Genomic DNA, 57,671 nt, shown 5'->3' with positions numbered 1-57,671 from the left:
CAAATTTACCCTTTTTTCAGACTTTTTTGATGCGTCTCTTTACGCATCGTATCCGTTGTGTGCTGCCGAGCACAGGGTAACTTTAATGAAACCCCGTCAGTCTGAATATATAGCCAAGGGTGATAATTGGGTTAATAGCCAACTCAGGCTACTCAACCAGTAACTTACAACTACGGTTGCAGACAAAAACGCCATCTAGCAATATTCAACGAATGCTTGCGTTATCCTCTGATATAAGCTGATTTTAGTTATTTTTCTTTTGTTTGCTAATGCTTATTGACTAATACATGATTTTGAAAAATAAATTTCTTTAAATAATTTATCTCAATAAAATTGTTATGATAACTAGTTTAGTTTGGCGGATTTGCGATAGTTAGTAGCCAGCCAAATTTAATAGGTTTTTTCTGGTTGACCTGACAAGGATTGATGATCTATGTGCCATAATGTCACGAGCTAGGAGCAGCTAAACTTATTGTCATATCTCAACACTTCAAGTGCTGAAGGTAATAGTGTTTGCTAAGAAAAAATACAACGCTACTAGTTAGAACTGACCAATAAATGATGGTGTAAAAACTCATGCTGGTGAATATGGCGACCCAATATTTGGGTCTAAATTTAACCTATAGCAGGGGTTGATTAAGTTATGGATAGGGAGGAAATTTGATGAGATTGTTGGATTTAAAAAATCGTGAATTAAAATTACCCTCTAAACTTGATAGTAATTTTTTAGCCTCCAAAGCAGCAGCACACCCTCGACCATTGTTAAAACGCGCACAGTGGCAAACTTTAAATGGGCTGTGGAAATTCGCATTTGATGATGAGGGAAAATGTGTCCAACCCAGTAATTTTAGCCAATGGCCTCACTATATAGAAGTTCCCTTTGCTCCTGAATCTACCAAAAGTGGGATTGGCGATCGCGGTTTCCACACAAACTGCTGGTACGAGCGGGAATTTGAAACGCCGATTGGGGAAGGTAGGTTACTTTTACATTTTGGCGCTGTGGACTATCGCGCTCGTGTGTGGGTAAACGATCAATATATAGCCGAGCATGAAGGCGGACATACACCTTTCAGCCTCGACATTACTCATGCCTTAAACGACAGTGGTACAACGAAAGTCACAGTCTGGGCACAAGATGATCCTCACGACCTCGCCAAACCGCGTGGTAAACAGGATTGGCAGTTGAAACCGCACAGTATTTGGTATCCTCGCACCAGTGGTATTTGGCAGACAGTGTGGCTAGAGCGCGTGGGTGTGACTTATCTCGGTCATCTGCGTTGGCTTCCTGATTGCGAACGGTGGGAAATTGGGTTTGAAGCTGGGCTGGCAGGTGATGTACCTGCTTCGGGTGTACAAATTAAAGTTAAACTGAGCGTTGACGGTCTGGTGTTAGCGAGCGATACATACGAGGTATTCAGTGGGGAGATTAGCCGCCGTATTGCTCTTGGTGATCCGGGTATTGACGACTGTCGCAATGAATTACTGTGGAGTCCAGAAAGGCCCACACTGATAGATGCTGAAATTCAGTTATGGTACAAAGACCAGCTGCTAGATGAAGTGGAATCTTATACAGCGATGCGAACTGTCAGTATTCAGCGCGATCGCTTTATGCTCAATGGTCGTCCCTACTATCTGCGGCTGGTTCTCGACCAAGGTTACTGGACTGATACATTAATGACCCCACCCAGTAACCAAGCATTGCGGCATGATGTAGAACTCGTCAAAGCAATGGGCTTTAACGGAGTACGCAAACACCAAAAAATTGAAGACCCCCGCTTTTTATATTGGGCAGATGTTTTAGGGTTGTTAGTATGGGAGGAGATGCCCAGCGCCTACCGCTTTACGCCAAAAGCAGTGGAACGCATGACCCATGAGTGGACGGAAATCATCAAGCGAGATGTTAGCCATCCATGTATTGTGGCATGGGTGCCGTTTAACGAATCCTGGGGAGTGCCAAATTTAGTTGAAACGGCGGCTCACCGCAACTACGTATTGGCAATGTATCATCTAACAAAAACTCTCGATCCGACTCGCCCAGTAATTGGTAATGATGGTTGGGAAAGTACAGATACCGATATTCTCGCTATCCACGACTATGAACGCCAGCCTGAGCGATTAGCCCATCGCTACAGAGGGGATATTCAGATATCGGATCTGTTTGAGCGTAGCCGCCCTGGAGGACGCATCCTCACCTTGGATAACTATCCCCATCAGGGACAACCAGTGATGTTGACCGAGTTTGGTGGGATCGCTTATGTCCCTGCTGATGAACCTGATGCAGATCAAGCTTGGGGATATGAAAACTGCTCGAATATCTCCGAACTAGAAATGAAATACGCTGCTCTGCTCGAAACAGTGAATAACCTTGAGCTATTCAGCGGATTCTGTTACACGCAATTCACAGATACCTTTCAAGAAGCTAACGGTTTGTTGTACAGCGATCGCACACCGAAATTTCCCATTGAAGCAATCCGTGCTGCAACCCTCTCAGGACAAGGATTATGTACTTCCACAAGCTGTTAAAGCCAGACGGACGCAAACTCAAGTTATACAGTCGCTACCCAATTCCTAGCCAGCTACAAGCCACTAGTCCTAGTAATGAGCCAGTACAAGCAAATCCGCATTTGCGCTGGCATCCCCTGCGTGGGGAATGGGTAGCTTATGCCAGTCACCGTCAAGGGCGGACATTTATGCCGCCCCCAGAATATAACCCCCTCGCTCCTACCATCGACCCCAAGTTTCCCACAGAAATGCCTCAAGGTAAGTATGACGTGGCAGTGTTCGATAATCGCTTTCCCTCGATGATTCCCACAGCGAACAATCCACCTGATAGCATCGTGGCCACCTTACCAGCTAATGGAGCCTGTGAGGTAGTGGTTTTTACTCAAGATGCCCACGCCTCCCTGAGTTCCTTAGAGTTGGAACATCTAGATTTGCTGTTGGAAGTGTGGGGCGATCGCACAAGGGAACTGGGAGCTAATCCGCAAATTCAGTACGTGCTGCCCTTTGAAAACAAGGGTGTAGAAGTAGGTGTAACTTTGCACCACCCCCACGGGCAAATTTACGCCTATCCTTTTATCCCACCTGTTCCTGCACGGATGTTGTCAATGCAGCAGCAGTATTATCAAGAACATCAGCGGGGGTTACTGCAAGATTTAATTGAGAAGGAGATTGCTGAAAATCAGCGGATTATTTATCAGGATGAGGAGGCGATCGCCTTTGTCCCAGTATGCGCTCGTTACCCCTACGAAGTTTGGGTAGCACCAATTCAGCCAGTTAGCAGTTTTACAGAACTTACCCCAAAACAACGGTTGGGACTTGCCAAAGCCTTAAAAACCATCACTCTCAAATATGATGGCTTGTGGAATCGCCCTTTCCCTTATTTAATGGCTTGGTTTCAAGCACCCACGGATGGTTTACCACATCCTGAAGCGCATTTACACGCCGAGTTTTATCCCCCATACCGCACCAGTGACAAACTGAAGTATTTAGCAGGAACTGAACTCGCAGCCGGGATGTTTGCCAATGATGCTTTACCAGAGGAAAAAGCTAAAGAGTTACAAGCAGTGAATGTCAATCTCCGAATGCCAATTTCCGCATAAAGGCAAAACAAAACAGCCCTCTTAAAAAAGGCGCATTTCATCAAGGATGCGCCTCATTTCCTTTATCTCGTTAAGCAAATATGCTATAATGTCAAATTGCTGTCATCACAATCAAAAGGGAAAATAAACATGAAAATTAAAGGTATAAAACGCGGTCAAAATATTGAGATATTAGAACAACTTAATAATATTCCCGATGGAACAGAAATAATTCTAGACTTAGAATTTATTCAAAAGCAAATACCCGACCCAAAACTAAATTTAACAGAAGAGAAGAGATTAGCTAAATTAAATAAATTATTTGGAGTGTGGAAAAATCAACCAGATTTAACAGAAATATTTGCAGAGATTGACCAACAACGCCATACTTACCAAGGTAGAACCCTAAACTCAATTGATGATCAGAATAACGGCTAATCTACCTGTTAGACACTAATATTTGCATTGCACTACTCAAAGAGAATTCCCAAGCAGTGGAGAAATTTAATCGCTATTTTAGCCAATGTTATCTATCTACAATTATAGTTGCGGAACTTTATAAAGGCGTTTACTATTCTCAACAGGTAGCCAAGAACCTGGAAACTTTGCAGCAGTTTATCGACTTATTACTAATAGAAACATTTGACTTAGAGGCAGCTATTGAATTTGGCAATATTCAAAGCGAACTCAAAAAAATTGGTAAACCAACTGGGGAATTAGATGCATTAATTGCTGCTGTTGCTCGTTCTCGCCATGATATTCTCGTAACTAATAACATCAAAGACTTTACTAATATCCCTAACTTACAATTAGAGAACTGGTTAGAAAATTAGATATAGATTAATACAGTAGTTATACCGTGTTCGGATGAAGACTTATAATAAAATCTATTTGTGTAGATTGGGTTGAGCAACGCATAACCCAACGCTGGAAAAATATTGGGTAACGCATTGCCTCAACCCAACCTACTTTAACGTAACGCGAAAGTCCCCACCCCTCAACGAAGTAGGGTGGGGATGAATAGCGGTTGATGACGATTGCATCTATGACCAATATCAACTGCTAGGTTGATGAGGAAATGGATGTATGAGGAATCAACAATCTTTATTTTTTGGCTCAGGCAACGAATCTATCCACTCATCAACAAGACTTGTAATAGTTCTATCCATTTCGGCAGACAATAATACTAGCTTGTAATACCTACGGTCGGTAAGAAGACAATTCAATCTTTTTTTCTTCATGATGTACGCCTAACCTGCTCATATTCATGTTAGTGTAGTTATAACAACACCAGAAAATTCAAACAAGGGGGTGATTAGACTGTGGCTACTAGAAGAATGACCTTTCGGTTATATCCAAATACTCAAATAGAAAAAAAAATGCGGTATCATCGGAAGCTTCACAAGGACTTATTCAATGCCGCAGTCAACAACAGATTTACTCAATATCAAAAATTTAACCACAAGGTTGATTACTTTGAGCAACAAAATTGTTTACCAGCTTTCAAAGAGGTTTGGACTGAGTATAAGGAAATCAACTCTCAAGCTTTACAGGCAACTTTGAAGCGTGTTGATTTTGCTTTTGAGCGTTGGTTCAAAGGGCTTGGTAAGGGTCCAAGATTCAAATCAATTTGCCATTATTCAGGGTGGACATACCCCGCTAAAAGCGGTTATTCTGTCGAGTCAAACGGCGAAAATGGGTATCTCAATTTATCTAAAATTGGGCGTATTCAGATGCGTGGACAAGCTAAGTATTGGGGTAAGCCTACTACTTGTACTATTGTTTATCGTAATGGTAAGTGGTACGCCTCAATCACGGTTGATGTTTTAGACCAAGTTCTCAGACCTGAAATTCTACCAACGGGTGCGATTGGTATTGATTTGGGTTGCGATTCAGCGTTATCAATTACTGATGGAGAGAATCATCAACAAATCAAGGCTCCTAAATTTTTAAGAAAAGCTGAACATCAAATCAAAAAAGCATCTTTTGAGAAGAGACGCAAACGCGCACCAAATAGAAACAAAAAAATCAAGTCTTCTAGAAGATACAAAAAAGCCCAAGCAAAGGTTAGTAAACTAACTCGAAAAGTTGCTAACAAACGTCAAGATTGGGTACATCAAGTTGCAGCAGAAATCCTGAGCAGTAATAGCTTCGTTGCAACGGAAAAGCTAGAAGTCAAAAACATGACCAGTAAGGCTAAGAAAGCGACGCAGTGTGGTCTTGGGGGTTTCCCCCATGAACAACTGCGTCAAGAAGGCAAGCGAAAGAAACAAAAAGCAGGTCTGAATAAATCCATTCTTGATGTAGGTTTTGGTCTGCTACGTAGCACCATCAAGTACAAAGTTGAGCAGATTGGAGGTCTATTTGTAGAAGTTCCAACACGACAGGTGAAACCTTCTCAAACCTGCCCCCAGTGTGGACACCAACATAAAAAGACACTCGATATCAGGACTCACAAGTGTGATACCTGTGGATATGTTCAAGACCGTGATATCGCTGCTGCTGAAGTAATGCTTTACTGGGCTAAAGGAACACTGCCGGGGTTAGGAACTAGCCTCGTAGACGCAGAGCCGTCTAGCTCTACTTCATCCACCAAGGCGCGTAAGCAAGCTGGAAGCATGAAGCAACTAGGGGCAATGAAGCGTCAGAAATCCCAAAGCAACTTCGTCACTAATGACTTGGGGGATGTAGAAACCCCAATCTCAGGCGAAGCCAGATTGGGGTAGTTCATTCAAAACTAAAAAGTATCTGCACCAGGAACCCTCAGTTCAAAACCTCAGACAGACGCAGACAGACCCAGATGAACTGGATAATTATCTGTATCTATCTGAGTTTTTCCTATGAACGAAGAAGTCTCCACCAAGTTAGAGTTAATCAGGGAAACCCTCTCCCAAACTGAGGTACAGGGTGTGCGTCTACGTGGTACAGATTGGTTTGCTTGGGCTACTGCTGGCGCTTCTAACACCGTACTGCTGACTGCTGAAACTGGCGTAGCAGAATTGTTAGTCACAGGCCAAGATGCATGGATATTGACGGATGAAATTGAAGCCCAGCGGCTACAAGATGAAGAACTACCAACTAATTTTAAGCTACACATCAACCCTTGGGCTGATCCTGCTGCCCGTGAGACTTTTGTCCGTGATGCTACAGATGGTGGGAAAATTATTAGCGAACGCCCTCTTTCTCATTTAGAGCAACCAATACCCCACTCTCTACAACAATATAAGCGGGTATTATTGCCATCTGAGCTAGAAAGATATCGCCAAATAGGACAAAAAGCCAGCGCAGCCATGACAGAAGTGCTACAAGCGGCTCAACCTACTTGGACAGAATATCAGTTAGCAGGTGCCGGTGCAGAAGCCTTGTGGACGAGAGGTTTACATCCAGCCGTGACATTAGTGGCTGGTGAAAGGCGTTTACCTTTATATCGTCATGCTACACCCACGGCAGAAAAGATTGGACAACAAGCAATGCTGGTATTTTGCGCTAGAGGGTACGGATTGTATGCCAACCTCACAAGATTTGTCAGTTTTGGCAAACTTGCAGATGAATCCGCCCAATTACATCGTCATGTCCGCGAAATAGAAGCTGAAGTACTTTCCTTGTGTCAAAGCGGAACGACTCTCGACACAATTTATTATCGTCTAGCTCAAGCTTATGAACAGCATGGTTTTGCTCATGCTATCCGCGAACATCACCAGGGAGGAACTACAGGTTATTTAGCCAGAGAAATTGTAGCAACTCCACTTACAAAGGACTTTTTGACCGAAAACATGGCTATTGCGTGGAATCCCAGTATAAGAGGCGCGAAGGTTGAAGATACTTTTGTCATTCTCAAGGATGGAAACTTAGAAAATCTGACTTTTGATCCAAACTTTCCTAGTGTTGAGGTAGCAGGAAGATTACGCGCTGTACCGTTAGAAAAATAATTTGGCAAACCAAGAGCAATTATGGCATTTTCACAAATATTTAATAAACCACCTGAAGCTCAAGCCAGCGCCCCTGGAAGGGTGAATTTACTTGGTGAACATACCGACTACAACGATGGTTTTGTTCTGCCGACAGCGATTCCTCAACAAACAACGGTACAGCTAAGTTTGAGTGATGATGGACAACACCACTTTTATTCAGAAAATATTCAAGAACGTGTGACTATTTTAGACATTAATCATACGCCTTCTGGATTTGCAAGCTATATTTATGGCTGTATTGAAGTTTTGAAAAAAGCAGAATACACCATTCCTTCGCTGAATGTGTACGTCCAATCATCAGTTCCTATGGGTGCAGGTTTATCTAGCAGTGCAGCTTTGGAAGTAGCAACAATCCGCGCAATTCGCCAACTTTTGAAGCTCCCAATTGATGACGTAGAAGTTGCCCAACTTGCCCAACAAGCAGAAATTCACTATGCGGGCGTACAATGCGGCATCATGGATCAAATGGCTTCCAGCCTTGCTGATACTCAACATATTTTGTTTTTAGATACTCGAACTCTAGAACGTCGTGTACTACCTTTTCCCAGCAAAACAACGATTTTAGTTATAGATAGCGGTGTACCCCGCACCCTAGCTACTAGCGGGTATAACCAACGTCGTGCTGAGTGTCAGGAGGCGGCGCAATTATTGGCAGTCAAGGCACTACGAGATATCACTAATGCTAAGGAGACAGAAGCATTACCAGAACCATTAAACCGTCGCGCTCGTCATGTGGTGACAGAAAATAACGGTGTCTTAGAAGTTTTGCAGGGAGTAACACCTGAGCGTTTTGGTGAGTTGATGAACGCATCCCATACTAGTTTGCGGGATGATTATGAAGTTTCTGTACCAGCATTGGATACATTGGTAGAAATTTTGCAGAAAACCCCAGGCGTATTTGGTGCAAGGCTAACTGGTGCAGGTTTTGGTGGGGCTTGTGTGGCGTTAGTGGCATTAGGTGAAGAAAAAGCCGCAACTCAAGTTCTTGAACAATTTAACTATGCAGGTTATGCGGGGCGAATTTTAGTACCTTCCTTCGAGGTAAGTGATGCAGCCTAAAGTTATTTTTGGGAATGCTGTGAGCGAAGGTGCAAATCGCTGGGGTTGGTTTATGGGGTACTTCATCACCCCAGATGACGATCCTCGCTCAACTACAGCATTAGAGGTAAAGTGGGGTGTTCATCAAGCAGGAGACTGTAGAACTGAGTGGGCAATAAATAATCAAGCCGCTACTCTTTCCATCTTGATCAATGGAGAATTTTGCCTTCAGTTTGAGGATAGGGAGATTACTTTATCTCGTGAGGGTGATTATGTGCTGTGGTGTGCGGGTGTGCCACATTGTTGGGTTGCTCAGTCGGACTGTACTATTCTGACGGTGAGATGGCCTTCCACACCAGGTGACAGTGTAGCAGTGCGAACAAACCATTAAAACACCGCTTTCCTGGCTCCCAGCCTCCAATGACTAATTTGCTTCATGGGGGGCTATTATTGGCTATTTATCTGCAAAATTATGGGTATTAATATTATTTTCTTTTGCCGAATAGCTTAGGCAACTTGTTTCTAAAATTTTGAAATTGCTAACAGTAATTGTTATTAAAATTAACAAAATAAATATCAAAGTAATGCGCTATTATCTACAAGCAATTACAAAAAATTGCTGTGAGAGTCTGATTTCCATCCGACTCGAAAGTTGTCCATGAACGAGGTGAAGAGAAATGGTTCAAAGTTTAGGCGGTATGGCGAAATATTCAGCTACCGACCTAGATCGATTAGCTCAAGAACTGAATCGAGACGGAATTTGTGTGATTCCTGGTCTTTTTGAGCAAAAATTGATTGACGAGTGGTTAGAAGCTTTTGAAAAATTATTTCACGAACGTCAAAATCAACCAGGTGGGTTGGCTCCCCGTGAAATTTCCCGCTATTATCTAACCTTGCCTTGGATTGACCCATTTGCTAATGAATTAGTTTTTGCCAACTCAGTAGTTATGGGTGTCCTAGAGCGCGTGTTTTACCAAGAATACGTGATGGTTCAGTTAGGGGTTGATATCCCGTTTCAGGGTTCAGATTATCAGGAAACTCATAGGGATTTTCGCCCGTTGTTTTGTGATCCCATAGTTACACCTCTTTACGCCCTAGCAGTCAACTTCCCTCTTGTAGAAGTAACCCCAGACAACGGCCCGTTTCAAATGGCGCGGGGAACCCATCTGCTACCACGAGAAGAGGGATTACAAAAGGTTGCTAGCGGTGAAATTCCTTTGGAATCTTTTTATATGCAGCCTGGTGATGTGATGGTGCGATCGCCTTTGGCACTACACCGGGGTTCCCCAAATCGGACAAACCAGCCACGACCTATGATAGTTATGGGCTACGTTATGCATTGGCTGCACACACCAAAGGTAGATTTGACTCTCCCACAAGACTATTATGAAAGCCTCCCAGTGGAGTTACGGCAGATGCTGCGGTGTCAGGTGGTAGAAAGCTTACCTCAAAACAAAGCCGAAACTTACGTGAATTTCAAATACTAGCCAATTTAGTCATACTCTTCTTTGTGCCTTGTGCTGAAAAAGTGATTTTATTCATCAGAAAGGCACGAAGACACAAAGCAAAATCTATAGCAATCCTAAATCATTTGTGAAACTTGCAACCTCTCTGATTATTCTCTTTCCCTTGGCGTTCTACAGCCCTATGCCTAACGGCAGGCTTACGCCAACGGGCATCGCTGCGCGCGGGCGTCTTGGCGGTTCGTTTAAAAAAAACTGTTCACAAATCAAATAGGATTGCTATATGTCTAGTGCTGAGTTTTAAATTATTTTCTTTTTTTGCTATTGCTTAGAAAATTGAGATGCAAACATATACTAATCCAGTTTACAAAGGTTATTTTGCCGATCCCTTCCTTTGGCAGCACCAGGGCGTATATTATGCGATCGGCACTGGTGCAGCAGAAGCAGAAGGAACGGTAGACGAAGTAAGCTCGACTAAGAAATCCCGTGTCTTTCCTTTGTTACGTTCCTTTGATTTTTTGAATTGGGATTTTGTTGATAACGCACTGTTGCGACCAGATCCAGCCCTTGGGGATAATTTTTGGGCCCCCGAAGTTGCTTACTGCGATCGCTTCCAGCGGGGCGAAGCCCATCGCCAATTTTACCTCTACTACTCTGTAGGGCATGGAGACAAAAATCATCAGCTGCGTGTGGCTACAAGCGATACTCCGCTGGGGCCTTATCAAGATATTGGTGAACCGCTTATAGATCCAAATTCCTGTTCCTTCGCCATTGACCCCCACCCATTTCGTGATGACGATGGACAGTGGTATTTGTTTTACGCCCGTGACTTTCTAGATACTTCCGATGGAGTGCGTGCCGGTACAGCGTTGTTTGTAGACCGACTCCAAACAATGACCAAGCTTGCTGGTGAGGGGAAAGTCGTTTTGCGTGCGCGATCTGATTGGCAACGGTTTTTAGCCAACCGTTTGATGTACGGTAAAACCTATGATTGGCATACTTTAGAAGGCCCCTGTGTTCGTCAGCATGAAGGTAAATACTACTGTTTTTATAGTGGTGGACGCTGGGAAACCGAAAATTACGGTGTAGATTATGGCGTTGCTAACAACGTAATGGGCCCTTACTCTGATGCAGGCAACGAAACCGGGCCACGGGTGCTAAAGTCTGTCCCTGATTTTGTTAGAGGGCCAGGACATAATTCTATCGTTCTTGGGCCAGATGGTAACACTGAGTATGTTGTCTACCATGCTTGGACGAATAACATGGATAAGAGGCAAATCTGTTTAGATAAACTCATTTGGACACCAGAAGGGCCACTGTGCCAAGGCCCTACCTGGACACCGCAGAGGATTACTAGCTTATTGCTTACTAGTAACTAACTCTCTCATCGAAGTAGCGGGAAATGGCACTGTCAAGACAAGGCATTAATTCGCCGCGATCGCTACCGAGTACACTATAAATCGGACGGCGAGCAATTAAACCCAGTTCTTGTGTAGGAAGGGCAATTAAACTGCTGACACTGACACCGACTTGTTTTGCAGCTACCCTTGCTAAGTCAGCCCAGGTGATACCTTCGGACGCACTTGTATTTGCCAAGTGCCACAAACCGCTTTCACCATCAATTAATAAATCGAGGCTTGCATGAACAAGATCCGGTATGTATGTAGGTGAAACAACGGCATCCTCAGCAGCGACAAAAGTATTTCCAGCACTGAGTTGACGTAGGGCGATAGTAACGAAGTTGTACTCATCCCACGGGCCGAAAAATGCACTGGTGCGAATCACTAGCGATGTCGGATAAGCCTGTAATACTAACTTTTCTGCCAAAACTTTGCTGCACCCATATACATTGAGAGGATCAACGATATCAGTTTCTACATAAGGCTTAGTCACAGCACCATTGAAGACTAAATCTGAAGAAAACATTAACAGTGCTGCGTTATGTTGAGCGCAAGCAGTAGCTAAGATTTCTGCACCTTCAGTGTTGATTTTTAGGCAAATATGGGGTTCTCGCTCCGCATCGTCTACTCGCACATATCCAGCAGCGTTAACAACTGCCCAGGGCTGCAACTCCGCCAGCACTGCATTAACAGAAGTAGGATTGGTAATATCCATCTGTTGACGTGACAGTAAGCGATATGTGATGCCTCGCGCTTGACACAACCGAGCAAAAGCTTTTCCTAATGTTCCTCTAGCGCCGACGATCGCTAGGGGACGAGGGGAAGCAAGGGATATCTTGTGCTGGTTGCTGATGTGAGCAGAGGGGACTGTAGAAGCAAATTCTGCTCTGCTGTTGTCACAACTAACAGCTGGGAATAACAAACGCTCTGGTCGATGCCACCATCCTGGTGTATCAAGTAATGGATGATTGGGTTGATGGCCAGCAGCTAAATTACGAATTAGTTTGGCGATCGCAGTTGGTCTGGGACGTGGTGAACGTAAATCAAACACACCTGATTCGTAGTAGCCGACTGAGCGAGTTACTAAACTATTCCAATCATAACTGCCTAAAAGCGCCCAAGCTGTGATAGCACGAACATCTACACCTTCATTTTGTAATTTCTGTGCAGCATTCCACACCTCATAAAACCAGCGTAGCTGCTCTTCACGGGTACAGCTAAGGTGAACTTCAGTGACAGCCAGGGGCAGTCTGTAGCGTTCCCATGCTTCTAGTAGTAATGTATACGGACCTGCCACACCCTCAGCACAAACTCTCACCGCCTCAACATCTGCATACTTGTCCCAGCCATTACCACCATGGGTCAAAGCTGGATAGTTTTCTGTATGCTCATCCAAAAAGCGATCGCTCGTCAGGTAATGGTTAATGCCAATAATATCCGGTGGACAATAACTATCAAGGCAAGCTTTTTCTAGTTCACCCTCGCTGATGCCACAGTAGCGTAAATAACCCCACATGGGATGCATCGGGGTAATGTAACCACACAATAAATCAAAGCTCAACCAACGCCGTTGGTTTTCTAGTCCTGATTGATAAACTAGCCTCAATGTACTGTAAATTTTACCCAAATCCTCGGTTTGTACAAGTTGGGCATTGCGGTTAATTTCTCGGATTACCTTCATTGACAGCGCGATCGCTCGGCATTGACCTAATAAAGCACGGGCAAAAGTTAAATTATCCCGACCGTGAGGATACCAGTGACCATACATCCCACTGAATCTTGCTGTTGTCAGTGGTTCATTTATAGGGGTGTAATGTTTTACCCAAGGATATCGCTCTGCAACCCCATGGGCAAACTCGGCTAATTTCTGGGGAAATTCTGGATCTACTAAGCTGGTGTCACGGGGGCCGCTACCATGATGTACTAATCCCACAATCGGAGTAATACCGAGTTCTTGCAACCTTCCAAGCCGCTCATCTGCCCACGACCAGTCAGCATTTTCTAACCCATTGGGTGCTACTTTTTCCCACAGCACCGGGTAGCGGATTTTCACTATACCCAGTTGAGCAAACAACTCTAGGTCATCCAAACGCCTAGCATGGCCATTGCTCTCTAACTGGTCGAAATACTCTTCACCCACACGATTAACCGTACACTCCACACCACCCCAAATTTCCAGGGGATATTTTGGATTCAAGGCAAAAGCCATAAATTATACTAATTCGTAATTATTTGGGAATTGGGGATTGAGGATGGGGCATAGGTTAATTTTTCTATGCCCAACCTCAACAAATAATCTTGCTAGATAAGTTTTGCTTAAGCCTTAACAGCGACTTGCTTGTAAACAGACAAAGCCTGAGCTACACATTGATCCATGTTGTAATACTTGTAGGTTGCCAGCCGTCCCACAAAATGTATTGCGGGTGTGGTGTCTACTAGTTGCTTATATTGTTTGTAAATCTCCTGATTCTCAGGACGTGGTACGGGATAATAGGGGTCGCCAACTGATGAGGGAAATTCATAAACGACGCTAGTTTTAGAATGTTCCTGTCCGGTCAGGTATTTAAATTCAGTGACACGGGTATAAAGGTGTTCGTTCGGGTAGTTGATGACTGGCGCTTTTTGAAATACTTCGGTGTTATGTGTTTCGTGCTGGAAATTTAGTGAGCGATAGGGTAATTGACCATAGCGATAATCAAAAAACTCGTCAACTGGCCCGGTGTAAATCATCTCCCGGCAAGGTATCGCTTTCTCAATTTCTCGATAATCGGTGTTAAGCATCACCTTGATGTTGGGGTGATTTAACATATTCTCAAACAACCGGGTGAAGCCATGTAGTGGCATTGCTTGGTAAGTATCGGTGAAATAGCGATCGTCACGATTAGTGCGGGTGGGAATTCTGGCAATGACGGATTTATCAAGTTCTGATGGATCTAGTCCCCATTGCTTTTTGGTGTAACCCCGGAAAAATTTTTCATACAAAACTCGACCAACTTTGCTGACTACTACATCTTCTGAGGTGTAGATATATTCTTTAGGTTCAGCAAGTGATTTAAAGAACTCTTCTGCCTCAAATGAATTGAGGTTCATGCCATAGAGTTTGTTAATAGTGTCCAGATTGATCGGAATGGGAACCAGTTGTCCATCTACACTGGCAAGAACGCGATGTTCGTAAGCACGCCATTGGGTGAAGCGCGAAAGGTACTCAAAGACTTCGCGGGAGTTGGTGTGAAAGATATGCGGCCCATATTTATGGACGAGAATCCCATTTTCGTTGTAATGATCGTAGGCGTTACCGCCGATGTGGTTACGCTTATCTACAACCAGTACTTTTTTACCGGAGTGAGTTGCTAAACGTTCAGCAATGACACTACCAGAAAATCCTGCACCGACAATCAGGTAATCAAAGACAAAATCTCTGGTAATAATATTGGGTGTTTGTTTACCACGTTGAGCTTCCGGTGGGGAGTAAGCGATGGGCTGCGCCCCGCTAAAAGCGATCGCACCATTAGCACCATTAGATTTAATTTTATCTTCTTTGTTGGGGGTCGCAATCGCACTCCGCACCCTAGAGGAGTCAATGGCCGAGTCTATTAGCTTGATCATTGATGCCAAAGTCCGATCCCAAGAAATCCTCTCTAAAAAGGCATCTACTCGATTCAGCCACTCTGATGTTTTTGTATCTTCTTGCATTGCCTGTTCTGCTGCGGCCACGAATTCAGCAACTGTGTCTGCAATTCGCACCAGTTTTGATTCCCCATAGGGACGTACAACATCTCGAATCGAAGTAGAAACCACGGGTTTAGCTGCGGCTAAATACTCTGGAGTTTTAGTAGGACTAATAAAGCGGGTTGCTTCATTTCGCGCAAATGGCAACATCGCTAAATCCCATCCTGCCAAATATGCAGGTAGCTGTTTATAGTCTTTACAACCGAGATAATGAATATTTTCACGCTGCGGCACAATTGCCGGCTCAATTTTCACAACTGGCCCAATCATCACTAAATGCCAGTCAGGACGTGCCTCAGCAATCCCCTGCAACAGTTGGAGATCCATCCTCTCATCAATTACACCAAAAAAACCGAGACGCGGATGAGGAATATTCGCTTGATCTGCCGGTTCTTCAAGATTTCTCGCTTGAGCAAAGTGCGCTACATCTACACTGCTGGGAAAGGCATAAACATTTGGGTGCTGGTTGACTTTACTTTCGTAAAGGCTTTGCCCTCCTGTAAATACTAAGTCTGCACGGCGAAATAATTCGGCTTCGTAGTCCTTTAATTTGGGTGATGCTCCTTTGAAGGCAGATAATTCATCCATACAATCGTAGATGATCGCTTGGGGTTGTAAGTGAGTTGTAAATGCGATCGCCATTGGTGTGTAGTACCAACAAATATAGTCGCTGATGTTTTGTTCAGCCAACAATCCATCGATCAACACCCGTAAATCTGCGTTTACTCCTTCTTCGCTCAAACCTTGTGGTAAATGTGGTACAACAACCACTACCCCGCTATCATCTTGACTGATATCTAGCCGCCCTAAACAATCTTCGCTAAAAATTGGCTCTTCGATCAAATATACTCGTCTTCCTTGAGCAAAACGACTCAGAAGATGTTGTGGTCTTTGATAGACAAAATTCCACCGTAAATGAGATAGGCAAACTATATCAGGTGCATCTGTCAAAGATTTGACTTTTTGGCGTTTTTTTTTCCCTGTAGAATAATCCGGCGATGATACACCTGAAGCTTGCCGTTCGGTTAATTCCGATAACTTTGTTTCACTCACTTGCGGTGATTTTATCTGGTTAAATCTGTTACCTTGGATGTCAGACTCTTTTTGTGTCATATTTTAACTAACTAGATATATTTTGTGAATTAAAGTAAAAATTTGTCGCACTACTGACGTGTAAAAAAATGTTGTACTATTTTCATTATTAGCTTGATTGCTAGATTGGTTAAATAACCTAGGATAGATTTTGCTAACGTCTATAAGCTAGAGCTAATTACTACCAATAATGGCTGTTGTTTAATCTACTTCTACTAGAGAATAAGATTTTTATATACCAAAAGAAGTATTTATATTTTTTATATCACTCAAATCAAAATTCATGATCAGGATTTTGAGGATTTAAGGATTAACAGGATAATTTCGTTAATCTCCTTAATCTCGTTCCCAGTCTCTGACTGGGAATGCCTTCAAAGGAGGTTCTACCTCCTGTATTATAGAGGCAGAGCCTCTAAATATGCATTCCCACGCAGAGCATGGGAACGAGAGATGAAAACTCAAGATCAGGATTTTGAGGATTTAAGAATTAACAGGATAATTTCCTTAATCTCGTTCCCAGGCTCTGACTCTTAATGCCCTCAAAGGAGGTTCTACCTCCTGTATTATAGAGGCAGAGCCTCTAGATATGCATTCCCACGCAGAGCATGGGAACGAGGGAAATAAGGGTAGAAATATTAATTAATCCAGATAAATTAACTGTGAGTATATATCGTCCCAATGGTGATGTAGAAGTGTTAATGGGTGACGATAAATTAACTATTTCTGAGTTATTATCTCAATGGTAAGTAGTGATTCTGGAGTTATGGAAACCTGTGTTTGAGGTATTAAACTTACTAAAAACTGCGAGGACGTTCGGGTATATTTAAATCATATAAAAATAAATGTAGAATTTCCAGCGGTGACATCGGGGAAGCATGAATCATCAAATCATCATTACCCGGATGCAGATGAAATCGTTTTCCTTTATCCTCATTATTATGTTCTGGTAAATTCAGATCAAAACGTATAAATTTTGTTGGGTTGCCTTCTAAAAATCTTATTTCAAAGTCAAAGCCAATAATTTGAGCAGGTGTAATTTTTTCGTCAACTAAAATTGCAAAATCAAACCAGCAACCATCAACCCGTTCAAAATGGGGAATTTCTTTAAGCCGCTTAAAGTTTCGCTGTCCCTCCGGTAATTTCAATAATTCCTTTAGTTGGTTTGGTTATTTTGAGTAATTTATAAATTTCGTCAAGTCTTGCATTTAAAAGACCATCATTAGATGCTGTAGTCAAACACTGCAAAATCTCACTCCGCAAGACTTTAGCACTTTTGACAGTTAGGAGAGTCGTTTTTATTAAGCGTTCTTGTACATCATCACAAATTTGCTCCCAGTTACTTTTACTGCTCAATTAAATCTCCCCTTTCCAGCAGGACAAGCCACTCAGCAAACTCAGGTTCAGGTGGTAAAGTTCGCGCTTCAGCCATTTCAATTACTTGAGAGTCAGTCAAACCTGACCATTCTCGAAGTGTCGCTAGTCTTTCCTCAATTTCTTCAGTGCTGAGTAATTCTGTGTCTTTTAAAAAAGAATATACCCTAGAACCGAGCCAACTTACAATATTTGGAGCATAAGAAAACATAGTTTTTGCTGATTCTGGTGATAAAATCAGAACTACACCACGCTTTTTTATTAGCGCACTTCTCATACAATCAAATTGATACCAATTATTCTTATCCCATTTTTCAAAGTTCCAAAGAATTAAATAATCTTCGGTATTTTGGATTTTATCAGTTAGAATATTTGCTCCATCTTCAGCAGATAAGCAGCCTATTTCACACTCTGCAAAAATGCTAAGTGTTTCTTTTAAATCATCTACTAAATCTTGAGAATCTAAACTTGAAGTAATAAGTGCTGACCAAGTATTTCCTTCTGCTGGCTGTGAGCCAATTCGCTGTAAAAATTCATCTATAGAAACTGGCATATTTATTAAAATAATCATGTAAAAAATTATTAAAAATTTAAACTTGCATCTGTTTCAATTATTGCTTCAATTACTGGCTTAATAGCTGGATGAACTGCATAGCGTATTTTGGGATCTCTATACTCAAGAATTAGTCGTCTTACCAGTAATCTTAAATCTTCGTCAGTTCTAGGAATAAATTCAGTTTTAGGAATAAGTTTTTCTGTATTGATAATTTGCTTAAGAATATTCAACTCTTTATCTGAAATACCAAGCAATTGACTTCTACTAAAAGAATCAACAGCCTTTAACACTTGCTTTTGTTGTACCTGATATTCACCTGATAGATATGTTTCCTCAATTGCTGCTTGTGTCAAACTAATGAAGTCTCGTAAAACTCCACCAGAAAAATTAATAAGTGTTTTAATTGCTTGCTCTTCTATAAAATTTTTAATTGAGCGAGTTTGAATAATTTTATCAAAAAAATTATACGCTTCTAAATCATTTTCAACATCAAAAAACGGCTGATAGTAGAAGTAATCTAAACTTTTATCCAATGTATCACGATAGTCACTATAAATAGCAATTAGAGGGGCTACTAATACCAGACCAATACCCGTAAATGATATAGCTTTTGCATCTGAAGACAAAATCTGTGTAAAGGTTTGAGCATTATCCAGCCGATCTAATCCATCAAATAAAAAAACGATATAGCCATACTTCGTTAAAGCTTCTTTAGATAAGTTGCTAACCGCTTGCACTAACTCTGCTTTTACACCATATGTTTTTGATTGACCAGTAATAATACCTTCACGTTCAACTTTCCAATATATTGACGACTTAGTAAAGGCAGATGCCAATTTATTAATATCGATGTCTTCTGTATACCCAAATGCAATTTTATTAATGTGATTGATATATTTTTTTACATTTCCATCTTCACTATCTCTCATCAGATTTGCAAGTTCTAACCCGACAATTGCAGTTAGAACACCACTCGTTATTTTAGAAATATCTGTATAGAGGCTAACATCTACATATATTGCGTGAGTATCTTCTATTTCATTAATTTGCTTACAAGCAACTAACAATTGAGTTGTTTTACCAGATCCAATCCCTCCTAAAAGTAGATGTGAAGAAAATGGACGCAGAGCTATTCTATTCGAGATAGTATCTACCAGTAATTTTCCTGGTGCGTGAACATAGTAGCCGCTTTCAATTGCTTCTGATGGATTTGCTGCTCCCTCAAAAGCTGCCATCCTTTCTCTAAAAAGCTTTAGCCGATTAGACATATCACTTACGCTCTATATTTAAGGGATTGTGCCTGTTGTCAGCAGTAGCTGAATATCTTTAATGATAATTGTAAACGGTCTGCTAGTTTTAACCCCTCACTGCTAAAACCGTCCATTTCCTTGGACAATGTGCTTAACAGTCGTCAAACTTTCCAAGCTAATAAATCCGCGACGATGGCCTTTTTGATTTGACATGCCCAAAAATGCCGAATCTCCCCGCGAGGGGTTGCGGTAAAAACGGGGGGAAGCGTTGATGTAGGTGGATGCGGTGTTGACTCCTAGGGCAAATTGACGACTTTCTTGGTAGGATTCTGTAACGATGCTGTCGGCATGACCGCTACTATATTGATTAATCCAGGCGATCGCACTTTCTAAGCTATCCACCAATTTAAAAGCCACTGTCTTGGTTAAATACGGGTTTCCCCATTCACCTTCTTTCGCTAGCTGCAACTGAGGAAAGGCTTCTACTAGTTCCTCATCCCCTTTGATTTCAAAGCCTTTTTCCTTCAAGCTGTTCCACAGCACAGATAAGGAAGATGGTAAGGATTGACGATGAATTAAAACTTTTTCAATGGCGTTTACCGGATCTGGTTCGCTCTCATGGCTATCGAGAATCATCCAGCGCACCATCTCCAAGCTACCATTTAGCGACCAGTAGAGGTAACAGTTGCCCATGGCTGACTTTAACACAGGACATGTTGACTGGCGTACTACCTGTTGGATTAAGCTAGAACGTCCGTAGGGAATTACTAAATTCACGTACTGATCTTGGGTGACTAAATCCCGAATGGAAGCACCATGTTCTGCTGTGATTAATTCCACACAACCTACTGGTAGTCCAACTTCACTGATAGCAGTTTGCAGCACTTCTGCGATCGCCGCATTCGAGTGACTCGCTTCTGTACTGCCTTTGAGAATCAGGCTATTACCAGTTTTAATACAAAAACCTGCGGCGATCGCTCCTAAATCGGGGAACGCCTCATAAATAAATCCAATCACTCCCAAGGGCATTAACTGAGAATAACTCTGAGAATCTTCTTGTTGATAGTCAGTGTTTCTCACCCGTCGCAGTGGATCTGATAATTCCCCCAATCTTTGGAGAATCTCTACTGTGGCTTCTAGCCTGGAGGGAGTCAGCTTCAGCCAATCTAAAATCAACTCAGGCACAGCCATTTCCCTACTGGCTTCTAGATCCAAAGTATTGGCTTCTAGAATGTCGTCAAATGAACGATCAAGGGCCTGCGCCATTGCCAATACAGCGCGACTCCGATCTACTCCCTTTGTGATCCCCAGCTTCAGAGAAGCTTGATAAGCGCGTTTAGCACTATTTATTGGTTCGGGGTAATCATCTAATGCTTCAACGGTCATTGAGTTAAGGTCTGTAGGTAAGCCAGACCATTAGCGCCGGCAGGATAGCTAATAGCACCGCCACCATTGCCCAAGCAATAATGCTGGAACCATTTGCTAATCGTAGCGCTAATGGTAGCCATATAATGACTAACACGAAAATAATGCCTAGGGCTATCGGCAGATAGCTTTCTGCCAATCGAGGATGGACAATACGCCAACTCTTACCCGTCCAACGCCAAGCTCGTTTGTAGGGATAGGTGGTAGAAAGTTGCTCTAGGACATAACCATTATCTTCTACAACGAATATTTGCTGACAGCGATCGCAACCAAATGCTTCTGTTAGCGTAATCGGAATTAACTGCCCCCGGCGCCGGCAAGGACAGGTGTAATCCGTATTTAAGTCTATTTTTTCGGGTTTTTGAGATTGCACAAGCGATCTAAATAACTTGAGCGTGTTTTTCTAAACTGCCAAAATACCATTCTGTTAATTAGCCTCATATTTTTCCAGTGATTCAGGTTCAGTCCGGATTTCTCCGTTCTTCATCCTTGGAGGTCATCTGGTAAATATTTCTACTCATTTTTTCTCGCTGATCACAGGCATCTGCTGAGATTGGAGATAGTCAGAACATCAGCCCATTTCCATAATTATTCCCCTTATTTTGGCTAATTTGACTGCCAAAAGAAGTATTGCACCCGACAATCTTACTATTTCCACAGCCACCTTTAGACTTGTATAGCAAAGGACACATATAACTAGTCGGCTGCATCTAAAAACTGTCCAATTAAGCCAGTTTAGATTTATCATAGCTTGAGACCGACGGTTAAATCTTTTTGAAAGCGGGTAACGCGATTCGAACGCGCGACATTCACCTTGGCAAGGTGACGCTCTACCACTGAGCTATACCCGCAATTTCTGTATGAATCCTATCTTCTCAAATAAACTCTTATTTGTCAACCCCTAATTTAGATGAGTCCTGAATTTTGTATTTGTTGACTCAGGAGAACCAGCATTCAGGACTCAGCACTTGCCTCAGCCCAGTTCTTCTGATTCTGGAGCAAAGTTACCGACTAAGGACGCTGGTAAGGGTTGGGCATTACGAGTATATGGTTCTGCCAGGTTAGAGCGCAATTGCCGCATGAGGCTAGCCATTTCTAAGGCATTCATCGCGTAGTCCCAGCCATGATTGCTTTTAATCCCTGCCCGTTCTAAGGCTTGCTGCATGGTGTCTACTGTCAAAATGCCAAAAATCACGGGTACGCCTGTTTGAAAGCCAGTGGCGGCAATTCCCTTGGCAACTTCCGAGGATACGTAATCAAAATGAGGCGTTTGCCCCTTAATCACCGCGCCCAAGCAGATTATGGCATCATATCGATGGGAAAGTGCCAGTTGGCGAGCGACGAGGGGCACTTCAAAGCTTCCAGGTACCCAAACGTAGTCTACCTGTTTGCCGTGGGGATTGGTATCGATGCCGTGACGTTTCAAGCAGTCTTGACACCCTTCTAGCAGCTTAACTGTCACTAGATCATTGAAGCGACCAATAACCAGGGCAAAGCGTAAAGGATCTGTTTGAGTATGGGTAAAACTTCCCTCAAAAACTGCCATAACTGTCTCAACTCACTATAAGTGCTTAATCAATATACATTTCTTCTCTCAATGCAGAGGAGCAGGAAAGCACAATCAGGAAAAAAGAACAAAGAAAAAGGAAAAAATTTCTCCTTTTGTCTTTTGAGCTTTTACTTTGGCTTTTCTGCTCCTCTATTCTTTATATTATGTGGCTGTACCTGGGCAAAGCCGTCGCCTAGACCACAAAAAAGTTTAATACGCCAACTAAAAGCACCAAAGCAATCCAAACTCCAGAACCAACCCAGAGCAGTTTTTTAGATTCAACCCAATTTTGGGGAGTGGCGTAGACAACAGGGACGCCAACAACTAGAACAAAAGATATCAGAACTAAAGATATTAAAGAAATTTGGAATACTACGGTCATTTTTGCTTCTCCCAAGATAGCGAAATATTGACACTCCCAAGGCTACCGCATGGCGGACACTGCGGGCAACGAGCGTGAAGGGTGACACTGATAGTTTTCCCCTATTTTTAAGCTATCAGAAATTGCGTCACTATAGACATTAGTTGGTGGTTAGTGGTCAGTAGTTTATTTTTACCACTGCCAACTGACCGAAAAGGGGACTCTTGACTGGTGATGGGGTAAGAGTTTTACCAATTACCTTTTTAAGGCATAAAGTACATTGACCATTGACAACAGACTATTGATCAATATGGACTTAATTCTTTGCCACACAACAGCTGATTTTGACGCTTTAGGGGCGGCGGTGGGGCTAACGCGCTTGCTACCAGGAAGCAAGATTGTACTTACTGGTGGAGCTCACCCACCTGTAAGGGATTTTTTGGCATTACATCGGGATGAATATCCGCTGATTGAACGGCGTTCGGTCAATCCAGAAAAAATTCGTTCCCTAACTGTAGTAGATACGCAAAAGCGCGATCGCCTGGGTAAAGCTGTCGAGTGGTTAGATTTACCCCAGATCAAAGAAATCATAGTTTATGACCATCACTTAGGACAAGTACTAGATATTCCCGCTACGCAATTGTATGTTTCCCCTGTGGGAGCTACCACTACTTTAATGGTGGAACAGTTGCAACAACGGCAAATTTGCCTCACGACCTCCGAGGCAACTGTGATGGCTTTGGGCATCCATGTTGACACTGGCTCCTTGACCTTTGACCAAGCTACACCCAGAGATGCTTTAGCTTTGGCTTGGTTGATGCAACAAGGGGCCAGCTTGTCGGTAATTTCTACTTACCGCGATCCCGGTTTGTCTCCCCAATTGCAGCAGCTATTAACTGAGGGGTTAGAAAATTTAGAATATCTCTGTTTACGGGGATATACCATCGCTTGGATAACTCTAAAAACTGAGGGGTTTGTACCGGGGTTATCTAGTCTTGCTTCGGAACTCGTCGAGTTAACTGAAATTGACGCCATATTGTTGGCGAATGTATATCCCTTGGGGGAAGGTGATTGGCGACTCACAATAATTGGGCGATCGCAAATTCCCGGCACAAATCTTAACCTCTTATTTCAATTCTTCGGTGGTGGTGGTCATTCCCAAGCAGCATCGCTAAACCTCCGGACAAATGACTCACAAGCAATTTTAACCCAACTCTTAGACGCGCTAAAAGGGCAAATTCCCCATCCCCCCACAGCTGGAGATTTGATGTCCTCCCCAGTCCGCACCATCCGCCCCGAAACCACCATCGCGGAAGCGCAGCGGATTTTGTTGCGCTACGGACACTCTGGTTTATCTGTAGTCAATGCCGAAGGACGATTAGTCGGGATTATTTCCCGGCGCGATTTAGATATCGCCTTGCACCACGGTTTTAGCCATGCACCAGTTAAAGGCTACATGACAACAAATCTGAAGACAATCACACCAGATACCACACTGCCACAAATTGAGGCGCTGATGGTAACTTATGATATCGGGCGCTTACCCGTATTGGAAAAAGGGCAGTTAGTCGGTATTGTTACTCGTACCGATGTCTTGCGGGAATTGCATCAAACAAGCAGTGAATTAAGCATTCTGAGTTCCCAGTCTCCATCATTATCACTCAACAGCGAATTGCACGCTCGCCTTGCACCCCAATTATGGCAATTACTCACCACAGCATCCCAAGAAGCAGAAAAACGCGGTTGGCATCTTTATCTTGTTGGCGGTGCAGTGCGGGACTTGCTATTAGCAGAAGCAGCAGCCGGCACCTTAATGATTAAAGATATTGACTTAGTAGTTGATGGTTTTCACAAAGCCGCAGATGTCGGTGCAGGTGTAGAACTAGCAAAAGCACTCCAGCAACTTTATCCTCATGCCCGGTTAGAAATTCATGGCGCTTTTCAAACTGCGGCGTTGCTGTGGCACAAAGACCCAGAATTTGATTCATTATGGATGGATATTGCCACTTCTAGAACAGAATTCTATCCTTACCCAGCAGCCAATCCTGAAGTTGAAGCGAGTTCCATTCAGCAAGACTTATACCGCCGAGATTTTACCATCAACGCCATGGCACTGCGCCTTACCTCCCCCCGTGCTGGGGAATTACTCGATTTTTTTGGCGGGTTACTAGATTTACAAGCCAAGGCAATTCGGATTTTACACCCTAACAGCTTTATTGAAGATCCTACCCGCATTTATCGCGGCGTGCGTTTTGCTGTGCGCTTTGGATTTGAAATAGAACCGCGAACAGAAGAGTATATCCGCTATGCTATCAACAGCGGCGTTTACGATCGCACCTCCCAAGAGAATAGCAAAACTCCCGCCCTGCAAACTCGTCTAAAAACAGAATTAAAACACATTCTCGAAGCCCCTTACTGGAAATCTGCTTTGCAGTTACTCGATAACTTGGGGGCGTTACAGTGCATCCATCCTACCTTAAAACTAGATGTTGAACTTCTGCGCCAATTACGTTTATTAGAACGTTGTTTACTCCGATTTGACTCGCAACAAACCTTAATTCACTGGCAAATTCGCCTAGAAGCATTAATTGCCCACCTAGCACCAGAATATCGGGCAAAGGTGGCAAAAAATCTCCAATTAGCCGATGACAGCTTCGCCAGATTGAAGAATTTAGCCCAAACTCAAACTAAAATAATGGCATCATTGCCCACTTGTCAGCGTCCTAGTCAGGTGGTGCAATTACTGCGACACTACGACTTGCACACACTAGTTTTAATTGCTGTGCAAAGTCCGCGAGCAATCAGGCATGAGATTTGGCAATATTTCACTCTGTGGGCAAATCTACAACCGCTGTTAAATGGCAATGATTTAAAACAACTAGGTTACAAACCCGGCCCGCAGTTTAGGCAAATGCTGGATGAATTATTGGCTTATACCTTGGACGGAGTAATTAAAGATAGAGGAGAAGCAGAGGAATTTTTAAGCAGGAATTATCCCCGGTAATTGATATTATCCAAATGAGGTTTTTGCACAAATTTATCACTCAAATTACAGCGATTTTCAGTTAAATGAGCCACAAGTTGGAAAATTAAAAACCCTGTAGAGACATTGTATACAACGTTTCTAAACTGTGGTCTAAATAAATGAAAACTACTGTAATCGAGATTTATGAAAGAGTAAAATTCGAGATTTCTAAAACTATTAGGTAGTGGGCGAAAGTCTTCATTCCCAAGTTGACACCAATCGCAACATATCAGGAATTTCACCTTGAGATAGAGGAAACTCCAATATAGTTTCTCGATAACCCAAATACCCAGATTCAGAAAACGACAACAGCATCCGCGCCAGCGCTAACCAAACCTCATATTCATATTCCCAATCACGATAACGCCCAGCATGACCAGCAATTGAACGTAGCGCCCAAAAATAAGAATTCCTGACCACAGAACCGCCCTTCTTAAACTCTGGTAAATCTTCGTGGTGAATAAAAAGTAATTTATTTTCAATTCTGGCTCTCATATTAGCCATTATAATTAATTTGAAATATATAACCCAGATTCCGAACTTCATTTTGTAGCATAAACAGAGGAATTTTAAATAATTTTGCCTAAGTAGAGCAACGTAAATAATTAAAGGTTTGTAGTAAGGGCTTCAGCCCTACTTTGTTCGCGTAGCGTCTCGTATCGCCAAAGGCAAGGCTGCGCCAACGCCTAGGGTCGACCACAGGAGATAGTGAGGGCTAAGAGCCGCTCACTACGAGCTAATTTCAGAATTTGTTACTTTACTTAATATAACTTGATTTTTTTTGCCTACTTACTTAAATACACTTTTAACGTATATACTACTACTGAAATCAGTTTGGAAGAGCATTATGTCTAAACTTTTTGCCGTTGTCGTAGCAACCATTCCAGAATATTACGATTATAAATTGGCTCACCCAGAACATGACCAAAATCAACTGACTTGGTTTCGTGAGCAACATGAACAAGGAACACTACTCTGCTGCGGCCCGTTTTTTCCCCATGATGGAACCGGGCTTTGGGTGATTCAAGCAGAGAATGCTGAAGCGGCTCAAGCCATTGTCAACAGTAGTCCCCGTGTGCGGGATGGGATGCTAGCGGACTCTGCTAGAGTTGTGGAGTGGCAAGTTCACATTGGACGCGACGTTTTTGGGAGTGTAAATAGCTAGAGGCGATTTTCCAGACTACCTTGCCCACTTGCTGTGCCTTACTGTCAAGCGCAAAAAAAAGGACGGCAGTTTTAGTTTATGTAGTCAGAAAATACATTAAACCTTCAATTTTTTACGCCGACCTAGTTAGCAATCCTAAATTATCAAATCTCTACACCCAATAGCTAAAAGTTTGAGCTTAAACCCACACGGAAAGTAAAGCCAGGACTGTAGATGCGATTAACTCGTTCATATTGCTCATCGAGCAAATTTTCTAAATAAATAATCACACCCAAATTGCTAGTTACAGGAATCCGTCCACTCAAATCTAAATTGACAAAAGATGGGACAAAATCTGTATTTTTGTCACCAGTTCTTACAAAGGTAGACCGACGAGAGCCACTATTGTAAGTCAGATATAAATTAGCTTGCCATCCAGCATTTTGATAACCAATACCACTTTGAAGCGAAGAGTAGGGAATCTGACCTAATTGTAACCCTTTTTCCGTTCCGGTTTTAATTTGGGCATCTGTATAAGTATAGTTGAGAAAAGTTGACCAGCCAGAAGCAATTTTTAATTGTAATGCTGCCTCTAAACCACTGGTATCTACTAAGCCAATATTTGCCCATTTCCCATTTATCACTCCCAATCGATTATCTAAACTACTGCCGAAATAAGTAAACTGTCCCAATAAATTCTCAGACAACTTGACATCCACCCCCGCAGTCCAAGATGAGCCAGTTTCTGGCTTTAAATCGGGGTTTGGTTCCCAACCATGAACCGTATCATAAACATATAACTGATCTAAGCCAGGATTGCGCTGTCCCCCAGCCCAACTTCCTCGCACAGCAACTGCTGGTGTGAGGGCATAACGTAACCCCGCACTGGGGTTGAAATAATTGCCAAATTGCCCATCAAAGCTTTGTCTTAGCCCTAAATCTACCTGAAAAATATCGCTAACCTTCCAAGTATTAACAGCAAATAATGCTGTATTCAATACACTCCGATTTTCAGTTTCATTATTGGCAATTCTACTAGGGTTATTACTCAACACATCACCGTTTAAGTCAGTGTTTTTTAAATCTAATCCCCAGCGTAATTGATTATTAGGCGTAAGTTTCCACTCATGGTCTACCCTAGCTGTGATTTGTTGTGTATCTAAAACCCCTGTACGGTTATATTCTGTGCCGCTAACAACTGTAGGGCCATAAGTGCTGAAGTAATCTTGGTTATAACCGATTGTGGTTGTGAGCTTAGAATTTTCCCCATTACCAAGTCGAGTTTTCCAAGATAAGCCAACATTCAAATTATCATGGTCTAAGCGGTCTCTTTGCAGAGGGAAACCGAAATAAATTAAACCTCGACGACTGCTGAGTGTAGTAACATCCAGATTCAAAGAATTTTTCTGATTCAAATCTATACCGATGCTACCAAAATAGGTGCTTGTAGCTGTATCTGCATTAAATAAAAATCCCTGAGCATCACGATTTGCTGCACCCACAGGAACGCGGTAACGGTTATCTATAAAATACCTTTCAAAGCTGAAGTTGTACTTGACAGCCCCAGATGAACCACCATAACTTACCTGTTGATTATTTAAACTCAATGAGCCAAATTCTACACTTCCAGTTAATTTAGGCTGACCATAACCCTCTTTGGTGATGATATTCACAACTCCCCCAAAGGCTGATGAACCATATAAACTGGAGGCAGTACCGCTATATAATTCTACTCGGTCAATGGACTCTACGGGAATGCTATTTAAATCAGTCCCACCATGATAAGTATTAATATTCGTATTAATTGGTCTGCCATTAATCAGAAATACAGATTGATTAATTGAGGCTCCCCGGTAGTATGTACCTGTGTGAATATCTGCACCATGACCGACATCATTGATGGCAAAACCAGGCATTTTTTTTAAAATATCAGCTACACTTGTCGCACCTTGCTTTTGAATTTCTTCTTGTTCAATAACATAAGTTGGAGTGGACTCAGGGATAGTATCTTTTTCCCCAATCGCTTCTATAGAAATGTCTGCATCATCTGTGGAAGTTGGCTCAGTATTTTGCTGTGGGATTGGCTGACTTTCTTGCCTAACTTCACTTTGTTGAGTTAGTAATTCAGCATTAGTAGCGGGTAATTCAATTTCACTCAAACTAGGAATGTCGGAAATTGCTTCGGGTAATTTATCAGCAGCAACAGCAGGAAAGGCTATCAATAAACTCTGTACAGCAACTGGAAGCAAAAAAAAACACTTATTCATGTTGATGTCTCACACTCGGTAATATCACTTACTAAGCGAATTGTCGCTGTTACTAGAAAGGGTGTCAAAAGACAAGCTGTCATAGTATGTCTAAACACTGACAGAGGTTAGCTTTACTCCAATTGAAAATGCCAAGTTTGCAGTTAAAAAAATATTTGTAATTTTGTACATAATATGATATAGTTCACTTTATTTGACATTAAAAATGATTGGTTACTTAGAAAGTCTAGTTTAATTATTTATCTGCTTTATTTAGTTATTCTGTAAATAAATCTGAACTATTGGCTTATTGCTTTTGATATATAACCAACTACTTTTAAAATATCCAATTAGAGACTAGCAATTTCCAATTCAGATGATATTTGTTGTTGCAGAGTTTTGAGTAAATCTAAAGTTTTTTCGTAGGCTAACTTTTGCCCTTGGTGTCCAAAGTATTCAGATGCCTGTTGTAAATCAGCGATCGCACTTTGATGGTATCCTAAGTTATATCGCGCTACTGCTCGATTAATATAAGCTAGTCCATTACTGGGATTCAGCCTAATGACTTGAGAAAAGTCACGGGCTGCACCAAAATGATCCCCGTTTCTGCCACAAGCGCAACCCCGGTTAAAGTAGGCTCTGTCATCCTTAGCATTGAGACGAATTGCCAGATTAAAGTCACCTATAGCTGCTTCTGAGTTTTGCAACTCTATTTGGGCTAAACCTCGGTCATTGTAGATATCTGCCAGGGATAGACTGATTGTCTGAGGAATTTGAGTTAATGCACGGTTGTAATCAACAATCGCCTCTGAGTAGTTTCTTTCCCCTGCAAGAGCTATCCCTCTGTTGTAGTAAGCTTGGAAATTATAGGGTTTCAGGGTAATTGCTTGACTTTGGTCAGCAATCGCATCTGGATAATTCCCTTGTCTGTAGTGTGCTAGTCCCCGGTGCAGATAAGCTTCAAAGTTATCGGGTGCGAAATTTATCGCCTGGGTACAATCTGCAATGGCTTGATGGTAATCTTGTAGTTGAAGGTAGGCTAAACAGCGATCGCTATAAGCTGCGGTAAAATCTTTTTGCTTTTGAATCGCTAGATTCAGATTTTCGATAGCTTGCAGATAATTACCGCGCTGCATATTCTCTACACCCAATTGGAAGAAATCACCAGCTGTAATTTGGGTGTTCGCTAGCGGTGATGAATTTGCACTTGGCGTGAAAAAATTTAGAGCCAAAAAAATCATCACACTGATAATTAATCGCCAGAAATGAGTCATAAGCATCTTCAAAAAGACAACTTCGGCATAAAGAAAATTGGCGGGACAAAAGCCCCGCTAATTGTTAATTAATAGCTAACACTAGATGTTGATTTACTTCTTCCAGCTTTTATCGGCTTGTGCCAACACGTAGGCGGCTACATCTTCAATCTGGTTCGCTTTTAAACGTGCCCCAAAGGCAGGCATAGCGCCCTTACCCTTGGTAACTTGGGCAATAATTGCCTCTGCTGAGTACAAACCGTACTTTTCTAAATCTGCCTTCTTTAGGGTTTTGGCTGCATTAACTAAATTTTTACCACCTGCATGACACTGGGCACAATTAGCGGTAAATACTTTAGCTCCACTGGTAATATCTCCTGCCAAAGCTGGGCTACTGAAGGCAATGGTGAAGATAGCTATGCCTAACAGTAATACTGAAACAATCTTTTTCATTTCGTGTTCCCTCTGCAAAAAACGGCTAATTTGCTGCAATATTCTCTATGATTTTCATTTGGTGCAGTTACCCGCGTCAAAAGACAGGCTGTCAAACTTCGCTCTGATGATGGGAAATTTTAGCTTTAGGGGTTGTTCAATTGATCGGTTTTAGCACAAAATCATTGTCTTGGATGGAAATGCTGGCTTTATGTAAATTTACATATTTGATCACCAAAAAAAAATGAGGAATGATCAAGAATCAAAAATCCAGGACACAAGACCCAAATTTTGCCACTTCATCCTTTATCTGCTAGCTGTGTCAGCGCCGCTTCAGTGACGCGACAAATTCGCCAATCATCTAAAATAGATGCTCCCATGCTGCGGTAGAATGCTTGGGCCGACATATTCCAATCCAACACACTCCACTCTAACCGTCCATAATTGCGCTCTAGAGCTATCTGGGCTAATTTTGTCAAAAGAGCCTTACCAATGCCTTGGCGGCGATATTCTGGCAAGACAAACAAATCTTCCAGATAAATTCCTGGCTTGGTCAGAAAGGTTGAATAATTAGGAAAAAATAGGGCAAAACCTACAGCTTGTCCAGCAGATTCTGCTAAGATTGCCTCTATATATTTTGGCGAGCCAAATAGATGCTCTTTGAGTGTGAGAGCATTGCCCGTGACAGCATGAGATAATTTTTCGTACTCTGCCAGTCGCTGAATTAATTCAAACAGTACAATGTAGTCACTTGGTTGGGCAAAACGTAAAATCAAATTGCTACGGGAAGTCATTAGTCCATAGTTTATAGTCGATAGTCCATAGTCTATAGTCAACCGTGCAATATTTTTGACTAATGACTAATGACTAATGACTAATGACTATTTAGATTAACCAGCCCTTTAAACGTTTTGCTATGTGGGGACGCCGCAGCTTTCGCATGGCTTTGCTTTGAATTTGTCGCACTCGCTCACGGGAAAGATTGAACATATTGCCGACTTCTTCCAAGGTGCAGGGTTCGCTGGTTGTGAGTCCATAGCGCAGTGAAATCACGTCTTTCTCCCGTGGGGTGAGTACGTCGCCTAAGACTTCCCAAATCTCCTGACGCATCATGTTTTCGTTCATTTTTGCTTCGGGAGATTGGTTATCTTCATCCTCTAGCAAGTCCATTAATTCCGTGTCTTCTTCTTTACCGACGCGGTGGTTGAGGGAAAGTGCTTGACGCCGTAGTTGTTGTAGTTGGCGTAGTTGTTGCACGGTAATTTCCAAAGCTTCTGCCATTTCAGCTTCGGAGGGATTGCGAGAAAGTTTTTGCTTGAGTTCCCGTTGGGCTTTTTTGAGTTTGTTAAGTTTTTCAACAATATGGATCGGTAAGCGGATTGTCCGCGCATCATTAGCGATCGCTCTAGTAATCGCTTGTCTAATCCACCAATAGGCGTAAGTAGAGAACTTATAACCTTTATCTGGGTCAAACTTCTCTGTAGCGCGATTTAAACCCATTGCTCCTTCCTGAATTAAATCCAGAAAAGGTACTCCCCGATTCAGATAGCGCTTGGCGATTGAGACTACCAACCGCAAATTCGAGCGAATCATTTTGCGTTTTGCTACCCGACCTTGATACAAGCGACTTTCTAGTTGTTTTTCTGTCATTTCTAGCTGTTTCGCCACTTGTAGCTTGGTCGCTGGCTGTCCCAGTTCTGTGCTCAAGGATTCTTGTAACTCCTTGATTTCTTCTAGAAACCTGACTCGCCGCGCTAACTCTACCTCTTCATCTGGTTTAAGCAGCGGATAACGGGCCATTTCTTTAAAAAATGCACCTACAGCATCATCATGCTCGGTTTTATTGTATCCAGAGGGACGGGCCGCCGCCATTTCATCGCCGTCTCGTTCATCTGATTCCAAATTCTCTACAATTGGAGAGTCTTCATATACCACTGGATCTAAACTATCTAGTGATGGTTCTTCATGATCAGTAGCATTCTCCAGTATTTCCATTGTTCCCAATTCAGCAATATTCATAGTTTCCTTTAGGGATCGTTGCTTTGTTTGGTACATAATTTAGTGATAGCTGCTCCTTTGAGGCTTGGTAGTTTTCCCTAAGGGACAAATACACCCGTTTATCTAGCAAAACACAAGCTTTTACTAATTTCTTTTGAGGAAGGAAAATCAGCGCCTGCCTGTAGTTTTCGGGTTACGGTTGAATACAATCCATAACGAATAGTGTGTTTTGTACCCAACAAAACTATTTTCGCAGACTACCAGCGGATATATTCCTCATTTTTTTTCGGAATCACCAAATATGTCAAACCCCTCAAACATTCTCAACCTTAACAAATATAAAAAATTCCGGGAAGGAACCCAACATCTTAAATTTTCATATATTTTTCTAAAGTTTTTTAATGCTTAGATGCCGGGAGTCACTGAAGAAATCAAAATCTTGGTGGTGGGGTTATGCATCCCTGATCAAGTTTCCCAATTAATACAAATTACCAAAATGGTAACTTAAAATCCGGATGATATTGATTGTATCAAAGCATCTCATATAGCAAAAGGGTTGAATATCTATCAATAGGTGGAAAAACGCTATTCCCCCTAACAGTAGATAGAGAAAGGGTTTCTGAAATAGCCTATACTGCCTTTATTTGTATAGTTAGCATCAAATATTTATTGCACGTATAGCAGACATTAAATTGTCTAGTAGATTACATAAAAGGAAACATAGCAAGTATTATGGGTAATAAAAGTGTAGCGAAATACAGTTTACGTGTAGTCAAAGAAAAAGTTAGCATTTAGTTAGTTAGGTTAATTTGAGGTAGGTGTGACAAATATCTATCTATAAAGTTAGAAACCATGTATATTAATGCCGTAAATTTATCTTCTTTAGTTGTGGCCGAACCTGGGGGGGCTTACCAATCCCAGACCACTCTTGATCAGTGGATTGAAGTACTTGTAGACTCTCCAGATTTTGCCACAGCAGCAGAAATAGGGGAAAAACTGTATACGTATCGATTGCCAGATGGGTTAGAAGTAAAACCTGGTGATATTGTGAGTGTGCCATTTGGCGCCAAACAATTGGGAGGGATAGCCATTCGGTTGCTATTACAACTCCCCGCAGGTTTACCACCAGAAAAAATTCGAGATGTGGAAGCTGTAATCCAGGGGAATTTTTTCAGCGATCGCTACTGTAAGCTGCTGGAACGCGTATCACACTACTATTACACAAAACTGATTCAGGTGATACGTACTGCTCTACCGCCAGGACTGCTGAAGCGTTCCCAGAATCGTATTCGCCTTAAGCCTGAAAATATTCCTCATGGTGCAGATCAATTCCTGGGTTCAGCAGCCCGTCAAATACTAACAATACTCCAGTCTCAAGCTGATGGGGATTATAGCTTCAAATACCTCAAGCCCAAGGTGAAAGGAGATTTCTATTCAGGAAAGAAGCAATTACTGCAACGTGGCTGGGTAGAAACCTATGTGGAACTACCTAGGAACTCTCGACCCCAGACGAAACTAGCGGTTACACTCGTTGACGATGGACTTTACATTAACCTTAACAAACGCCAACGGGAAATTTTAAAAGTGCTACGGGATCGTGGTGGTGAGTTATGGGTAAATGAGTTCCTTGATCTGTGTAAAACAACTACCATCACCCTGAAAGGGCTAGAAAAGAAGGGTTGTATTGTAATTCAGGAACAGGAAGTATTACGAAGAGAACAGGGGCCTGTAATCGATCAAGATTGCCCTAAATCCTTAACATCTGCCCAAGGTAGCGCTTTAGAGATCATCCAGTCCTTAAATGGATTTGCCCAAGTTTTGTTGCATGGGGTGACAGGTTCGGGCAAAACAGAGGTTTACTTGCAAGCGATCGCACCTTTACTCCACCAAGGTAAATCTGCCCTCGTTTTAGTGCCAGAAATTGGACTCACGCCCCAGCTAACAGATCGTTTCCGCGCCCGATTTGGTACTAAAGTCAGCGTCTATCACAGCGCCCTCTCAGAGGGTGAACGGTACGACACTTGGCGACAAATGCTCACGGGGGAACCCCAAGTTGTGATTGGCACCCGCAGCGCTGTTTTCGCCCCATTGCCCAAATTGGGTTTAATCATCCTAGACGAAGAACACGACAGCAGCTTTAAGCAAGATGCCCCAATCCCCACCTACCACGCCCGCACCGTCGCCCAGTGGCGTGCAGAATTAGAAAATTGCCCCTTGGTTTTGGGTTCTGCTACTCCTTCTTTGGAAAGTTGGATTAGTGTGGGTAATCCTGGAACCTCACCCTCTACCCCCCCAAGGGAAGAGAAGGGAGAAGATAGGACTCATTACCTATCATTACCTGAGCGAATATATTCCCGCCCTTTACCGCCAGTTGAAATAGTGGATATGCGGCAAGAGTTGCAACAGGGAAATCGTTCTATATTTAGTAGGTCGCTACAGTCAGCGCTACAAGAGCTAAAAGAAAAGCAACAACAGGGAATTTTATTTATCCATCGCCGGGGACATAGTACTTTTGTATCTTGTCGCAGTTGTGGATATGTGATCGATTGTCCCAACTGTGATGTGTCATTGGCGTATCACCAAACAACCGAGGTCGCACCGCAAATATTACGTTGCCATTACTGTAACTTTGTGCGATCGCATCCTCCAAGCTGCCCCGATTGCAGTTCTCCTTACTTGAAATTCTTTGGTAGCGGCACTCAGAGAGTAGCCCAGGAATTAAACCGCCAATTTCCAGATTTGAAATTAATTCGTTTTGATAGCGATACCACCCGCAACAAAGGCGCACACCGCACCCTACTCACCCAGTTTGCTAACAAAGAAGCAGATTTATTAGTGGGTACGCAAATGCTCACCAAAGGGTTGGATTTGCCCCAGGTGACACTTGTGGGTGTTGTCGCTGCGGATGGATTGCTGCATTTATCAGATTATCGCGCCAGTGAACGAGCATTTCAAACCTTGACTCAGGTTGCTGGCCGGGCGGGTAGAGGGGATGATCCAGGGAGGGTAATTGTGCAAACTTACACCCCAGAACATCAGGTAATTGAGGCGGTGCGACACCATGATTATCAGTCTTTCTCTGATGCCGAATTAGAACAACGGCAAGCACTCAATTACCCCCCTTATGGGCGCTTGATTTTGTTGCGTTTAAGCAGTCTTGATCCGATTCAAGTGCAAAACACAGCGCAAATCATCGCCACAGCTTTGAGTGATAGGGAGGGATTTGAGATATTGGGCCCAGCACCAGCAAGTATTTTGCGGGTGGCTAATCGTTATCGCTGGCAGATATTAATCAAGTTTGCCCCCGATGAATTACCAAATTTACCAGATTGGGAATTCGTGCGATCGCTTTGTCCCCTGTCTGTCAGCTTAACGATTGATGTAGACCCAATAAATATTATGTAATTACAGGATACGATCACCACCCCATAGCGATCGCACCAGTTTATCTGTCAATTCTGCCCCAAACAGCCTCACAGCGATTTGGTTGTCTGGGTCGCGTTCTGCGATCGCCCGGCGTACAATCAAGTCACGCTCAAACAAGGCAGCACGCTCATCATCTGGCACAGACTCAGCCTCATCTACCCAAATCAGCCAACGATCCATCATCTCATGAGCCACGGTGCCAACCACAGCAATTGTCTCTTCTGTAACTGGGCTGGTGTAACACAGACTGGTATGGGATTGAGCCTGACGGATATACAGCGTTTTGCTGATATATTGCTGGAAACGGGAATCCCCAAGAAATTTCAGGTATGTCTGATTCACAGGTTCATAATAGCGATCCAAATAGTCCAAGTTAGTAAATAGATCGCTGCGAGGTATGTAATCCATGTAGAAGAATAGTTTCGGCACTGTGGCAAAAGCAAAAGCCAAATGGGGAACACGGATATGCGGTTTTAGCCAATTAGTCAGGTGCATATTGCAAAAGCCTGATTGGGGATCACGCAACCATGAATGTACTAGCCAATCAATTTCTTCACCAGAGAAAGTATTCAGCGATCCCTGCGCTTCTCCAGTCAAAGCCGAGTAGCTTTGTAAGTTCTTAGTCGATGGATCTGCATGTACCTCAAAACGAGCGTCTAATTTCTGACGGAGTTCATTTGTCATCCCCCATAGCTGCTCAAATAAGGCGGTATTGTCTTTTTCTAGTTCGTGTTTAACCATTGTTTACATTAACTTGTATAGACTAAAGTTGGCTGAGATCCCCGACTTCTTGAAGAAGTCGGGGATCTTTTTTTGTTCGGAAGCCATTTAGAATTGCTATAGAGTTGATGGGAATCAAACTCAAGACTTAATCGCTTCACTCAGGAACTGCTTCAAAATGGCATTAACAACTTCTGGCTGATCCACATTACTGATATGTCCAGCATGGGGAATAATTTCTAATTTAGCATTTTTGAGATGGTTGGCCATTTCAATAGATTCATGCAGTGGTCGGACTTGGTCATTTTCTCCAACCATAATTAGGCAAGGACAAGTGATGTACTTTAATCGATTTAGCAGCGAATTACGATTAACAATCTCACTGCCTACGGCAAACATAGCGCTTACTTTTTCGGCGTTAAGAGATAGTAATTTTTGTTGCCATGTATTCACAAAATCTGGTTTTGTCTCCATAGTTAAAGGAGAAAAAAACAGCGGCGTCAATTGTTCTATAAGCAGTGGAGAAATTAGTCCTGCCTGCTCAACTGCTGCCATCATTTGAAAGTAATAAGTGCGGCTTTCTTTGGATTCAGAACCAACATAAGTATCCATAAGAACTAATCCAGCCACAGACTCTGGATGATTTAGTGCCAGGTGAGTACCCCACATTCCCCCAGCCGAAAGCCCAATTATAACAAAACACTCAAGTTCTAGAACTCCCAAAAAGCTCATCATATCTTCGGCAATTTTTTCCATTGGATAGGGGCTGTAATCTGGTAAGTCTGAAAGTCCATGTGCCCACAAATCTGGAACAATACAACGGTAATTAGCGGACAAAGCCTCAATGGTAGGTTGCCACATAGTTGTATCCCAGAGAAAGCTATGTCCAAACACGAGAGGAAAACCCTGTCCCTGCTCGTAGTAATACATTTGTTTTTTATTGATGCTGATAGTAGGCATCTGGTAGTTTCTTGAAATCTCTCTTAGAGTATTCCACAAAGAGTTTCTTAAAATCTCTCTCTCTGAGGATGGATGTAGGGAATTTTCTGGACTTAATTTAAACTTATCCGCTGAATATCTTTCTAGTATTCATCACATTTTTATCATAAATCAAAGGGTTTAAGACCCCTACCTCTACAGGTAGCATCATTTTCAGTCGGGGATTTAAAACCCGACTGAAAATGTCTTTAATTTTGAATTTTGAATTTTGAATTTTGAATTGTTATCCGCTGGTTTTTAGATGACAAATTTATGACTAGAGATGGCAACAACAAAAGTAGAATCATCAGCTTTTAGCCAGTTAGTAATAATTGGCGATTTGCTAATTAATCAACAATTCTGGGGCTACCAATCCTTTTTGAAGAGCTAAAATAGCGGCTTGAGTGCGATCGCGTACTTCTAACTTTTGTAAAATGGCATGGACATGAACCCGCACCGTACCGGGGGCAATGTAGAGAATTTCGGCAATTTCTTGATTACTCTTGCCCCCAGCCACCAGGGCCAAAATTTCTTGCTCCCGCTTGGTTAAGGGATTTTCTAGGGGTGCGGCAGTTTGTGTAGGTAAATCTGCTTTTGGTTTGCCCTCAAAAGCTGCCCTAATTTCTACTGTTGCTGTTTGATCCCACCAAGAAGCACCCGCTGCTACTGATCGTACTGCCAAGATTAGCGACTCGACGGGAATTCCTTTGAGGCAATAACCTTGGGCCCCTGCGGCAATTAATCGCGAAATCAGGGCTTTTTCGGAACGAGAGGTTAAAACCAGAATTGGTAAGTTTGGCTGCTGCTGCTTAATTTGGCGACAGGCTTCAATCCCACCAATTCCCGGCAAACCTATATCTAGCAACACCAAGTCTAGAGGATAGCGATTTGCCAATTCTACAGCTTGTTCTCCATCCTCTGCTTCTGCGACAATTTCCAAACCCGTTTCCTGTTGCAACCGCATCCGCAGACCCAGACGAAATAATTCATCGTCTTCAACAAGTAAGATTTTTAGTGCAGCCGCAGGTTTAGTCATTGGTCAGTCCCTTGGCTCAGATTAAAAATTTAAAATATGCCTGCGGTACGCTACGCGCATCAAATTCAAAGCGCAGAATTCAATTTTGGCATTTTGAATCTTGAGAATCAATTCCCTGGAAGTAGAGACCCAGGTATTTGAAAAGCAAACATTGCTCCCTTTGGTAAGCGATTTTCTGTCCAAATTGTACCCCCATGTGCTTCAATAATCTGTCTGGTTAAATAAAGCCCCATTCCCGATTCTGGTATCAGGCGATCGCCTTTTCCTTGATAAAACCGCTCAAAAATCTGGGGTAGCTCTTCTTCGGTCATCCCAGAACCACTATCAAGCACTTTGACAACTTGATCCCCAGAATAATTTTCCAGTACTACTTCCACTTTACCGCCACGGGGCGTATGATTAATGGCATTGATCAGCAGATTGCTGAAAACTCGCCTCAGTTGCAAAGCATCACCATTTACCCAAAAAAAGCTACCAAAATCCGATTTGTCATGGTCAAGGGAAACAGACACCTGACCTGTTCTCGCTAGTTCCGTCAGGGTGGCAATTGCATCGGATGCTACAGTCAGCAAGTTAACAGGTGATAGCTGAAGTTTTAGCCCCTCGGCATCGTTGCGGTAAATATCTAAAAGAGTTTCTACCAGTTGCAACGTGTGGTGATGACTACGAGCCATTGTTTCTAGTACTTTTTCCTGAATTGATGTAACTTCCCCAAATTGCCCATTTTCAAAAGATTTCAAGATTTCCATGGCTCCTAAAAGGGGTGTTTTTAGGTCATGGGTCAGGGTAGAGACAAAATCTTCCCGCATTCCTGCCAGTTGTTTTTGAGAGCGTAATTGAGCTTGGGTATAGGCGATCGCTTCTTCATTGCGGCGGTTACGATGGCTTAACCACCCCGTCACCACCAACGCCAGTACAGTAATTAACCGATTGGCGATCGCTGACGGATCAGTAGCTTCTAATCCTGGGACAAACAAATTCAACAGCGTTAATCCTACCGCCCCTAGGGTGACCCCAAGGACTGCGGCGCGGTTTAATCGGGAGTTGGCTAACAAAATCGTCCCTGTGTAGAGATAGCCAAATACATACTGTGGTGGTGTCAAGTATTCCAGCCCAATCACCACTGCAAAAGCGATCGCTATTAGCCAGTAGGTTACCCAACTGTGATCAACAGTTAAAACACCAATTTTCCTAGTTAATAATCGAGGTAACATCGCCATGATTCTCTAAATAGTTATAACCATTTAATTAAGCTAACTATTTAATTAAGCTACAATTCTAATTCACCTAATAGCTATATCTGCAAATATCTTCTTGATGATGTATAAATTTAAAATTTAGACTATGATTGCTGAATACTTCATTTGCTTCATTAGCCATATCTGATAGGTAATTGAATTAACCAAGGGACTCCTGTATACAATTTTTATAAAAATCTCATAAAAAACTATAGATGCTAAAGCTGTCAGGTTTTTTTCAGTTAATTTAAAAAATTGATTTCACCAATGCCATGAGATTGCTATCACCTCAGTGCTGGTGATAATTATGCCCCAAAAAAGTGTAAAGTTATACTAAAACCGCGGTACAATGTAATAAAATTATCACTAATTTTAGAACTTAGTAAGTAGAAAACTTTGACAATTTATTGTATAACTAGATAATCTTAACTAGCAAAATAAATAAATAAGAGTAAAATTTAAGAATTTTTAGCAGGAACTTCAAGCAGCATCTGGAAAAGATTAAAAGCTGCTGAAAATAGTAAATCCAGATTAGTGATTTGCAGTGATATGAGATATAGTCAAGCGCTAACCATCAAAATTTTGCTGCAATTCATCTGTTATTCCCTAATAATTGCCTGGCCAGTACTTAAATTTAATTGAGCGCGAAATAAATGGGACAAGGTTTATTACAAATTGGTTTAACGCTGTGTATTGTCATAGCAATCACTCCCCTGTTAGGAAAATACATAGCCCGTGTCTTCTTGGAAGAAAGAACACTGCTTGATCCGATCATCAACCCGATAGAGCGGAGTATTTACGTACTAGTAGGTGTCCGTAGAAAAGAAGATATGACAGGTTGGCAGTATATCCGGGCAGTACTATACAGCAACCTAATCATGGGCATTTTGGTATACTCGCTGATATATTTTCAGCGAATATTGCCCTGGAATCCCAATGGCTTTGGTGCGCCTACCTGGGATATATTGCTACACACCACCATTTCTTTTCTGACGAACACCGACCAGCAGCACTACAGTGGCGAAACCACATTAAGCTATTTTAGCCAAGTAGCGGCTTTAGGGTTTTTGATGTTTACCTCAGCAGCCACTGGATTAGCGGTAGGAATTGCCTTTATTCGCGGGTTGACAGGTAGACGACTAGGGAACTTTTACGTCGATCTCACCCGTGGAATCATGCGAATATTGCTACCCATCTCAATTGTTGGGGCGATCGCCTTACTTTTGTTAGGTGTACCGCAAACATTATATGGGACTTTGACTGTAGAAACCTTAGAAGGCGGGACGCAATATATCGCCAGAGGACCCGTAGCATCCTTTGAGATGATCAAAATGTTGGGTGAAAACGGCGGGGGCTTTTTTGGCGTTAACTCCGCCCATCCCTTTGAAAATCCTAATGCTGCATCGAACTTAATAGAAACCATCGCCATGATTTCTATCCCCGCAGCCTTGATTTACACCTACGGTATATTCGCTAACAACATCAAACAGGCTTGGTTACTGTTCTGGATGGTGTTTATCATTTTTGTCGTTCTAGTTTGGGTGACAGCAATCGGCGAACTGCAAGGTAATCCCATCATCAATAATAACTTGGGATTAGAACAGCCCAACTTAGAAGGCAAAGAAGTGAGATTTGGCTGGGCGCAAACAGCCTTGTGGGCAGTCACAACTACCGCTACCATGTGCGGTGCAGTCAACGGAATGCACGACTCCCTCATGCCCCAAGGAACATTTTCCACCTTATTCAACTTATTTCTGCAAATTATTTGGGGAGGACAGGGGACTGGCACAGCTTACCTATTCATTTACCTAATTCTCACCGTCTTCCTGACTGGGCTAATGGTAGGACGCACCCCAGAATTTTTCGGGCGCAAAATTGAAAAAAGGGAAATTGTCCTTGCTAGCGTAGTCCTGTTGATTCATCCCATCGTGGTTTTGATTCCCAGTGCGATCGCCTTAGCTTACCCCATATCCTTGTCGGGAATTAGCAACCCTGGCTTTCACGGACTCTCTCAAGTGGTTTATGAATACGCCTCAGCAGCAGCAAACAACGGTTCTGGCTTGGAGGGTTTAAAGGATAACAGCCTGTGGTGGAACCTGAGTACTCTCATTAGCATATTAGCAGGGCGCTATATCCCGATTATTGCCATCTTACTGTTAGCTGACAGCATGTCTGGCAAACCAAAAGTACCAGAAACACCTGGTACCCTGAGAACCGATTCCTTAATGTTTACTAGTGTCACTGCTGGAGTCACCTTAGTTTTGGGAATACTGACTTTCTTTCCCGTTCTAGCTTTAGGCCCCATAGCCGAAGGATTTAGACTAGCCGCTGGCAACTAAACAATTCAAAATTTTCAATGAATTTGTAGCACCAATCCCTAATCAATCTGGATAGTCTGTAATCCAATGTATTGATTATATCATATTCACGGCGGTTAAAATCGCCAATCACTTAGATCCATAAGTCTAAAGCCCTTGACTTAATCTCGTTTTTTGGTAAAAGGCAAAAAACAAAGATGCTTCAAAACGTAGATAGCTATTCCTACTCACAACCCAACTTTACCATAGACTGACTGCGGTTAAAACCGCTTGAGCGATGCACTGGCAAGGGTGGAAGTGTCGCTTCCCTCTCTTTGTCTAAAGCCACGCTCGTTTCCCCCATCCCACAAGGTTTTATGAAAGTTGCACCTACCTCCAAAAGTAAATCCTCACGTTCTCGTTCTGGCGATCGCCGCCAAGGACGGAAAAAGGGGCGGTTAAGTACAAAATGGCTCTACTTTAGAGCCATCAGAGATGCTTTTGTCAAGCTTCATCCCAAACACGCCATCAAAAATCCCGTGATGTTTTTGGTTTGGGTGGGGACAATCATCACCCTGTTAGTCACAATTGATCCTCAACTGTTTGGTTCAACCCCCCAGAATAATCCCCGACTTTTTAATGGACTGTTGACGGCGATTTTATTCTTCACCGTTTGGTTTGCCAATTTTGCAGAAGCAGTGGCAGAAGGGCGAGGTAAAGCCCAAGCTGACGCCTTACGATCAACAAAATCAGAAACAATCGCCAAAAAACTCTCACCAGACGGCGCAATTAGTCAAGTCCCTTCTACCAGTCTCAGACAGGGTGATAACATCTACGTGGTTGCTGGTGATATCATTCCCGCCGATGGGGAAGTAATTATGGGAGTCGCCTCCGTAGATGAATCAGCAATTACTGGAGAATCAGCACCAGTCCTCAAAGAATCAGGTTCAGACGTGGCCAGTTCTGTGACCGGTGGTACCCGGATTATTTCCGACGAACTAATTATCCGCATTACAGCTGACCCAGGTAAAGGGTTTATTGACCGGATGATTGCCTTAGTCGAAGGGGCAGAACGCAGCAAAACGCCCAATGAAATTGCCTTAACAGTATTGCTAGCAGTTCTCAGCTTAGTGTTTTTGTTTGTAGTGGCAACTCTACCCGCCCTCGCCTACTATGTTAAAAGTCCAGTCAGCGTACCTGTTTTAATTGCCCTGTTAGTAGCGTTAATCCCTACAACCATTGGCGGGTTACTCAGTGCCATCGGCATTGCCGGCATGGATCGAGTTGCCCAATTTAACGTTATTGCTACCTCAGGACGCGCAGTCGAAGCTTGCGGTGATATCAACACCCTAATTCTAGACAAGACAGGTACAATTACCCTCGGCAACCGCTTGGCAGAAGAATTTATCCCCATCAACGGCCATTCAATATCGGAAATTGCTAGTGTCGCTTGGGCAGCAAGCGTGTTTGATGATACCCCTGAGGGGAAATCGATTGTGCGATTGGCAGAAAAGTTAGGCGCAAAATTTGATTTTGACCGCAACCAGGCCCAAGGACTGGAATTTTCTGCCAGAACGCGCATGAGTGGCACTAACTTACCTGGTGGACGAGAGGTGAGGAAGGGATCAGTGGGAGCAATTAAAGGATTTGTCCGTTCCCGCAACGGACGGGAAACACCAGAACTCGATGCTGCCTACGAACGAGTATCCCAACTAGGAGGTACACCCTTAGCCGTTTGCTTTGATAACGAAATTTACGGCGTTGTCTATCTCAAAGATATAGTCAAACCTGGTATCCGCGAGCGTTTTGACCAACTGCGGCGGATGGGAGTGCGGACTGTAATGTTGACTGGGGATAACCGCATTACCGCATCTGTCATTGCTAAGGAAGCTGGGGTGGATGACTTCATTGCTGAAGCCACACCAGAAGATAAAATTAGCGTCATTCAACGGGAACAGGCAGAAGGTAAACTGGTGGCGATGACTGGGGACGGGACTAATGATGCTCCGGCCTTGGCACAAGCTAATGTAGGTGTCGCCATGAATACAGGCACCCAAGCAGCCAAAGAAGCAGCAAATATGGTGGATTTAGACTCAGATCCCACAAAATTAATTGATATCGTCAGCATTGGTAAACAATTGCTGATTACTCGTGGGGCATTGACCACTTTTTCCCTCGCTAACGATATTGCTAAATATTTTGCAATTATCCCGGTGATCTTTGCCGCTGCCAACCTGGAAAGCTTAAATATTATGAAGCTAACCAGCACTAATTCTGCCATATTATCAGCACTAATTTACAATGCTTTGATAATTCCCGCTTTGATTCCCTTGGCATTGAAGGGTGTGCAGTTTCGACCCCTGACAGCTAATCAGCTACTACAACGCAATATCTTAATTTATGGGTTAGGTGGGGTGATTGCGCCGTTTATCGCCATTAAGCTGATAGATATGCTGATTACAGTTGTGGGATTAGCTTAAACAATTCAAAATCAAAAAATTAACTCATTAGATGCTTTCCGGGCGGCTTCAGAAAGGGGAGAAGAAAATAATCAGCCGAGTTAATTTACTAGAAAATTTTTGCCGATGGATATCATGCAGTCTGTGTCTTTTATTTGGTCGCGATGCCGCAAACAACAAATGCCTATCATGATTTTTATCATGCTGTGCTTGAATTTGGTAATTGCCCCAGTTGTTTACGCGTCCGCTGGTGGCATTTTAGAACGACGTTCAGCTTGGGCAATTGGCATCTTAGGGTTGGTGGCGGTAGGATTAGTAATTTACTTGTTTGTCGTCATTTTTCAGCCGGAGCGCTTTTAGAAATGCAAAATTCTCTCATTCAAAATTAAATTCTGGGAGCAGGTAGAAACTTTTTTATGGCTATTATTCGAGAAACTCTCAGAGCAATTCGGATGACTCTGGTGCTTTGGTTGTTGACAGCAATCATCTACCCTTTGGCCATTGTGGTAGTGGGTCAAGTTTTTTTCCCGTTTTCAGCTAATGGCAGCATCATATTAAGTACCATAGATGCCAAACCAATTGGTTCAGCTTTGATTGGCCAGGTGTTTACATCAGACCGATATTTTCATGGACGTCCCAGTGCTGTGAGATATAGCCAAGGGAAAAAAGCTAATCCCACAGGCATCTCTGGGGCTAGTAATCTCGCTCCTAGCAATCCAGAATTAACGAACCGGGTTATTGAGGAGGGGAGTAAATACCGTGATGAGAGTTTGCAACCGGTCGCTGATTTGATTTACACTTCTGCTTCTGGCTTAGATCCACATATTTCCATGAAAGCAGCGCGACAGCAGTTAGAAAGGGTGGCGCGTATACGTGAAGTACGAGAAGATGAAATATTACCTTTAATCAATAAATATACTGATGATAGATTTCTCTGGATTTTTGGTGAGCCTAGTGTTAATGTTCTCCGATTGAATTATGCTCTTGATCTACAAGAAATTAACCGTAATCAAAATCAATAAATGGTCAACTCCTTGCCTTCGGGATGCCAAAGGGGAAGGGGAAATTCAAAATTAATGCCATGTATTTGGAGCGACGGGGTAAACACAAAATTTTTATTGGTATGGCTCCTGGTGTAGGCAAAACTTACAGGATGCTAGAAGAAGGACACGCGCTCAAACTGGAAGGAATTGATGTCGTCATTGGGCTTTTGGAAACCCACGGACGCAAGGAGACAGCATCTAAGGCAGAGGGGCTGGAGATTATACCCTGTCGGCAAGTTCCTCACGGTGAGTTGATGCTCACGGAAATGGACACGGAGGCAATTTTAAAGCGATCGCCTCAATTGGTATTAATCGATGAACTGGCACATACAAATGTTCCCGGTTCCCCCAGGAAAAAACGCTATGAAGATGTAGAAATAATTTTGGCAGCCGGCATTGATGTCTACTCGACAATCAATATTCAGCATTTGGAAAGTCTTAATGACTTAGTAGCACGAATTACAGGTGTAGTAGTGCGTGAGCGGATTCCTGATCGCATTTTGGAAGCAGCAGATGAAGTCCTAGTAGTCGATGTGACGCCCGAAACCCTGGAAGAACGGTTACTAGAAGGCAAAATTTATGCACAGCCAAAAATCCAGCAAGCCCTCGATAATTTTTTCCAACGCCGGAATTTGATTGCTTTGCGGGAATTGGCTTTACGGGAAGTAGCTAACAATGTCGAAGAAGAGGCGATCGCTTCTACCCTCAAGGGGGAATTTTATAATATTCAAGAGCGGGTTTTGGTGTGCGTATCCACCTATCCCAACTCAGTGCAGCTGTTACGCCGGGGTGCTAGGTTGGCTAGTTATATGAATGCCCCTCTTTATACTTTATTTGTCGCCGACCCTAACCGCTTCCTCACCAAGGAAGAAAGCTTACACGTTGACACTTGCCAGAAGCTCTGTCAAGAATTTGCCGGCACTTTTATTCAGGTTAAGAGCAATAATGTTGCCAAGGCGATTGCCGAAGAAGCACAGCAACATCACATCACCCAAATTGTCATCGGTGCAAGTCAGCGATCGCGCTGGCAACTGTTTCTTAAAGGTTCGTTAATTCAAGAATTGGTGCATTTGCTCAAAAACGTCGATTTGCACATCATCGCCAGCGAAAAAAAATCTTCATCCAAGAACTAGGAGGGAGACAATTCAAAATTCAAAATTCAAAATGCCCAATTTGCCTCTATTAGATCATAAACTTCTTAATGTACCAGAATATGCATCTACTTGTTACAAAGTTTTGATAGCTAGCTTTTTTGACATCGGCAGCAGCATCAATTAAACTACCGCTGACAATCTAAAAAAATCCCTCTCCATGCATCCGACTGAAAAAGCTGCTATCTCAGCCCGCGTTATCGGTTTAATCAGCGGTACTTCCGTTGATGGCATAGATGCCGCCTTAGTAGATATTTCCGGTACAGATTTGGATCTAAAAATTGAACTGCTAGCAGGGGAAACATATTCCTACCCTGCCGAACTTAGAGAACGCATTTTAGCTGTTGGGGCAGGTCTTGCTGTTTCAATGGCAGAATTAGCAGAAATAGATGATGCGATCGCCTTAGTCTTTGCTCAAGCTGCCCAAAATATTCAAATGGGTTATCAGCCAGCCACCTTAATTGGCTCCCACGGTCAAACAGTTTACCATCGACCACCAGGGGATTCGGGACTGGGCTACAGTCTGCAACTAGGTCGTGGTGCATTGATTGCCCATTTGACGGGGATAACAACAGTGAGTAACTTCCGTGTCGCTGATATGGCCATTGGTGGACACGGTGCGCCTTTAGTGCCCAGAGTTGATGCTTATTTGCTTAGTCATCCCCAAGAGGGAAGGTGTATTCAAAATATTGGCGGCATTGGCAATCTTGCTTATATTCCCCCCCGTCGTGATAACTGGCTAGAAAAAATTTGCGCCTGGGATACTGGCCCAGGAAATAGCCTGTTGGATTTGGCAGTGGTGAATTTAACCGCTGGGGCTAAAACCTATGATGAAAACGGCAATTGGGCAGCAAGTGGGACTCCCTGCTATCCCTTGGTAGAACAATGGCTCAGTCAAGACTACTTTCATTTGCCTCCACCTAAATCTACTGGCCGCGAGTTATTTGGTGTGGCTTACCTCCATCAGTGTTTACAAGACGCCCAACCATACCAACTCAGTCCAGCGGACGTGCTGGCAACTCTCACAGAACTGACAGCAGCTTCCATTGTTCACAGTTACCGCACATTTTTGCAGCAAATGCCACAGCAGGTACTATTATGCGGCGGTGGTAGTCGCAATCTTTATTTGAAACAGCGGTTAGAGTCGTTACTGACATCAGTGCCAGTTATCACTACTGACGAAGTCGGCTTGAGTGCAGATTTTAAAGAAGCGATCGCCTTCGCTGTATTAGCCTATTGGCGAGAGAGAGGCATTCCTGGCAACCTACCCGTCGCAACTGGGGCACCTAAAGAAGTGCTGCTGGGAGAATTGTACCAAAGTCATTGTGTCTAAATTCTCACCTATATGTTACAATGGTAGTATAAATTCCTGCCTAGCTGGCTAAAAGATACACTGCTACGTAGCTTGCTGCTAGCTGAGTAAACACAGAGCTAAAACTGGTAGAGATTGGGGGAAATACGGCTTACTCAATGCCACCAAATAGCATAAAAGTTACCGATGCTATACAGGAATTATCAACATCGGTGACTTGGCAATTTATTGATCGTGTGTAAAACCCCATTCCCTCGTAGGTGGGTATGTAAGCACGGTTAAATTAGGGGTTCGATGCCCCTCATTTAACACTACCCCCGTGCTTCTAGAAATGTCCGCGATGATTATATTATCTCCTCTACCCAAGGGACGGAGGAGCAGGGGTCAGTCAATACCCCATGGGTAGAGGAGAGATTCTGTCTCCTAGTTACAAGCCCCATCCGCAAGGTCGGTGGGGCAGTTGACCTCTACTCTTGCGGTACTGGATCAAGACAAGGAATGTAGAAGGTGGCTCAAACTTTTTTATTAGAACCAGGACGCTGGATAATCCAAGGTAATTGGCTAGAACGTAATGGTATGCCAATCAGTGTTAAGGGTATGACCTTAGTGGTTTGGAATCGAGATAACTGGTTTTCTATGGCAACAAAGCTGACATTTCCAGGTAGCGATCGCTCAGAAATCTCTTTGCGATATAGGGGACGCTTGGATGATGGAGAACGCCAATATACTTACTTACTTGAGCATAATCTTTTAGGGAAAATTGAAGGCGAGGGATGGATTTGTCCAGATACCATTGTGCAGCGTTACTGGGTACTAGGCGATCGCGAACGTCGTAGTGGCTTTGAAACCCTACACCGAATTTCCGATGATACCTACTACCTAACTAGTGGCATCCTCACTGGTCATTTTTTAACCAGTACAATGGAAGCAAGCCTAGAGCGTCAACAAAAATAGCTGTACAATTCATTCTAAAATTGGCAAATACCCCTAAGTGCTGATTGCAAAGCGCTAGTTAAAAAAATTGCTCTTTCACACAAGCTAAACTTAATGCCACGGCAAGCAATGCGCTTTCATCCGCACCCTATAGCTAATGCCAATTGGTGCGGAACAGCAGATAGGAATTGGGCTGTAATTATCCCCCGATTGTTGAACCTTAGAGTTGAATTTTTCTATGTCAGACCCCAACCTTGGTCGCTTACTCAGCAAACGCTACCAGCTTCAGGAGTTAATTGGTACTGGAGCAATGGGTCGGGTTTATCGTGCCAAGGATATTTTGTTGGGAGGCGTACCGGTTGCAGTTAAGTTTCTCGCCTTGTCAATCCAAAATGAAAAAATGCGCTTGCAAGAACGCTTTGAGCGAGAAGCAAAAACCTGTGCCCTACTAGGACAAAAAAGCATTCATATTGTCCGAGTGATGGATTATGGCGTAGACGAAAATAACACCCCGTATTACGTCATGGAATACCTACAGGGGCAAGGACTAAACACTCTGGTTCGCAAGCAACACCTGGCTTTAGCAAGATTCCTCAGTATGGCGCGTCAAATCTGCCTGGGGTTACAGTGCGCTCATAATGGCATTTTGGTTGATGGCATCATCTGCCCAATTATCCACCGCGATATTAAGCCTAGCAATATGCTGGTGATTCAAGATCCCAGTTTTGGCGAGTTGGTCAAGGTTCTAGACTTTGGTATTGCTAAGTTACTACTATCAGATGGCGATCATACTAAATTCTATTTAGGTACACTAGCTTACTCTTCTCCTGAACAGATGGAGGGTAAGGAACTAGACAACCGCTCCGATATTTATAGTATGGGCGTGATGATGTTTGAGATGCTCACAGGCAAAATGCCCCTAGTGCCCTCAAGCCACTCCTTTGGAGCCTGGTATAAAGTACATCAGTACCAACTACCACGAACTTTTGCTGAAGTTGCTCCCACATTGCAAATCCCAAAAGAGGTGGAAGATTTGGTGATGAGTTGTCTAGCTAAAGCAGCAAGCTCGCGCCCCCAAAGTATCAGTGACATTTTGGAGGTTTTAGCAGCCGCAGAACAGCAGGACAACACACCCAAAATTGCCCAAGATACTCCCCCACAGTCTAAGGCCGTTATAGTTCATACAGAGCCAGAACCGAAGACCAAAACCCATCTGCGGGTAACTCCGTCAAATAATGATATTTTTCAGTTCCTTTCCTGGCCTCAAAATAAACCGATTGCTGATATTGTTTTTCCCCAGCCCATCCATATCAAGGGGGAGACTTTACTAGCTCTGTGGATCATGCTACCCCAAGAAGAAATTCAGAAGCGCTTAGTCTCTACCCGCTACAATCAATTTCTTTTCATCTCTATTCCCCACCCGATGCTGCTGTGGATTACTGTCATCTACAACCGCAAGCATGGGCCTAAATGGTTACCTTACTACCTTGATCTCAAAACCATTTTTGGCCAAGAAATTATCCGCTTACTGCGACATACAGGTTATTATCGCCTGTTGTTTTTTGCCAGAGAATCTCCCAGTCGCTGCGCTCATGTCCTACTTTCCAGTGTCGCCCCCGGCCAATGCGAACGACTGAAACAGTGGGTGCAAACGGGTGACATTATGGCATCATCTGCCGATCCCCAACTAAGTAAAAGTTTGCTCAAAACTGAGTATGAAAAGATTAAGCCCCAAATTCTGGCGAAGTTGGAAACGATGGATACAGATTCGCCATTCGACCTTTCGGGCTAAGTTAAATCCTCTTGTATTACAGGTAATATGTATTCTACAAAAAATTCCTCGGAAAATGTAAACTTTTATAAACAAAGTATGTTGATAGTTGTCAGTTCTAGTTATATAAAGTGTGAAGCCTAAAAATTCTAGCTTTAAAAGCTGGTTTAACTTGCTTGTTAAACGCCTAAAAATATTCCTCTGCAAGTAGTTGAGGGGAAATTAATTTTATAGACGTGTCAAATGCTTAACCTAGCCAAGTCAGGCAAGGGTTTGCTTAACTAACACAAAGAGCAAAATTAACCTAAAAGCTACGGCAACTTAGGACTGCATTATGATGTGCAGCTAAAAATATTACTCAGTCTGCCATTAGATTGTGGATTTAATTTTTCTGCTTTGTTCGCCGATGCTAAGTAAGGAGAATGGCTGATCGGAGTTGACGCCCCGGCATCCCCAGCTCTTTTCCTCCTTGGAACTGAGCAAGAGAAGGAGGTCGCCCACTGCGACACAAGAAGATATACTCTATGCCATAGTGGAACCTGAATCTAAGCCCCACTGGTGCTTGAGAAGTTCTTTATAAGTAGCCTCCCGCACGACCATTTGCTCATAAAGCTTGACCAAAAAGTCTTTAGCTTGTTCTGGGCTCATTTGTTGCACCTGAGTAGAAAATGAGCGGATGTTAAATTGCTGTTCTAGGGAAAGTTCAATTGGTTGGTTCATAGTTAACTCCGGAAAAATAACAAGGCGAAAAGGTGATATTGGTTACAGAAATCCCCAAGGTATAATACTTGGACTTTTGTCTGTCATACATTTGTTCCTCCGTATTAAGAAAGATAACAAGTGTTTGACTAAATTGCCCATACTCTTATGGGTAGTTTTTTAGATTAGATATCTTGCACCTAACCTTACTGATATATGACCCAAGTCCCCTAAGGTATATTCTGGGTAAATAGACCCTTGTTGAACTGTAGGTGTGCTTTCCCTGCTTCAGCTTTGCATACCTCTGATTTGATGAGAGGATCAGCTATTGCTATGTCAGTAGGGACTTGAGGATGTGGGAGGATAAAAAGCTAACAAGCGTGAATTATGGCTGTACCTGATTAGGTGCCAGATGTGAATTTACGAGATTATGTAAATTTGCCTCTGAAAGTAAGTTTGGAGGTTAAAATATTTGTATCAAGTTGTAAATAGGAAAAATGCTCAGGCTGAACAAATTACTGAGTATAGTTACTTTTTCTGTTAGTAGTCAGTAGTCAGTGGTCAGTTGATGATTGTTTAACAGCTGACTAGTAACTACTGACTACTGACCAAATTAAGAATTGTCCTCAAGAGTGACAATGACAACAGTGATGTTATCGTGTCCACCTTGGTCTTTTGCCGCCTCAACTAGAGAGATAGCCGCTTCGTCAAGCAAGGGACTTTTGTGGAGGTAGTGGGCTATTTTCTGATCAGCGAGTTCTTCTGTCAGACCATCGCTGCACAACAGCAAGCGATCGCCAATATTTAGACTTAGCGGTTGTACATCTACCTGATGGAGGTCTTCACGTCCCAAACAGCGTGATAATACGTGGCGAAAGGGATGAACCCTGGCTTCATCTGGTGTGATGTCACCAATTTTGATTGCCCTTGCTACCCAAGTATGGTCTTCTGTTATTTGCTGTAATTGCGATTCTTGTAAACGGTACAGTCGTGAGTCGCCAACGTGGGCACACCAAGGCTGCTCTGAGTCGCGAAAAATCACCACTACAGCCGTTGTACCCATGTCAGCACGTTCAGGATGGTTTTGCTGATCCTGCAAAATTGCTTTGTTGGCTGCCAACAAAGCTTGCTCTAGTAATTGTTGAGAAGACTTGGGGGATTGCCAATTGGCTATCAAATGCGCTTGAATTTCTTCTGTAGCAATGCGACTTGCTTGCTCACCCCCCGCATGACCACCCATTCCATCAGCAACTATGAAAAATCGCCCTTCTGGGTCGATATAGTAAGCATCCTGATTATTAGAACGAATAAGTCCCGGATCGCTAAGACCGGTGAAGTTGAGTTTCATAAATTCTTGGGAATTAATACATACGATCGTAACGGTCGAGGCGGAGAAGCGTGCGGATCAGTATCACTGAAACTGCTGCGGCAATTAAACCAGCCAGTAATGCTAACCATACATAATGATTAACTAATAAAATTGTGGCTGAAAGAAGAAACCCGCTAATGATAACAGCGTAGCTCATTCCTAGCTGAATGTTGCTCTGCCGTCGCAACAGGCGTTCTGTTTCTATAGAGCGGACTCGCACGCGTATATCCCCGCGCTCTAGTTTCTCTAGTGTATCTTCTAATCTGCGTGGCAATCCTAACGCAGTGCTACTTACTTGAACTGCTTGACGACTTAATTCATTCAAGAAGCTATTCCCCTCTGAACCATCCATATTGGTCATAAGCTGCATTGCATAAGGTTGTGCAACTTCCATAAAGTTAAATTCGGGATCTAAGCCTTTGCCTACCCCCTCAAGTGTAGAAAAGGCGCGCATCACAAAAGTAAAAGTGGCAGGAAATCTAAACGGTTGATTATAAGCTAATTCGTAAAGGTCTTCACTGATAGCGGCGACTGATTGGTTTTCAAATGGCTTATCCATAAAATTGTCCAGCATATACTGGACAGAACGCCGCACTGGCCCCATATCATCGGTTGGGGCGATCGCACCCAAATCGATCAGAGATTGAACCACGCGATCGCCATTTTTTTGAGCAATGCCAAACAGGGTTTCCATCAGTCCTTCCCGCACATTAGCTTTAATTCGCCCCATCATGCCGAAATCGTAGAAAATTAAAGCTCCATCGGGACTGACAGCTAGATTACCAGGGTGAGGATCGGCGTGGAAGAAGCCATTATTCAGCAGTTGATGCAAATAGGCTTGAGCGCCATAACGAGCGATCGCCTTACGATCCACACCCGCTGCCTCTAAAGCTTCGTATTGGCTAATTTTAATACCAGGGACATACTCTAAAGTCAACACTCTAGGGGAAGTGTAACGCCAGTAAATACGTGGCACCTTCACCCAGTCGTAAACGCGAAAATTCCGACGAAAAGTATCAGCGTTCCGACCTTCATTCAGATAATCAATTTCTTCCCACAGAATGCGGCAACACTCTTCATAAATCCCCACCCAATCTCTTCCCCGTCCCCATTTGGGATGGTTTTGAAAATAGCGGGTAATCCCCTTGAGAATTTGTAAATCAATTTCAAATAGCTGCTTTAGTCCAGGACGTTGCACCTTGACAACAACAGATTCTCCACTATGTAAAACAGCTTTGTGTACTTGCCCCAAGCTAGCAGCAGCCAGGGGAATGGGTTCAAAAGTTTGGAAAAGTTCAGGCAGCTTTTTGCCTAATTCTTGCTCAATAATCCCTTCTACTTGCTCATAGCTAAAAGCTGGGACTTTGTCTTGTAATTTAGCTAATTCTTCTACATATTCGCCGGGAAAAATATCAGCACGGGTAGAAAAAAGTTGCCCAATTTTGATAAAAGTTGGCCCTAACTCCAGCAAGGTCGTGCGGATCCAGACAGCTTGATCCTTACGCCTTGCAGTTTGCTTGGACTCAGTTACACCGCCAGGGTAACTCCAAGATTTGTTATAGCGCCAAAGCTTAAACATTAAGGTCAAGACAAAAGACCAAATATCAACAAAGCGCCGTCTGCTAGAGTAGTTTTCACGATTCCAACGGTATGCCTTATCTGAATAACCTTGTTCCATATTTTTGTGCGTACCGTTGGTTTTTAACCGAATTACCAGAAATAAAAGACACTCTAATTCGCGACATACTCCCACACCTACCGCAAGAGCTAAGTGTGGGCTTCTCAGACAATCCGGCTATTGCTTGGGAGGCTCTGAGCTTTGTTTTAAGTCCACGGAATGCCCTACCGCAGACTATAGATTTCTTACCTTGTATCCTACAAGTTTTACTGTCCTGGATGAGATGCTGGCTGATTTGCACTATCGGACAAACCCATTGGCAACTTGTATTAATCAAGATGTGCCGACTTACTTTCATGCTGTGCAACGGAGTCGCTTACCAATGATCGTAATGCCAGTGGACAGAGGCTGATTAGACACCAATGTGGGTGAAGCAAACCATATATAACTGTAACAAAAAACGCAGAAATAAAAGTTTACAGAAATATAGAGTTTGAGGATTTCCGAGCCTACTTTGGTTTGATGCTGCCGACTAAGCACAGGATAAACACCGGAAAACCTCGCTCTCAAATCTCAAGATCCAAATGCCCTGATATTGAATTTTTGTCCTGGGTTTATACAGGATGGCTGCGATAACGTTGCAATTCGGTACGCAATAGGGCAATTTCTGCACGTAATTCATCAATGTCAGCTTGCAAGTCAACAGACTCAGTACCGGGTTGTCCGCTACTTGTAGTTGTACCAGATCCAGCGGCTTCCGCTGCCCGATTTGCCCGCTCTATGACTTCTGCTGTGAACTGGCGCAGCTGTTCTCTAGCTTCAGCATCAAATTTTCCCAAATCACTCAAAGCGTCTGTTAAGGCGACTTCTAAGCGTTCGTTAATGACTTCAGCTACTGCTCTGCCTACGAAAAAGGCTTGCACAAGGGGGTTGCTCATAAATTTTTGTTACGTTGCTCCGCAAGAGAATTATAACTTGCCCGTATGATTTGCGGCTTCTATCTTGATTGCTTTCTGTTGCCGGATACATAGTCCACGCTTTGGCGGATTTTTGGCAATTTCAGATATCAGCCAAGCTTGGGGATAAGTTTCTAAGAAATTGGTTCAAAGACCATTTGGGGAATTAAAACACCGCCAAGTGATTGTGCAATTCCTAAAAAGCGGGTTTCTGCTTCGTAAATTCGCACTATTCCCAAAATATCTGAAGTTACAGGAATGTGCTGACCTTGGCACCATTTTTTGGCAGATGCTGCTGGTAAACTCACAGATTTTAAATGCTGTAAAGCTGCGTCTGGGGGGATGGGTTGAAATATTCCTGCTGAGAGTTGCGCTTCTAAGTCGGTTAGGGTGAGACTATTTGTCAAGGGGAAACTGGAGCTTTCTGTGCGGATTAAAGCGGCGAGGGTACCACCAGTTTGTAACGCTACACCTAAATCACGAGCGATCGCCCGAATATATGTTCCTGCACTACAGGCGATCGCCATATCTAATTCGGGAAAATCCCCATGGCGCCAGTCTAAAACCTCCAGCCGCAAAATTTCCACTGTCCGCGTTGGTGCTTGGAATATTTCGCCTTTCCGCGCCAAATCATACAGGCGTTTACCATCCACCTGAATAGCGCTGTAACTTGGGGGAATTTGCTCGATTTTGCCCTCAAATTGTCCAAGTGCAGTTTTTATTTCTGCCAAATCTAACCCAGAACAAGGAACAGAAGAGATAATTTCCCCTTCTAAATCATCGGTAGTGGTACGCACACCCAGACGGATGGTGGCTTTATAGGCTTTTTCTCCTGGCAGATATTGTAATAATCTTGTGGCTTTTCCCAGGGCGATGGGTAACACTCCAGTAGCCTTTGGATCTAAGGTTCCCGCGTGTCCTACCCGTTTGAGGCGCAGGAGTCTCCGCACCCGTGCCACGCAGTCATGGGAAGTCCAGTCTAATGGTTTGTTTAAGTTAAGAAAACCTTGCACAGTCAACCCCTTTGGGGAATTAAAAATTACAAATTACAAATTAGAAATTGATTTCTGTAAGCCGCACACTCGTGACTTCAAGTCATGAGTTAGGCGTTCCATATTTCTATATTTAGAATAGCAGATAGTTGCGTATTATGGTAAGATTATCACAGCGAAACATCTGTTAGAGAAATGCAAAAAGCGTTTAAAGTTACACTAATTCCTAATCGCAATCAAGAAGTCTTAATTAATAAGACTATTGGTTGTGCTAGGTTTGTATATAACCGCTTTCTGGCATTGAGAAAAGAGCTATATGATACTGAGCAAAAAACCTTAAACTACAATGGTTGTAGTCAGCAGTTAACTTTACTCAAAAAAGAGATTAAATGGCTCAAGGAGGTAGACAAGTTTGCCTTACAGAACTCGCTCAAGAGTTTAGAGACAGCATACAAAAACTTCTTCTCTGACCTGAAAAAAGTTTACCCTGAGCGAAGCCGAAGGGTCAAAGGCAAGAAAGGTGTCGGATTCCCTAAATTCAAAAAGAAGTATGGATGCAAACAGTCCTACAAAACCAACCTGACTAACGGCAATATTCAGATAATAGAGAATCGTTTAAAACTTCCGAAGTTAGGATGGCTGAAGTTTCATAAATCTCAGGAAATTACTGGAAAGCTTGTAAACGTTACTGTAACTCGTAGTTCATCAGGTAAATATATTGCTAGTATTCTGTGTGAAACAGAGATAGAAAAACACCCTCAAGTCTCTCAAAATATTGGTTTAGACTTG

48 protein-coding genes and 1 tRNA gene are annotated in these 57,671 nt (G+C 43.0%); 23 read left to right on the top strand and 26 right to left on the bottom strand.

The window, feature by feature from the left end; all coding sequences use genetic code 11:
* The first annotated feature begins 663 nt into the window (after positions 1-663).
* The 10 genes from H6G32_RS02300 (at position 664) to H6G32_RS02255 (ending at position 11,432) form a co-directional block, all read left to right on the top strand.
* The gene (locus tag H6G32_RS02300; protein ID WP_190454154.1) at positions 664-2,523 is read left to right on the top strand and encodes a glycoside hydrolase family 2 protein; all 1,860 of its coding nucleotides are present in this window, start codon (positions 664-666) and stop codon (positions 2,521-2,523) included.
* On the top strand, positions 2,502-3,602 hold the full coding sequence (gene galT / locus H6G32_RS02295; RefSeq protein ID WP_190454151.1) for a galactose-1-phosphate uridylyltransferase: 1,101 nt from the start codon (positions 2,502-2,504) through the stop codon (positions 3,600-3,602). Before H6G32_RS02300 ends, galT begins: the two co-directional genes overlap by 22 nt.
* Positions 3,603-3,731: 129 nt before the next feature.
* On the top strand, positions 3,732-4,019 hold the full coding sequence (locus tag H6G32_RS02290) for a hypothetical protein (RefSeq protein WP_190454149.1): 288 nt from the start codon (positions 3,732-3,734) through the stop codon (positions 4,017-4,019).
* Complete coding sequence (locus H6G32_RS02285) at positions 4,019-4,414, top strand: type II toxin-antitoxin system VapC family toxin (RefSeq protein WP_190454493.1); 396 nt, start codon at positions 4,019-4,021, stop codon at positions 4,412-4,414. Before H6G32_RS02290 ends, H6G32_RS02285 begins: the two co-directional genes overlap by 1 nt.
* Before the next feature lie 504 nt (positions 4,415-4,918).
* Positions 4,919-6,307, top strand: a complete 1,389-nt coding sequence (locus H6G32_RS02280; protein WP_190454147.1) for an RNA-guided endonuclease InsQ/TnpB family protein — start codon at positions 4,919-4,921, stop codon at positions 6,305-6,307.
* Positions 6,308-6,421: 114 nt separating this feature from the next.
* Positions 6,422-7,510: a M24 family metallopeptidase gene (locus H6G32_RS02275; RefSeq protein ID WP_190454143.1), complete on the top strand. Its 1,089-nt coding sequence runs from the start codon at positions 6,422-6,424 to the stop codon at positions 7,508-7,510.
* A 21-nt stretch (positions 7,511-7,531) separates the two neighbouring features.
* A complete protein-coding gene (galK, locus tag H6G32_RS02270; protein WP_190454140.1) occupies positions 7,532-8,611 on the top strand; it encodes a galactokinase in 1,080 nt (359 codons plus the stop codon).
* On the top strand, positions 8,601-8,981 hold the full coding sequence (locus H6G32_RS02265; RefSeq protein WP_190454137.1) for a cupin domain-containing protein: 381 nt from the start codon (positions 8,601-8,603) through the stop codon (positions 8,979-8,981). Before galK ends, H6G32_RS02265 begins: the two co-directional genes overlap by 11 nt.
* A gap of 286 nt (positions 8,982-9,267) precedes the next feature.
* Positions 9,268-10,077, top strand: a complete 810-nt coding sequence (locus H6G32_RS02260; protein WP_190454135.1) for a phytanoyl-CoA dioxygenase family protein — start codon at positions 9,268-9,270, stop codon at positions 10,075-10,077.
* A 317-nt stretch (positions 10,078-10,394) separates the two neighbouring features.
* Complete coding sequence (locus tag H6G32_RS02255) at positions 10,395-11,432, top strand: glycoside hydrolase family 43 protein (protein ID WP_190454132.1); 1,038 nt, start codon at positions 10,395-10,397, stop codon at positions 11,430-11,432.
* Here H6G32_RS02255 and H6G32_RS02250 read toward each other — a convergent pair.
* Both H6G32_RS02250 and glf read right to left on the bottom strand, forming a co-directional pair.
* Entirely contained in the window at positions 11,422-13,662 is a 2,241-nt protein-coding gene (locus tag H6G32_RS02250; protein WP_190454130.1) for a family 1 glycosylhydrolase, read from the bottom strand. The two genes, H6G32_RS02255 and H6G32_RS02250, sit on opposite strands and share 11 nt — an antisense overlap.
* Before the next feature lie 107 nt (positions 13,663-13,769).
* Positions 13,770-16,295, bottom strand: coding sequence for a UDP-galactopyranose mutase (gene glf, locus H6G32_RS02245; protein WP_190454127.1), 2,526 nt, complete (start codon positions 16,293-16,295; stop codon positions 13,770-13,772).
* A gap of 584 nt (positions 16,296-16,879) precedes the next feature.
* On the opposite strand from glf, the gene H6G32_RS02240 reads away from it, so the two are divergent.
* Complete coding sequence (locus tag H6G32_RS02240) at positions 16,880-17,020, top strand: hypothetical protein (RefSeq protein WP_190454124.1); 141 nt, start codon at positions 16,880-16,882, stop codon at positions 17,018-17,020.
* Between the two features lie 48 nt (positions 17,021-17,068).
* On the opposite strand, the gene H6G32_RS26440 is transcribed toward H6G32_RS02240, so the two are convergent.
* From H6G32_RS26440 to psbZ, 9 genes are all read right to left on the bottom strand, one after another.
* Positions 17,069-17,419: a hypothetical protein gene (locus H6G32_RS26440; RefSeq protein ID WP_199327965.1), complete on the bottom strand. Its 351-nt coding sequence runs from the start codon at positions 17,417-17,419 to the stop codon at positions 17,069-17,071.
* The gene (locus H6G32_RS26435) at positions 17,388-17,627 is read right to left on the bottom strand and encodes a hypothetical protein (RefSeq protein ID WP_199327964.1); all 240 of its coding nucleotides are present in this window, start codon (positions 17,625-17,627) and stop codon (positions 17,388-17,390) included. The genes H6G32_RS26440 and H6G32_RS26435 overlap by 32 nt, the downstream gene beginning before the upstream one ends.
* On the bottom strand, positions 17,617-18,216 hold the full coding sequence (locus H6G32_RS02230; RefSeq protein WP_190454121.1) for an ABC transporter permease: 600 nt from the start codon (positions 18,214-18,216) through the stop codon (positions 17,617-17,619). The genes H6G32_RS26435 and H6G32_RS02230 overlap by 11 nt, the downstream gene beginning before the upstream one ends.
* Positions 18,217-18,227: 11 nt before the next feature.
* The gene (locus tag H6G32_RS02225; RefSeq protein ID WP_190454118.1) at positions 18,228-19,469 is read right to left on the bottom strand and encodes a hypothetical protein; all 1,242 of its coding nucleotides are present in this window, start codon (positions 19,467-19,469) and stop codon (positions 18,228-18,230) included.
* A gap of 102 nt (positions 19,470-19,571) precedes the next feature.
* Positions 19,572-20,837 carry a glutamate-5-semialdehyde dehydrogenase gene (locus H6G32_RS02220; protein ID WP_190454115.1) on the bottom strand — a complete coding sequence of 422 codons (1,266 nt, stop codon included), beginning with the start codon at positions 20,835-20,837 and terminating at the stop codon, positions 19,572-19,574.
* 4 nt (positions 20,838-20,841) lie between these two features.
* Positions 20,842-21,249, bottom strand: a complete 408-nt coding sequence (locus H6G32_RS02215; RefSeq protein WP_190454112.1) for a hypothetical protein — start codon at positions 21,247-21,249, stop codon at positions 20,842-20,844.
* A 406-nt stretch (positions 21,250-21,655) separates the two neighbouring features.
* Positions 21,656-21,727: transfer RNA gene (locus H6G32_RS02210), tRNA-Gly, on the bottom strand.
* 122 nt (positions 21,728-21,849) lie between these two features.
* A complete protein-coding gene (ribH, locus tag H6G32_RS02205) occupies positions 21,850-22,422 on the bottom strand; it encodes a 6,7-dimethyl-8-ribityllumazine synthase (RefSeq protein ID WP_190454109.1) in 573 nt (190 codons plus the stop codon).
* A 196-nt stretch (positions 22,423-22,618) separates the two neighbouring features.
* Positions 22,619-22,807 carry a photosystem II reaction center protein PsbZ gene (psbZ, locus tag H6G32_RS02200; RefSeq protein WP_190454106.1) on the bottom strand — a complete coding sequence of 63 codons (189 nt, stop codon included), beginning with the start codon at positions 22,805-22,807 and terminating at the stop codon, positions 22,619-22,621.
* A gap of 289 nt (positions 22,808-23,096) precedes the next feature.
* Here psbZ and H6G32_RS02195 point away from each other — a divergent pair, with 289 nt between their 5' ends.
* A complete protein-coding gene (locus H6G32_RS02195) occupies positions 23,097-25,790 on the top strand; it encodes a CBS domain-containing protein (RefSeq protein ID WP_190454104.1) in 2,694 nt (897 codons plus the stop codon).
* A gap of 219 nt (positions 25,791-26,009) precedes the next feature.
* On the opposite strand, the gene H6G32_RS02190 is transcribed toward H6G32_RS02195, so the two are convergent.
* Positions 26,010-26,306 (bottom strand): hypothetical protein, encoded by a 297-nt coding sequence (locus tag H6G32_RS02190; RefSeq protein ID WP_190454490.1) that lies wholly within the window; start codon positions 26,304-26,306, stop codon positions 26,010-26,012.
* A 352-nt stretch (positions 26,307-26,658) separates the two neighbouring features.
* On the opposite strand from H6G32_RS02190, the gene H6G32_RS02185 reads away from it, so the two are divergent.
* Entirely contained in the window at positions 26,659-26,976 is a 318-nt protein-coding gene (locus tag H6G32_RS02185; RefSeq protein WP_190454101.1) for a YciI family protein, read from the top strand.
* Positions 26,977-27,140: 164 nt separating this feature from the next.
* On the opposite strand, the gene H6G32_RS02180 is transcribed toward H6G32_RS02185, so the two are convergent.
* From H6G32_RS02180 to H6G32_RS02160, 5 genes are all read right to left on the bottom strand, one after another.
* Complete coding sequence (locus tag H6G32_RS02180) at positions 27,141-29,222, bottom strand: TonB-dependent receptor plug domain-containing protein (RefSeq protein ID WP_190454098.1); 2,082 nt, start codon at positions 29,220-29,222, stop codon at positions 27,141-27,143.
* 329 nt (positions 29,223-29,551) lie between these two features.
* The gene (locus H6G32_RS02175) at positions 29,552-30,475 is read right to left on the bottom strand and encodes a tetratricopeptide repeat protein (protein WP_190454093.1); all 924 of its coding nucleotides are present in this window, start codon (positions 30,473-30,475) and stop codon (positions 29,552-29,554) included.
* Between the two features lie 93 nt (positions 30,476-30,568).
* Positions 30,569-30,907 (bottom strand): cytochrome c6 PetJ, encoded by a 339-nt coding sequence (petJ, locus tag H6G32_RS02170; RefSeq protein ID WP_190454090.1) that lies wholly within the window; start codon positions 30,905-30,907, stop codon positions 30,569-30,571.
* 278 nt (positions 30,908-31,185) lie between these two features.
* On the bottom strand, positions 31,186-31,680 hold the full coding sequence (locus tag H6G32_RS02165; RefSeq protein WP_190454088.1) for a GNAT family N-acetyltransferase: 495 nt from the start codon (positions 31,678-31,680) through the stop codon (positions 31,186-31,188).
* Between the two features lie 91 nt (positions 31,681-31,771).
* Positions 31,772-32,941 (bottom strand): RpoD/SigA family RNA polymerase sigma factor, encoded by a 1,170-nt coding sequence (locus tag H6G32_RS02160; RefSeq protein ID WP_190454085.1) that lies wholly within the window; start codon positions 32,939-32,941, stop codon positions 31,772-31,774.
* A 795-nt stretch (positions 32,942-33,736) separates the two neighbouring features.
* On the opposite strand from H6G32_RS02160, the gene priA reads away from it, so the two are divergent.
* Positions 33,737-36,289, top strand: a complete 2,553-nt coding sequence (priA, locus tag H6G32_RS02155; protein ID WP_190454082.1) for a primosomal protein N' — start codon at positions 33,737-33,739, stop codon at positions 36,287-36,289.
* Here the strand turns inward: priA and H6G32_RS02150 are convergent, their stop codons facing one another.
* From H6G32_RS02150 to H6G32_RS02135, 4 genes are all read right to left on the bottom strand, one after another.
* Complete coding sequence (locus H6G32_RS02150; RefSeq protein ID WP_190454079.1) at positions 36,290-37,051, bottom strand: red chlorophyll catabolite reductase; 762 nt, start codon at positions 37,049-37,051, stop codon at positions 36,290-36,292.
* Positions 37,052-37,171: 120 nt separating this feature from the next.
* On the bottom strand, positions 37,172-37,990 hold the full coding sequence (locus H6G32_RS02145) for an alpha/beta fold hydrolase (RefSeq protein ID WP_190454076.1): 819 nt from the start codon (positions 37,988-37,990) through the stop codon (positions 37,172-37,174).
* A 361-nt stretch (positions 37,991-38,351) separates the two neighbouring features.
* Positions 38,352-39,044 (bottom strand): response regulator transcription factor, encoded by a 693-nt coding sequence (locus H6G32_RS02140; RefSeq protein WP_190454073.1) that lies wholly within the window; start codon positions 39,042-39,044, stop codon positions 38,352-38,354.
* Between the two features lie 107 nt (positions 39,045-39,151).
* The gene (locus H6G32_RS02135; protein WP_190454486.1) at positions 39,152-40,258 is read right to left on the bottom strand and encodes a sensor histidine kinase; all 1,107 of its coding nucleotides are present in this window, start codon (positions 40,256-40,258) and stop codon (positions 39,152-39,154) included.
* Between the two features lie 677 nt (positions 40,259-40,935).
* Between H6G32_RS02135 and kdpA the strand changes: the two genes are divergently transcribed.
* From kdpA to H6G32_RS02095, 8 genes are all read left to right on the top strand, one after another.
* On the top strand, positions 40,936-42,621 hold the full coding sequence (kdpA, locus tag H6G32_RS02130) for a potassium-transporting ATPase subunit KdpA (RefSeq protein WP_190454070.1): 1,686 nt from the start codon (positions 40,936-40,938) through the stop codon (positions 42,619-42,621).
* A gap of 335 nt (positions 42,622-42,956) precedes the next feature.
* Entirely contained in the window at positions 42,957-45,059 is a 2,103-nt protein-coding gene (kdpB, locus tag H6G32_RS02125; protein ID WP_190454067.1) for a potassium-transporting ATPase subunit KdpB, read from the top strand.
* Positions 45,060-45,164: 105 nt separating this feature from the next.
* Complete coding sequence (gene kdpF / locus H6G32_RS02120) at positions 45,165-45,398, top strand: K(+)-transporting ATPase subunit F (RefSeq protein WP_190454063.1); 234 nt, start codon at positions 45,165-45,167, stop codon at positions 45,396-45,398.
* Positions 45,399-45,454: 56 nt separating this feature from the next.
* Positions 45,455-46,060 (top strand): K(+)-transporting ATPase subunit C, encoded by a 606-nt coding sequence (kdpC, locus tag H6G32_RS02115; protein ID WP_190454061.1) that lies wholly within the window; start codon positions 45,455-45,457, stop codon positions 46,058-46,060.
* A gap of 59 nt (positions 46,061-46,119) precedes the next feature.
* Complete coding sequence (locus H6G32_RS02110) at positions 46,120-47,214, top strand: universal stress protein (RefSeq protein ID WP_190454484.1); 1,095 nt, start codon at positions 46,120-46,122, stop codon at positions 47,212-47,214.
* 178 nt (positions 47,215-47,392) lie between these two features.
* On the top strand, positions 47,393-48,565 hold the full coding sequence (locus H6G32_RS02105) for an anhydro-N-acetylmuramic acid kinase (protein ID WP_190454058.1): 1,173 nt from the start codon (positions 47,393-47,395) through the stop codon (positions 48,563-48,565).
* A gap of 486 nt (positions 48,566-49,051) precedes the next feature.
* Positions 49,052-49,498, top strand: a complete 447-nt coding sequence (locus H6G32_RS02100) for a hypothetical protein (RefSeq protein ID WP_190454055.1) — start codon at positions 49,052-49,054, stop codon at positions 49,496-49,498.
* 217 nt (positions 49,499-49,715) lie between these two features.
* Complete coding sequence (locus H6G32_RS02095; RefSeq protein ID WP_190454051.1) at positions 49,716-51,269, top strand: serine/threonine protein kinase; 1,554 nt, start codon at positions 49,716-49,718, stop codon at positions 51,267-51,269.
* A gap of 501 nt (positions 51,270-51,770) precedes the next feature.
* Here H6G32_RS02095 and H6G32_RS02090 read toward each other — a convergent pair.
* The 5 genes from H6G32_RS02090 to truB form a co-directional block, all read right to left on the bottom strand.
* On the bottom strand, positions 51,771-51,968 hold the full coding sequence (locus tag H6G32_RS02090; RefSeq protein WP_190454049.1) for an NblA/ycf18 family protein: 198 nt from the start codon (positions 51,966-51,968) through the stop codon (positions 51,771-51,773).
* A gap of 592 nt (positions 51,969-52,560) precedes the next feature.
* Positions 52,561-53,295, bottom strand: a complete 735-nt coding sequence (locus tag H6G32_RS02085; RefSeq protein ID WP_190454046.1) for a Stp1/IreP family PP2C-type Ser/Thr phosphatase — start codon at positions 53,293-53,295, stop codon at positions 52,561-52,563.
* A gap of 13 nt (positions 53,296-53,308) precedes the next feature.
* Positions 53,309-54,994 carry an ABC1 kinase family protein gene (locus tag H6G32_RS02080; protein ID WP_190454481.1) on the bottom strand — a complete coding sequence of 562 codons (1,686 nt, stop codon included), beginning with the start codon at positions 54,992-54,994 and terminating at the stop codon, positions 53,309-53,311.
* 554 nt (positions 54,995-55,548) lie between these two features.
* Positions 55,549-55,872 (bottom strand): DUF6825 family protein, encoded by a 324-nt coding sequence (locus H6G32_RS02075; RefSeq protein WP_190454043.1) that lies wholly within the window; start codon positions 55,870-55,872, stop codon positions 55,549-55,551.
* Between the two features lie 152 nt (positions 55,873-56,024).
* Positions 56,025-56,903 (bottom strand): tRNA pseudouridine(55) synthase TruB, encoded by an 879-nt coding sequence (gene truB, locus H6G32_RS02070; RefSeq protein WP_190454040.1) that lies wholly within the window; start codon positions 56,901-56,903, stop codon positions 56,025-56,027.
* Between the two features lie 174 nt (positions 56,904-57,077).
* Between truB and H6G32_RS02065 the strand changes: the two genes are divergently transcribed.
* Positions 57,078-57,671 (top strand): RNA-guided endonuclease TnpB family protein (locus H6G32_RS02065; RefSeq protein WP_190454038.1); only part of this gene is annotated, 594 nt, incomplete at its 3' end.

It is taken from the genome of Cylindrospermum sp. FACHB-282 (assembly GCF_014697195.1).
Classification (GTDB): Bacteria; Cyanobacteriota; Cyanobacteriia; order Cyanobacteriales; family Nostocaceae; genus Cylindrospermum.
Note: the sequence above shows the minus strand (reverse complement) of the source record. Positions and strands in the feature narration are given on the sequence as shown.

Excerpts from the sequence above, each read along its gene's own strand:
- H6G32_RS02180 (WP_190454098.1), bottom strand. The coding sequence starts at position 29,222 with ATGAATAAGTGTTTTTTTTTGCTTCCAGTTGCTGTACAGAGTTTATTG.
- H6G32_RS02240 (WP_190454124.1), top strand. The coding sequence starts at position 16,880 with ATGGGAACGAGGGAAATAAGGGTAGAAATATTAATTAATCCAGATAAA.
- H6G32_RS02095 (WP_190454051.1), top strand. The coding sequence starts at position 49,716 with ATGTCAGACCCCAACCTTGGTCGCTTACTCAGCAAACGCTACCAGCTT.
- H6G32_RS02105 (WP_190454058.1), top strand. The coding sequence starts at position 47,393 with ATGCATCCGACTGAAAAAGCTGCTATCTCAGCCCGCGTTATCGGTTTA.
- kdpB (WP_190454067.1), top strand. The coding sequence starts at position 42,957 with ATGAAAGTTGCACCTACCTCCAAAAGTAAATCCTCACGTTCTCGTTCT.
- H6G32_RS02185 (WP_190454101.1), top strand. The coding sequence starts at position 26,659 with ATGTCTAAACTTTTTGCCGTTGTCGTAGCAACCATTCCAGAATATTAC.
- H6G32_RS02080 (WP_190454481.1), bottom strand. The coding sequence starts at position 54,994 with ATGGAACAAGGTTATTCAGATAAGGCATACCGTTGGAATCGTGAAAAC.
- H6G32_RS02225 (WP_190454118.1), bottom strand. The coding sequence starts at position 19,469 with ATGTCTAATCGGCTAAAGCTTTTTAGAGAAAGGATGGCAGCTTTTGAG.
- H6G32_RS02085 (WP_190454046.1), bottom strand. The coding sequence starts at position 53,295 with ATGAAACTCAACTTCACCGGTCTTAGCGATCCGGGACTTATTCGTTCT.
- H6G32_RS02145 (WP_190454076.1), bottom strand. The coding sequence starts at position 37,990 with ATGCCTACTATCAGCATCAATAAAAAACAAATGTATTACTACGAGCAG.
- H6G32_RS02230 (WP_190454121.1), bottom strand. The coding sequence starts at position 18,216 with ATGATTATTTTAATAAATATGCCAGTTTCTATAGATGAATTTTTACAG.
- galT (WP_190454151.1), top strand. The coding sequence starts at position 2,502 with ATGTACTTCCACAAGCTGTTAAAGCCAGACGGACGCAAACTCAAGTTA.
- H6G32_RS02175 (WP_190454093.1), bottom strand. The coding sequence starts at position 30,475 with ATGACTCATTTCTGGCGATTAATTATCAGTGTGATGATTTTTTTGGCT.
- H6G32_RS02075 (WP_190454043.1), bottom strand. The coding sequence starts at position 55,872 with ATGAGCAACCCCCTTGTGCAAGCCTTTTTCGTAGGCAGAGCAGTAGCT.
- kdpF (WP_190454063.1), top strand. The coding sequence starts at position 45,165 with ATGGATATCATGCAGTCTGTGTCTTTTATTTGGTCGCGATGCCGCAAA.
- ribH (WP_190454109.1), bottom strand. The coding sequence starts at position 22,422 with ATGGCAGTTTTTGAGGGAAGTTTTACCCATACTCAAACAGATCCTTTA.
- H6G32_RS02280 (WP_190454147.1), top strand. The coding sequence starts at position 4,919 with ATGACCTTTCGGTTATATCCAAATACTCAAATAGAAAAAAAAATGCGG.
- H6G32_RS02150 (WP_190454079.1), bottom strand. The coding sequence starts at position 37,051 with ATGGTTAAACACGAACTAGAAAAAGACAATACCGCCTTATTTGAGCAG.
- glf (WP_190454127.1), bottom strand. The coding sequence starts at position 16,295 with ATGACACAAAAAGAGTCTGACATCCAAGGTAACAGATTTAACCAGATA.
- H6G32_RS02300 (WP_190454154.1), top strand. The coding sequence starts at position 664 with ATGAGATTGTTGGATTTAAAAAATCGTGAATTAAAATTACCCTCTAAA.
- H6G32_RS02140 (WP_190454073.1), bottom strand. The coding sequence starts at position 39,044 with ATGACTAAACCTGCGGCTGCACTAAAAATCTTACTTGTTGAAGACGAT.
- H6G32_RS02255 (WP_190454132.1), top strand. The coding sequence starts at position 10,395 with ATGCAAACATATACTAATCCAGTTTACAAAGGTTATTTTGCCGATCCC.
- psbZ (WP_190454106.1), bottom strand. The coding sequence starts at position 22,807 with ATGACCGTAGTATTCCAAATTTCTTTAATATCTTTAGTTCTGATATCT.
- H6G32_RS02195 (WP_190454104.1), top strand. The coding sequence starts at position 23,097 with ATGGACTTAATTCTTTGCCACACAACAGCTGATTTTGACGCTTTAGGG.
- H6G32_RS02260 (WP_190454135.1), top strand. The coding sequence starts at position 9,268 with ATGGTTCAAAGTTTAGGCGGTATGGCGAAATATTCAGCTACCGACCTA.
- H6G32_RS02290 (WP_190454149.1), top strand. The coding sequence starts at position 3,732 with ATGAAAATTAAAGGTATAAAACGCGGTCAAAATATTGAGATATTAGAA.
- H6G32_RS02220 (WP_190454115.1), bottom strand. The coding sequence starts at position 20,837 with ATGACCGTTGAAGCATTAGATGATTACCCCGAACCAATAAATAGTGCT.
- priA (WP_190454082.1), top strand. The coding sequence starts at position 33,737 with ATGTATATTAATGCCGTAAATTTATCTTCTTTAGTTGTGGCCGAACCT.
- kdpC (WP_190454061.1), top strand. The coding sequence starts at position 45,455 with ATGGCTATTATTCGAGAAACTCTCAGAGCAATTCGGATGACTCTGGTG.
- H6G32_RS02250 (WP_190454130.1), bottom strand. The coding sequence starts at position 13,662 with ATGGCTTTTGCCTTGAATCCAAAATATCCCCTGGAAATTTGGGGTGGT.
- H6G32_RS02135 (WP_190454486.1), bottom strand. The coding sequence starts at position 40,258 with ATGTTACCTCGATTATTAACTAGGAAAATTGGTGTTTTAACTGTTGAT.
- kdpA (WP_190454070.1), top strand. The coding sequence starts at position 40,936 with ATGGGACAAGGTTTATTACAAATTGGTTTAACGCTGTGTATTGTCATA.
- H6G32_RS02265 (WP_190454137.1), top strand. The coding sequence starts at position 8,601 with ATGCAGCCTAAAGTTATTTTTGGGAATGCTGTGAGCGAAGGTGCAAAT.
- H6G32_RS02165 (WP_190454088.1), bottom strand. The coding sequence starts at position 31,680 with ATGACTTCCCGTAGCAATTTGATTTTACGTTTTGCCCAACCAAGTGAC.
- H6G32_RS02110 (WP_190454484.1), top strand. The coding sequence starts at position 46,120 with ATGTATTTGGAGCGACGGGGTAAACACAAAATTTTTATTGGTATGGCT.
- H6G32_RS02275 (WP_190454143.1), top strand. The coding sequence starts at position 6,422 with ATGAACGAAGAAGTCTCCACCAAGTTAGAGTTAATCAGGGAAACCCTC.
- galK (WP_190454140.1), top strand. The coding sequence starts at position 7,532 with ATGGCATTTTCACAAATATTTAATAAACCACCTGAAGCTCAAGCCAGC.
- H6G32_RS02160 (WP_190454085.1), bottom strand. The coding sequence starts at position 32,941 with ATGTACCAAACAAAGCAACGATCCCTAAAGGAAACTATGAATATTGCT.
- H6G32_RS02190 (WP_190454490.1), bottom strand. The coding sequence starts at position 26,306 with ATGAGAGCCAGAATTGAAAATAAATTACTTTTTATTCACCACGAAGAT.
- petJ (WP_190454090.1), bottom strand. The coding sequence starts at position 30,907 with ATGAAAAAGATTGTTTCAGTATTACTGTTAGGCATAGCTATCTTCACC.
- H6G32_RS02090 (WP_190454049.1), bottom strand. The coding sequence starts at position 51,968 with ATGAACCAACCAATTGAACTTTCCCTAGAACAGCAATTTAACATCCGC.